This window comes from Parabacteroides sp. AF27-14, assembly GCF_003635425.1.
Lineage (GTDB): Bacteria > Bacteroidota > Bacteroidia > Bacteroidales > Tannerellaceae > Parabacteroides > Parabacteroides distasonis.
Genome location: NZ_QTLZ01000002.1, coordinates 209,031 through 266,701, shown reverse-complemented (window position 1 = coordinate 266,701; position 57,671 = coordinate 209,031). Strand labels below are relative to the sequence as shown.

Genomic DNA, 57,671 nt, shown 5'->3' with positions numbered 1-57,671 from the left:
CGCTTTTTGAGTCTCCGCATTACGTCGAAGAATCCGCTCCATTGGGAAGCCCGCCATTTGAAAAGCTTTTACGACTTCCTCTCCCACCTCAAATGCCGCTTGACTGATAGAGGGACCTATTCCGGCAACCAATTGAGTAGGATCGCAATCGTATGCCTCGATCATCAAGCTTGCCGCCTTACGAGCTATGTGTAAAACCGTACCCCGCCAACCCGCATGGACGGCAGCTACCACTTTACGATCCGGCGCATATAACAAGACAGGGACACAATCCGCCGTAGATACGGCTACACATACATCCGGAACATTCGTCACCAAAGCGTCCACGCCTTCCAAACGTAGCTTTCGCTCTTTATCATTCAGCGAAAGGAAAGACGCGTCGATCGCCAATACTCGATCCTCATGGGTCTGATGAGGTATAACCATATTCTCTAGGGAAATCCCGACCGCATCCGAAAGAAGTTCCAAGTTCTTCCGGATGAAGCCCGGATCATCCTCGGTATAAACGCCCGGATTCATCGAAGCGTACGTTCCCGTACTCACGCCGCCATGACGTGTTGTCGTAAAATGAGAAATGTCGCGGTATCCGCTTAACCCGGAGAACCGCGACACCTCTATTTGCTTATTTTCTTGTATCTTCATCTTCATCATCGTCCCAGTATTCCTCGTATTCCTCATCCGGGTCATCCTCGTCCTCATCCACGGGGAAGATGTATTCGTCGTCGTCCTCAAATTCCAACGTGCTTACATCTATATTCTTATGGACAATTCGCTCTGCCTCATGGAAATTCTCCTTATTCAGCTCTTTCCATAAAAGGTCTTTCAACTCGACAATACCCAGTCCCGTGATAGAAGATATAAAGACATACGGAATTCCCTCCGGCAAGTCTTGCGACAAAGCCTCGATCAATTCCTCATCCAGCATATCGCTCTTGGTGATGGCCAGTACACGGCGTTTATCCAGCAATTCCGGATTATACTTCACTAACTCATTATGCAAGATCTCGTATTCTTTCTTGATATCGTCTGCCTCAGCGGGAACCATGAACAATAACAAGGAATTACGTTCGATATGACGTAAGAAACGAAGTCCCAAACCTTTTCCCTCGCTTGCTCCTTCGATAATACCCGGTATATCGGCCATTACGAACGAACGGTTATCGCGATAACTCACGATGCCTAAATTAGGCTCCAACGTAGTAAAAGGATAATTAGCGATCTTCGGTTTAGCGGCGGATACGACAGAAAGCAAGGTAGATTTACCCGCATTCGGGAAGCCTACCAAACCGACATCGGCCAGCAATTTCAACTGAAGAATCACCGTACGTTCCAATGCCGGCTCACCCGGTTGCGAATAACGGGGCGCTTGATTGGTAGCCGTCTTGAAGTTAAAATTCCCCAGACCGCCACGACCGCCTTTCAGCAACATCACTTGCTGACCGTCTTCCGTAACGTCGCAAATAAACTCTCCGGTCTCAGCATCGTAAACAACCGTACCGCAAGGAACCTCGATTACTCGATCCTCCCCGTCTTTACCCGAGCTACGCTTCGCGCTACCACTCTCACCATTGGTGGCCATGATATGACGCTCATATTTCAAGTGAAGGAGCGTCCAGTAATTCCGGTTACCACGGAGATACACATGACCTCCTCTCCCTCCATCGCCCCCGTCGGGACCTCCTTTCGGAATGTATTTCTCACGACGGAAGTGAGAAGATCCTCTTCCACCCTTTCCTGAGCGGCAATAGATCTTGACATAATCTACAAAGTTCGATTCAGCCATATTGGTTTATTTCAATTATTTTACGTTATTAACCGCCTCTTTGATACGACCGAAGATTTCCTCGATTGTTCCCATCCCTTTGATGGCTACGTGCTTGCCTTCACCTACATAGTAGTCTGCCAAAGGAGCTGTTTGAGTATGGTAAACATCCAGTCTGGATTTGATCGTCTCCAAGTTATCGTCAGAACGTCCGGATACTTTACCGCGCTCCAATAAACGCTTGATCAACTCCTCTTCCTCTACTTGAAGGTTCAACATAACGGAAACGTCTGTTCCACGCTCGTTCAACATCTTCTTCAAGGCTTTCGCTTGAGGGATCGTACGAGGGAAACCATCGAAGATTACGCCCTTAGCCGGCTTCTTGCTATCCAATACATTCGCCAACATATCAACGATCAACTCGTCCGGAACCAATTGTCCCTTCTCGATATAATCCTTAGCGATCTTGCCCAGTTCAGTCTCAGCCTTCATCTCGCCACGCAATACATCGCCAGTAGAGATATGATCCAAACCGTATTCTTTAATAATCAACTCACTTTGTGTTCCCTTACCTGAACCGGGAGCACCAAAAATAACCACGTTCAACATACTATTGTTCCTTTATTATATATAATGTATACTATTTTATTCCACAACCTTGTAGATATCCTTATATGAGCGGCCCAACTCATCATAATCCAAACCATGTCCCACGATAAAATCAGCGGGTATCTGTAAGCCTACATAATCCGGAGTCAACTCGCATTTCAAGGATTCCGGCTTGAAAAGCATCGTTGCCAATCTTACATCGGCGGCACCCTCGCTCCGAAGCTTCTCCATCACGTAGCTCATCGTAAAGCCCGTATCGATAATATCCTCCAATAAGATCACCATACGTCCGCGAATATCAGCCTGCACCGGCATGATCTCATTCAATATGCCCGTACTGGAAGTTCCTTGATACGAGGAATAACGAGCGAATGTCAGCTCATACGGAACATCCAGCTCACGCATCAGCTCGGCGACAAACATAAAAGCCCCGTTTAGCACACCCACGAATAGAGGATTTTTCCCTTCCACATCCGCTTTAATCTGAACGGCCATTTTAGCGATAGCCGCCTGAATATCCGACTCCGGAATAAACAGTTCAAATTCTTTGTCTTTTAGACGAATTCTGTCCATAAATCTTTCGGTTTTCGAGGGGACAAATGTACAACTTTTTCGGCGATGCACAAAAAAGTGTAGCAACATACCAAAGTTTGTTATACATTTGTAAGCAGAATAAAACCCCAGACATCTAGAATTATGATTAAGATATTCGCTACAGACAAGGTAAAGGAGCTCGACCAATATACGATTCAACACGAGCCAATTAGTTCGATCGACTTAGTGGAGCGTGCCGCTACGACGTTCGTCCATGAGTTTTGCCGGCGCTACTCCAAGCAGGTCCGCATCGTGATTTTCGCCGGTCAAGGCAACAACGGAGCCGACGCTTTGGCCATCGCCCGCCTTTTGAACGAGGAATCATACCGGGTAGAGACGTATTTATTCAACCCGACGGAGCATCTGTCCGTAGAGTGTGAGCAAAACAAGCAGCGTCTGCTCGACATGGAACGGATCGAATTTACGGAAGTGGTCCGTGACTTTGAGCCGCCGACGCTAACCGACCGAGACGTGGTGATCGATGGCTTGTTCGGTTCGGGATTAAACCGTCCTCTCACCGGAGGTTTCGCCGCTATGGTCAATTATATCAACCAATCCGAGGCGGAAGTCGTAGCGATCGATATTCCTTCCGGCTTATTCGGGGAAGATAATCGTAAGAATGACTCGGAGGCGATCATCAAGGCCAGCTTAACCTTGACATTCGGCTTCCCGAAACTGGCGTTTCTTTTTCCGGAGAATGAGCAATACGTAGGCGAGTGGAAAATACTGGATATCGGAATCCATCCGGACGCAATTTATGAGACGGCTTCCCCTTACTCATTGGTTACGGAAGAAGATATATCCTATTCGTTAAAGTCTCGCAAACGTTTCGCCCATAAGGGAACGTTCGGACATGCTTTATTGATCGCCGGAAGTAAAGGAAAAATGGGAGCCGCCCTATTATCCGCAAAGGCATGCTTACGGAGTGGAGCCGGACTATTGACCGTGCATATCCCGACCCGAGGCGAATCAATCTTCCAGACCGCTTTCCCGGAAGCGATGTTAAGTCTAGACGCAAATCCTGATTATTTCTCTACGGTTCCCGAGATAGGTAGTTACTCCGCTGTTGGTATGGGACCGGGACTCGGACAGCATTTAGAATCCGCAGCAGCGATCGAACGTATCCTGCAATCCAGCACAAAACCAGTCGTTATCGATGCGGACGCTATTAATATAATGGCATCCAACAAGGACTTATTCAATAAGATCCCGCCACGGAGCATCCTCACTCCCCATCCGAAGGAGTTCGACCGGATAGCGGGTGAAAGCACGAACTCATACGACCGTTTGATGAAAGCGCAATCTTTCGCCGCCGAACATAAGATTTGTATCGTATTGAAAGGTGCTTATACCGCTATTTGTTCTCCGGCAGGAAACATTTATTTCAATAGTTGCGGAAATCCGGGCATGGCAACCGCCGGTAGCGGAGACGTGCTGACGGGTATCATCCTCAGCTTATTGGCGCAAGACTATTCTCCGGAAACTGCCGCTGTAGTCGGAGTATTCTTGCACGGCACAGCCGGTGATCTCGCCGCCGCTTTCCGCTCGGAAGAGAGCATGATCGCCAGCGACATCACGGATATGCTCGGAAAAGCGTTTAAGCAAATCAAATAAATCCAGCAAAAACAACGGGCGTTTTTACTCTCGTTTGTTACAATTACTACCGCTATTCCATATATTATACGGACTTACAGTGTACATATAGAATGGTGGTAGTAAATTTTCATGGTACCCCAACGCCTTTTGCTATCACATTTCAACCTTTTCTTACTCACTCGATAATTGTCAGCGATATCTTTTATGACAAAGCCCTGTAAAGTAGAGTTATTGTAACTTTTAAACATGTATAGTTGTATCCCTATCATTTTATAGAAAAACACGTACATGAATTTTTTTAAACATGTACGACTTTTTTCGAAAACACGTACGTGTTTCAGCATAAACATCATGATATTTTCACAATATTGATTATCAACACTTTAAATAAAGTATTCGATTACTGGCTTATTGTAGTATTTTCTGTAAAGAAAAGCTTCAGTCGTTGATACCATAACTATTACAGCAACATTTGGCTACATCATATAATGTATTTAGTGTATCCAAATCAGATATACTGCGTTGGCGATGTTAGTATATATTACTTGGCAAAGTCAGTACTACTGCGTTTGCCGACTAATAAATGACCGATTGCCATACACTTCCGTTAAAATAAATAAAAAAGGAAAAAGAGCTTACGTATCCCTTGCCCCAGAGTTGTCTCATATATAAAACACCGACAAATTTGTATTAACAATAAAGCTATACGTACATGAAAATAACAATCGTATCGTTCGTAATGACAGCTGCTTTCGGTTTAATCGCCTGTGATAACACGAAGCATAACACATTGACCGAACAAGAGAAAGCGGAAGGTTGGGAACTTCTATTCGATGGGGAAACCTTGGATGGCTGGCGGGATTATAACGGAACCGCCTTGACCGGACCTTGGGAAGTTGTAAACGGAACCATCCAAGCGGACGGGCAAGGTAGCGATGCCAGCGGATACATCGTCACCGACAAGGCTTATGAGAATTTTGAGCTTTCGTGGGACTGGAAAATCTCGAAAGGAGGAAATAGCGGTTTATTATACCATGTGGTAGAACGTCCTCAATTCCCGGTTCCCTACGTTACCGGCCCCGAGTATCAATTGATTGATGATATCAATTTCGCGGAGCCATTGGAAGATTGGCAACGTTGCGGAGTGGATTACGCGATGTATTTACCGGACTTCAACACGATAAAAGTACATCCGGCCGGCGAATGGAACAACTCTAAGATTATTTTTGACAACGGACATGTCACCTACTTTATGAACGGGCACAAAACCGTAGAGTTCGATGCATGGTCTGATGATTGGTTCTCCCGTAAGAACAGCGGTAAATGGGCGAACGCTCCCGAATACGGATTAGCGCATAAAGGCTTGATTTGTTTGCAAGACCACGGTTATCCCGCATGGTTCCGTAATATCAAGATCAAGGAACTTCCCCACAAGACACGAGAGGCTCGTTTATTCAACGGCGAGGACATTACGAACTGGGATAAATACGGCACAGAATTATGGTATGTAAAAGATGGTTTATTAGTATGCGAAAGTGGCCCGGATAAACAATACGGCTATCTAGCCACCCGGGAATATTACGACGATTTTGACCTTACCGTGGAATTTAAACAGGAAGCGGATGGTAATTCTGGCATATTTATTCGTTCCTTTGTAGAAGAAAAAGATGTAAAGGTAAACGGCTGGCAAGTGGAAGTCGCCCCCAAAGGCTTTGACACGGGCGGTATCTACGAATCCTACGGACGAGGATGGTTGATACAGATCCCGGACGAGAAGGAGAACATCCTAAAACAAGGAGAGTGGAACACGATGCGTATCCGGGTACAAGGAGATAATGTACAGACTTGGCTCAACGGAGAGGAGATGGTAAACATCCGGGATGAAAAGATCGGAGCCGGTCAAGGGCGTATCGCGTTACAAATACATGATGGTGGCGGCATCAAGGTTCTTTGGCGCAACCTTCATTTACAAACATTATAGTATATCGTTTTCTTAAAATTTAATAGTTATGAAAAACATTTCGAGAAGAAGTTTCCTCAAGACCGGAGCCGTAGCGGCAGCCGGACTAACGATCGTTCCGGGTTCCGTGCTCGGTAAATCTTTTGGCTATACAGCTCCTAGTGACAAACTGAATATCGCGGGTATCGGTGTCGGCGGTATGGGACGTCGTAACCTCGCCAACATGAACACGGAGAATATCGTAGCTTTATGCGATGTAGATTGGCACTATGCGGACAAGACCTTCAAGGACTATCCGAAGGCTAAACGCTTTAAAGACTGGCGTGTCATGTTCGATGAGATGGGTAAGTCCATCGACGCGATTATGGTAGCCACCCCAGACCATACACATGCCGGCGTGACCGCCCACGCAATCACGCTAGGCAAGCATTGCTATACGCAAAAACCGCTTACCCACTCCGTTTACGAATCGCGTTTGCTTACCAAACTGGCGAAGAAATATAAGGTAGCCACCCAAATGGGTAACCAAGGTAACTCATTCGACTGGTGCCGGCAGATCGCGGAGTGGATACAGTCTGGCGTAATCGGCGATGTATATGAGGTACATTGTTGGACAGACCGCCCCATCTGGCCCCAAGGCTTGATGAAGCCGAACGATACCCCGAAGTGCCCGAAGACACTGGATTGGGATTTATGGATCGGCCCGGCTCAAAAGCGGCCTTATAATCCGGTCTATACCCCTTGGAACTGGCGTGGATGGTGGGACTTCGGAACCGGGGCCTTGGGCGATATGGCTTGCCATATCATGGACCCGTTGTATTGGGCACTCGACTTAAAATATCCGACCAGCGTAATCGGCAGCTCGACTTTGAGTAATCTGTACTCCCCTCCTCACGCACAGATCGTAACGTATACATTCCCCGCACGTCCGCCCAAAGGAAATGTCAAGATGCCGGAAGTAAAAGTCTATTGGTACGATGGTGGCTTGATGCCTCCCCGTCCGGAAGAATTGAAAGACGGGCAGATGATGGGCGACGAGAACGGCGGTATCATCTTCATCGGAACGAAAGGAAAGATCATGACAGGCTGTTACGGAATGAACCCGACCTTATTACCGGTTTCCGACATGGAACATTTCAACCAGCCCAAACCGACGATCCCGAGAGTGAAAGGCGGCAATGGAGACATATGGTCTACCAACGCCCATGAGCAAGACTGGATCCGTGCATGTAAGGAATCCCCGGAAAATCGTACGGAAGCCTCATCCAACTTCCAGTTCTCCGGTCCGTTCAACGAGATGGTCGTGATGGGAGTCTTGGCCGTTCGCCTCTCCGGACTGCAAGGTTTGCATCGTGAGTTGCAATGGGATGGAGAGAATATGCGGTTTACGAACATCTCCCCGAACGATAAGATCAAGATCGTCACGGTGGATGATTTCAAGGTAATTGACGGAGATCCGCGTTTCGACCGTCGCTTCGCCGAGTTTAACGCTGCGGAGATGGCCAACGAATGGATCAAGCATACGTACAACAACGGTTTCTCTTTGCCGAATATGCCAAGATAAACCTTTTAATAACAACCGAATATGATAAGACATATCTATAAAATAATGATAGCGATCGTTTGCTGCCTATTGGCTATTCCAACCGAAGCGCAAACGAAGGCCGAGAAGAACGGATGGCGTCTAGGGATGCAATCCTATAGTTTCCACCTGTTCCCTTTGACGGAAGCTCTCGATAAGACACAAGAACTGGGATTGAAATACATCGAGATTTATCCCGGCCATAAGCTCGGTGGTAAATGGGGAGATAAAGTATTCGATTTTAACCTCGATGCACAAACTCAGAAAGAGATCAAGGAGCTTGCGGCATCCAAAGGTATCAAGATCGTAGGAACCGGGGTGTATGTAGCCGAAAAGTCGTCCGATTGGGAAAAAATGTTCAAATTCGCGAAAGCGATGGACCTAGAGTTCATTACTTGCGAACCGGCTTTAAGCGATTGGGACCTGGTAGAAAAATTGTCCAAGCAATACAACATTAAGATCTCCGTCCATAATCACCCGCAGCCTTCCGAGTATTGGAAACCGGAGAACTTGTTGAAAGCCATTTCCGGACGCAGCCACTTGCTAGGTTCTTGTTCAGATGTGGGGCATTGGCGTCGGGAGGGGCTAAACCAGATTGATTGCTTAAAGCAACTCAAAGGTCGAATCATCTCTTTGCATTTCAAGGATATCGCCCCGAAAAAAGCAGGAGAGAATGAGCAGCACGACGTGATCTGGGGCACAGGCATCCTAGATGTAAAGGGAATGTTGAAAGAACTCAAATCCCAGAATTTCAAGGGAGTATTCTCTATCGAGTATGAATACAACTGGGAAAACTCAGTACCGGATATTAAAGAATGTATCCAATATTTCAATAAAACCGCAAACGAAATCTTATAATAGGGTTAGCATTAATTGACAGGCAGTAAGCGTATAGGCCCAAGGAATGTTCTCCTTGCCTATACGCTCCACCTTTCTAATAATACACGGGAATAAAATGGCATCTGACAACAAAATAATCGAATTGATCAAACAAGGAGATATAGCCGCCTTTAATACCCTGTTCAAGTCTGTTTATCTCCAACTTTATATACATTGCCGAAAATTTATCCCCGACCCGGAAGACGCAAAAGACATCTTACAAAACGTCTTCCTCCGCTTCTGGGAAAAGCGTGAGAACATCGATATTCACACGTCTTTAAACGCTTATTTATACAGGGCTATACAGAACGAATGCCTTAATTACCTTCGTTCTACCGGAACTCCCTATCTGATTAGCCATAATTAATAAATTTAAGATTAATAATAAGATCTAACAATGTTACGTTTTTATCCGTATTACACTAAAAATCATCCATTTCTCATAAGCAAGACTGTTTTTAAGATTAATAATTCAATGATTTATTATTTGATTACTATAGTATCTTTCAGTATTTGATAGCGAATGCCCGTATTCGTCTTTATCACATTGAGAATCTCCGATAAATCTTCGTTGTTACGGAAACTTCCGCTAAACCTTAATTTTTTTATCCCTTGATTTTCATAACGAAATACAACGTTATAGTTCCTTTCCAACAACTTTGTTATATCTTGCAGATACATCATTTCAAAAGACAAGAAACCTCCTCTCCATTGAGCGAATAGTTTCTTATCGTAAGGCACTACTTCTATCTTATTTCTACTTTTATCATAAACCGCCACTTGGTTAGGCTCAAGTAAGACCTCTTGTTTAGTCAACGTAGGTTGTACAGCGACCTTGCCATTGAACAAGGTTGTGGTTAGTTGCGAGTCTTCCATATAAGCGGAAACATTAAAGGCCGTACCAATCGCTTTCACATCGATACCGTTTGCCTTTACAACAAATGGTAAGTCTTTATTCTTTGCGACTTCAAAATAAGCTTCTCCATCCAAATAAATGCTACGATTGGAATGGCCGTAGTTCTCCGCATATTCTAGAGTTGTACAAGAGTTAAGCCAAACCTTCGTACCATCCGGTAATTGCAAATAGCTCTTCTCTCCTTTGCTCGTTACTAATTTATAATTTCCAACTGTCGATAAGTTCTCTTGATTCGTAAGATACAACGTTGATAGTGAAATACCTATGCCCAAAACCACGGCAGCGGCATATTTCATGTATTGAAGGAATAGCCTTCTTGTTTTCATTTTGGAAATAGTTTTTTTCTCTATGGATGAAAACAAACGCTCCCACTCCCTATCAACATCTACTTCGTCTTTGAGACTTTCCGCAATTATATTTTTTATATATTCTTTCATTGTTTTTTCTCGATTCTATATGTATGACACTTCAAAACGATGTGCTACTTACAAGATTGATAGATTTTTGTATTATATTTTTTCAAGAAACCAGATAATCTTTCAATCTACTTTTCAAAATCTTAAGGGCTCTATATATCTGTGTTTCCACTGTACGGACGGAGATATCCAATTTATCTGCGATCTCTTGGTTCTTGAGTCCACTTATACGACTCAATTTAAAAATGGATTTACATTGATCCGGTAATTCCTCTATCGTATTTTCCGTGATTCGTTCTATTTCAAAAATACTAAGTATCGAATAAGGATCATTATCTTCCACAGCCTCTTGTTTATCCATCTCTGATATTTCATATCGGGGAATGTCAATGGTTCCGGTAGAACTAATTACAGAACCCTGAAAAAATCATTATTTTTAGGTTTGTGCTTAACCTTTTTCCAGCCGTACACAGTAGCGGCATCAGCACAAATTATATCCTTAAATATCACAAAAGGAACTATCACTGAAGTTTTTAAGGCGATTGAAGACCAAAGTGAATATAAATTCTTTTATAATGACAATCAAATCAATTTGAATAAACGGGTTGATGTCAATATCCATGAAGAATCCATAGAACAAGTATTAAACAATGTCTTTAGAGGTACGGATATTACGTATAAGATCGTCAAGAATCACGTAGTACTTACCAACAAGACCATGAAAGATACGGAGTTGCCATCCACCAACCAAAATCGCAAACGGCTAACCGGACAAGTAGTAGGACAAGATGGGGAGCCTCTGATCGGAGTAAACGTTGTAGTGAAAGGTACTACAATCGGATCTATGACCGATATGGACGGAAACTACATTCTAGAGAATGTTCCCTCCAATGCTACCGTTGAATTCTCGTACATCGGCTATCTCCAACAAAGTATCAACGTAGGCAATAAAAGCAACCTCAACGTCACTTTAGCGGAAGACACTCAAAAGTTGGATGAGGTAGTAGTTGTTGGTTACGGTTCCTTCAAGAAAAGAGATTTAACCGGAGCTGTTTCTCAAGTAAAAGGAGACGAGATCTCGAACCTACCGCTTCGCAGCGCCGCCGACGCCTTGCAAGGAAAAGCAGCCGGTGTAACCATAACATCTAGTTCCGGTAGCCCAGGTTCACTCGGTAATGTCCGTATCCGTGGTGTCGGTACTATCAATAATAATGATCCGTTGTATGTAGTAGATGGTCTACCTCAAGGTGATATCGGTTGGTTAAATGCCCGTGATATCGAGAGCATAGAGGTATTGAAAGACGCTTCCGCACAAGCGATCTATGGTGCCCGTGCTGCCAACGGTGTGATCCTAGTATCCACAAAGCGAGGAGCTTCCGGCGAGAGTTACCGAAGCAACATCGAGTTTGATATGAACATTGGTTTCCAAGATGTAGTGAAAACGTATGACATGCTAGACGCCGAAGGTTTCATGGAATATAAGAACCGGGCTTACGCCGCATCCGGGAAAGCCTTGATCGATGATTTCGCCACATCAGAGAAGCGAGAGCAGATCCTTACTTTCCTAGGGAAAAACGGAGGACGATCCGGTACGGATTGGTGGAAAGAGAGCACCCGTAAACCCAAGGAAGCTATCAGTCAGAATTACAACCTAGCTTTCTCCGGAGGTATGAAGAAACTCAGATACCGTGCTAGCTTCGGCTATATGGATCAACAAGGAATCTTGAAAGGTTCCGACTATGAACGCCTCTCCGGTCGGTTGAACGTAGACTCTGAGGTAACCAAGTGGTTGAACCTCTCCGCAAATGTGAACGTCACGTACGAATCCAGGCGCAACCTAGATGAGAATAACTCTTACACAGCAACCGTGTTCAGTACCCTTGCGGCAGACCCAATCACTCCGGTATATCGCGACAACCTAGTGGATATCCCAGATTTCTTGCAAAACCGGATTATGGGTGGTTATGAGCCGACCAATCCTTGGTCTCGCTATACAGGCGTAATTTACTCAAACAAACCGAACACGGTTGGACAGGTAGACCGCTCCGCATTAAATCAATGGCACGGGATCGCCACGAAAAGTAATATCTCCGGCGAAGTCAAGTTGTTACCCTTCTTGACCTTCAAATCCAGTATCGCTCTTGACTTAGTCCGTAACCAAAGCGACTCTTTCCGTCCTTCTTACTATCTGGATGGAGATGAGTACTCCACTTATGCGGGCGCCAGTCGGAGCGTAGCGAATAAAGATTACTGGGTATTCGACAATTACCTAACTTACAATCAAAAATTCGACAAACATGCGGTAACAGCCATGGTCGGTACCTCCGCGGAGAAAGAACGCTACGAAGAGATCTACGCCTATAAAGAAGGACAGGTCAACAACAACCCGAACCAGCAGATCATCAACGCCGGTACCATGAATCCCGCCGCATCAGGCTACTACGCCACAAGTACGCTGAATTCTTATTTCGGACGTGTATTTTATTCCTTTGACAACCGTTATATGATCACAGCCAATATCCGTTGGGATGGATCCTCTAAATTTGCGGATGGTAATCGCTGGGGTTGCTTCCCCTCCGTATCCGCCGGTTGGAATTTCTCGGAAGAGAGCTTCATGAATAACCTTGAGTGGCTGTCACAAGGTAAGTTAAGAGCAGCTTGGGGTGAGATCGGTAACCAGACTATCTCCTCCGGAGCCTATATGAATACATTCGGAAATGGTAGCTACTACCTCTTCGGTAATCCGTATCAGACGAACTTGTATGCCGGACGTACGCAGGTGGGTAATCCGGATCTGAAATGGGAGACTACTCGCCAACTGGACTTCGGATTGGATTTGGCCTTTTTCCAAGGTTCCTTGAGAGCAACCTTCGACTACTTTGACCGTCAGACAAGTGATATGTTGGTGCAAGTACCCGTGCCCAGTTCACTAGGATTCCCCAACACGCCGTGGATGAATGCCGGTAGCGTAAGCAATAAAGGTTTTGAAGTAACACTAGGATACGACGGTAAGATCGGGAACGACTTCCAATATCATATCAACGGAAACGTATCCACCTATAAAAATAAGGTAAAAAGCCTAGGCAGTGGAGCGAATATTCCGGGTAAAGGCATCCATCTAGGATACTTCTCCTATACGATGACAGAGCCAGGACAACCGATCGGTTATTTCTACGGATATAAAACCGATGGTGTCTTCCAGACCCAAGAAGAGATCGACAACTACAAGAACAACGGTCAAATGGTAATGCCAAACGCAAAGCCGGGCGACTTAAAGTTCCAAGATTTGAACAAAGATGGTAAACTAGACGACGAAGACCGCACGATGACAGGAAATCCTCATCCAGACTTCACCTTTGGTTTGACCTTAGGCGCAGAATGGAAAGGATTCGACATTTCCGCCTTCTTCCAAGGATCAGTCGGCAACGACATCTTAAACATATTGAAATATGACATCTATTCAGGTACCGGTTGGTACAATGCTCCGAAGGATATATTAACAACCTACTGGAACGGACCAGGTAGTACAAACGAGAACTTCGCAATCGATGCGGATAGCCGCATGAACTTGGAGATGTCCGATTGGTATGTGGAAAACGGTTCTTATGTTCGCTTGAAGAACCTGACAATCGGTTATACGCTTCCGTCCGAATGGACTAAGAAGATCACGATCAACAACCTTCGTTTCTTTGTTGCCGCACAGAACTTATTCACGATCACCGGTTATTCCGGACTAGATCCTGAGATCGGAGAGATCAATAACTCGCCTCTTTACAAAGGCTGTGATATGGGATTCTATCCGCAACCGCGTACATTCATGTTCGGTCTTAGTTTGAAATTATAATCTTAAAATGAATTATTATGAAATCTATAGTTAACATAGGGAAATTACTTGTATCGATCGCATGCGTCGGTGCCCTTACGACAAGCTGTAACAGCGACTTTCTAGACCGCCCGCCATTGGGAACATTGGATGAGGTAACTTATCTGAGTACCAAGGATGCCGGCTACAAACTTTTGGTCAATTGCTATCAGCCCTTACAGGATAGCTGGAACTATCAGGACATGAAATTTGTCTTGGGAGATCAATTGAGTGATGACTGCTCCAAAGGCGGCTCTGATGCAGGAGACCGCGTTCGTATCACGGAAATCGCCCGCGGAACACCAATGGCGACTAATCAAGTCTTGTCCGACCTTTGGACTCATCGCTACCAAACAGCGATCTCAGCCTGCAACGTATTCCTGTCGCTAATCACACCTGAATCAGAATTGATCGATGATGCCGGAGGCTTGGTCAGCACAGAAACCAAACAGCGATGGATCGCAGAGGCTCAATTCATGCGTGCGTTCTATTACTACGACCTAGCTACAATCTTCCAGAATATTCCACTAATTGACAAGCCCATGGAAGTCGTCGACAAAAGTACGATCACGAAATCCAGCAAGGAGGAGGTCATGAACTTTATCCTGAAAGACCTGAACACCGCAATTGCCGAACCTAATCTACCTAATGCAAAAAGCCTTCCGACCAGCGAGATTGGGCGAATCACCAAAGAGGCCGCCATGGCTTTCCGTGCTAGGGTATTGATGTTCTACGGCAACTACGGAGAGGCTCTGAAAGACCTGAAGGCAGTTGTCGAATCCGGAAGCTATGAATTAGTAGATGACTACGAGAAGCTATTCAATAGCGCTACAGAGGGCTATATGTCAAAAGAGTCCGTCTTCATCACCCTGCGCTCTTACATTCCTAGCTACACTGGCGGTAGCGTTTGTCCACAAATGAATGTCGGTCGCGGTATTGCCGGCGGATGGGGCGGCGAGTGTCCGACGAAGGATTTGGTAGACGAATATGAGGTAGGCGATCCACGCTTGGTACACACGGTATTGTCATCCGGCGATATATTCGTCAAGAACGATGGTTCCGAAGAGGTACACGACTATTCCGGCTACGACAATTTCCCACAGCAACACAGCCGCAAGCAGTATCCAGACTTCTCCAGACGGCCACTAAACGATTTATTGAACACGGATTGGACCCACTATCACATCCGCTATGCCGATGTATTGCTGATGTACGCTGAGTGCCTGATCGAGACGGGTGGCGACAAACAACTGGCGGCCGACCTGATCAACCAAGTACGTTACCGTGCCTTCGTGACAACCTCCTTGACAGATAGCTACGCAAAATACCGTAAGTTCAATCTCAAGGAGAGCGATCGAGTGACCGAGGATACTTTCAACGCTAAGTATAAAGTGAAAGCTTCCGATGATCTGCGTGCCGCCGTTCGCCACGAACGCCGTATCGAACTTGCAGGCGAGGGATTACGCTTCTACGACTTAATTCGCTGGGGCACCTTCGTATCTACGATGCAGAAATTCGGCAAGACTGATGAGGGCAAGTATTCCGGTGCCGGGACACTCGTCACCGATAAGACATACCCCTACCCGATTCCACAAAGCGAGATCGACTATGTAGGAGGCGCATTAACACAGAACGATAATTATTAATCTTCAATTTTTATAACTGTAGCCCCCCGCAGACAGTCCTTTCTTGTTGTCTGCGGGGGTTTCTATTCACGAAATACCTTAGAAATCCATGAAACGAATCTTATTTCTCCTAACCATCGCCCTCCTAAATTTGGGAAGTGGCCTATGCAAGACACGACAATCGTTAAGAATCATGAGCTACAACATCCGCATCGGGATCGGTATGGACCAACAGACCAATTTGAAGCGAATCGCTGAAGTGATCAACAAGGTCCAGCCGGACTATGTCGGGCTACAAGAGGTGGACAGTGTATGCGAACGCTCTGGATGGATCAACCAATATGCAGAATTGGCACGGTTGACCGGCATGTATCCAATCTTCGCACCCGCCACAGAACGTTCTAAGGGATTATACGGAATCGCCGCACTCTCCCGCAAGAAACCTCGCAGCTACCAATACATACCCCTGCCGGGAAAGGAAGAGCCACGTACCTTCCTTTGTCTCGAATATCCGAACTATACCTTGTGTAACACACATTTCTCGCTCGACCCAGACTCTCGCCTGGCCTCTATACGACTCATCAATGAGACGATGAAAAGAGAAAACAAACCAATCCTGATCACCGGAGACTTCAACATGGAGCCAGACTCTAAAGAATTCAAGGCGATGAAACAAACGTGGAGGCTCTTATCCGACCCTACGTTAGAGACCTACCCCTCGGATCATCCCCGCTTGCGTTTAGATTATATCTTCGGCGACCTAAAGCATGAATTTAGGATTATCAACGACCAAGTGATCGATATCCAGTCGTCCGATCACCTGCCGATCTATATAGACGTGCTATTTTAAGCTTTCTCCCCGGACATCCTCAGAATCCCGAACAATACGAATCTAGAAATTCTTAACGTTGTCCGGGATTTTCATGCAATAAGAATGCTTCCAATTGGTTTTAAGCAAAATATTTCCTAGTTTTGCGCAATAATATTACAGAATTAAAATAAACTGGGATATGAAGAATATAATCATTATAGCTAGTTTACTCCTCGGAATGCCGCTTATGGCACAAACCAAGGTGGTAAAAAAGAACGCCGTAAAAGCAAATAATTTCGGAATCACCTACTCGTTGCCCAAGACCTCGCTAGTCGTAGACGCCGAAGTGACGAAAGTAACTTGTAAAGCCGGGCCTTACTACCAATATGCAGAGAAGTATCTAGGCGTAAAGGATGCAGTCACGGAAGACAAGGTTTATTTCGATCTCGGAAAAATCAGTCTGATCAACCGGGGATTACCCGATGCGGATAATACCTATATCGTAGAATTCAAGCAAGGTACGGTCGCCCCTTACGCTTATCTTACCGAAGATGGATTATTATGCTCGATAAACGCAGAATATACGCCTGTTGAATCCGAGCTAGATGCTGTAAAGAAAAATAAAGGTCCTCAGCAAAAAGTGACAGACGCTTCCGTTTTCTCGGAGGAATTACTAATGGCAGGCTCCACCGCCAAACAAGCGGAGGTGGCCGCTAAACAAATTTACCGTATCCGGGAAAGCCGTTTGAACATCTTGACCGGCGAGGCGGATAATTTACCCCCCGATGGTGAAGCCATGAAACTGGTGATCCAGCAATTGGAGGAGCAAGAAAAAGCATTAACAAACCTATTCACCGGAATCTTGACCAAAGAAACCGAGCATTATGAGGTAAGCATTATCCCTCACGACAACCTAGACAAAGAAGTATTGTTCCGTTTCTCCAAGCAGCTAGGTATCGTAGACGCTGACGATTTGGGCGGTACCCCTGTCTATATGAACTTGAAAGCGACAGAAAGAGCTCCGATCCTTGATGCCAAGGAAGCCGAGAAGAAAGACAAATCATTGAAAGGAATCGTCTACAATGTTCCGGGAAAAGCCAGCATAGAAATACTAATGAACAAAAAAACACTCTACAAAGGAGAGGCCCAAATCACTCAATTCGGAACACGGGAAGGATTAGCCCCTGTTATGTTTGAGGATAAGAAAGCCCCTGTCAAGGTTCTTTTCTATCCGGAAACCGGCGCCATAAAGCAAATTATTCAATAAGTATAAACTAATATTATCTAAAACACATGTTACAAGGACAACCTAAAGGTCTCTATGCCCTAGCACTCGCAAACACGGGCGAACGCTTCGGTTATTACACGATGCTTGCGATTTTCACATTATTCTTGCAAGCGAAATTCGGCTATACGGCCGCTGAGACATCAACGATTTTCGCTAGCTTCTTAGCGTTCGTGTATTTTATGCCATTGATTGGCGGTATGATGGCCGATAAGTTCGGTTATGGAAAGATGGTTACCTCGGGTATCATCATCATGTTTGTCGGTTATCTTTTATTAGCCATCCCAACAGATGCCGCCTCGGGAAAAATCATGATGTTCGGCTCGCTAGCGCTAATCGCTTGCGGTACCGGATTATTTAAAGGTAACTTACAAGTGATGGTAGGTAATCTTTATGATGCCCCGGAATATAGAAGTAAACGTGACCAAGCCTTTAGTTTGTTTTATATGGCGATCAATATCGGTGCCATGTACGCACCTACGGCTGCCACTAAAATGACAGACTGGATGTTGGGTAAGTATAACCTTTTCTACGAGTCACAAATTCCGGCACTCGCTCACCAATTCTTAAACGGAACCATCTCCGCAGAGAACAAAGAGGCACTCGCCGCTCTGCAAAGCGCACAAGGTTTCACTGGCGATATGGCTACGTTCTGTTCCACGTATATCGAGAAGTTGTCCGAGGCATACAACTATGGATTCGGCGTAGCTTGTATCTCATTGATCATATCGATGGCTATCTATATGGGATTCCGCTCTACCTTTAAGCATGCGGATGTCAATACCAAACAAGCACAGGCTTCCCACGCTCCGCAAGAGGAATTGTCACCCGCCGAGACGAAACAACGTATCACCGCCTTGCTGCTGGTATTCGCCGTGGTATTGTTCTTCTGGATGGCTTTCCATCAAAATGGTCTGACAATGACGTTCTTCGCTCGCGACTATACGGCCAACCAAGTGACCGGACTGGATCGTATCGGCTTTGATGTGATTAACTTAACATTATTGGTTATCGCCGTGTATGGAGGATTCGCTATCGCACAATCCACAACGAGCAAAGGCAAAACGATCGCCGGCATCGTGACCGTGGCCGCATTAGCCGCTCTAGGTATCAAATATATGGCTATGCCGGAAACCGTAACGATCCTTCCGCAGACCTTCCAGCAATTTAACCCGTTCTTCGTGGTTGTATTGACTCCGGTATCATTGGCGCTCTTTGGTTACCTGGCTAATAAGAAGAAAGAGCCGTCCGCTCCTCGTAAGATCGGATTGGGTATGATGATCGCCGCTTGCGGTTTCTTGATCTTAGCGATCGGTTCTATGGGCTTGCCTACACCGGACGCTTTAGCGGCAGATAGCAAATTGCAGGTATTGGTTTCTCCGAACTGGTTGATCTCGACTTATCTGGTATTGACCTTCGCCGAATTATTGCTTTCTCCGATGGGTATCTCTTTCGTATCCAAAGTGGCTCCTCCTAAATACAAAGGTATGATGATGGGTGGGTGGTTCGTGGCTACGGCTATCGGTAACTATCTGGTCGCTATCATCGGCTATTTGTGGGGAGGCATGCAGTTATGGATGGTATGGAGCGTGTTGATCGTTCTTTGTTTACTGTCCGCGTTGTTCATGTTCTCTATCATGAAGAAACTGGATAAAGTGGCTTGACAATTGAAAATTAGAGGATGAGAAAGTCGTATACATATCGTTCGCAGGCACTCCGTTTCAGAAGATGGAGCCGGAAGGCGTATGCGGCTTTCATCAGTGTACAGAGGGCTGTTACGATCGGACAATTATCCTTTTCCGTAGCCGATCGCTTCGAGAAAAAGAACCAGTCTTTACATACCGGTATCGGTACGTTCACGGACGGATTTTTCGAAGAGGATGACGAGGAGAGGGAGAATACCGAGGAGAACAAACGGAGCCTCGCGGTATCGCATGGACTGTTTACGGCATTACTCCCGGTATTGGTATCAAATGAGATCGCTCATCCGGCTCATCGTGTAGCTCACTATACATTATATAATATAGTAAAGGCGGGAAGTATTCTTTCGGATACTTCCCGCCTTTCTTATTTCCATCTGGTTGTAGAGACGGGGCACGCCCCGTCTCTACAACTGGGTATATATACGTGGAATTATTAAATGAGAGAAAATGACAATAGAAGAAGCAAAGCAGTACATCCTAGAGGGTGGGAAGATTACTGAGGAACAGGCTTTAAGCTTGGCGAATCACCCGGACAAAGAGGCGCTTTACGAGGCCGCCCACCAAATCACCCGCCATTTTATGGGGAATAAGTTCGACACTTGTTCCATCATCAACGCCAAAAGCGGTAATTGCAGCGAGGATTGTAAATGGTGCGCACAATCGGGACATTACAAGACCCTCGTAAACTTATATCCTTTGCTTCCGGCCAAGGAATGTGTCTATCATGCGGTATATAACCGGAAACAGGGCATCCGGCGTTTTGCCTTGGTGACTAGCGGTAAGCGAGTATCGGATAAAGAATTGGAACAGATCACCGGTACGATCCGGCAAATCAAGCGGCAAAGCGATATTAAATGCTGTGCCTCCATGGGATTGCTAACCCGCTCCCAACTCCAATCGCTTTACGATAGCGGAGTGGAGAATTATCACTGCAATATCGAGACCGCCCCTTCCTATTTCCGTCAACTTTGTTCCACGCATACGATCGAGCAGAAGATGGAAACCATCCATACCGCCCGGGAAATCGGTTTCCGCATCTGCTGCGGTGGTATTATCGGCATGGGCGAGACGATGGAGGAGCGAATCGAGATGGCTTGTTTCTTACAAAAAGAAGGTATCTTATCCATCCCTCTCAATTTATTACAGCCGATACCGGGAACTCCTATGGAGAATACACAGATCCTAGAAGAAGAGGAATGGCTAACAACGATCGCCCTTTTCCGCTTGATCAATCCGAACGCATTTCTCCGTTTCTCCGGCGGACGGGCACAATTAAGCGAGGCCACGCAACGGAAATCCCTATATATAGGGATTAACTCCGCGATCATCGGAGACTTATTAACGACTATCGGAAGCAAGGTAGAGGAAGACAAAGTCTTATTTACCTCCGAAGGCTATTCACTCACCGAAAACACCGATTGGGAAAAATGACAACAACCGAACTTTTACAATACGACCGGGATCATCTATGGCATCCCTACACCTCGACCATCGATCCACTTCCCGTCTATCCGGTATCCAAAGCGGAGGGCGTAACGATAACCCTTGCGGACGGCAGGGAGCTAATAGACGGAATGTCTTCTTGGTGGGCGGCAGTCCACGGATACAACCATCCGGTACTTAACGCGGCGGCTAAAACCCAACTGGATAAGATGAGCCATATCATGTTCGGGGGATTCACGCACGAGCCGGCTGTCGAGTTGGCCGCTAAATTACTACCGCTATTGCCCCCTTCCCTAGAAAAGATATTCCTAGCGGATAGCGGCTCGGTCGCCGTGGAGGTAGCCTTAAAGATGGCGATCCAATACTGGCAGTCCAAAGGCATACCGGGAAAACATACCTTCGCCACGATCCGTAGCGGTTATCACGGGGATACTTGGCACGCCATGTCGGTATGCGATCCGGTGACAGGTATGCATGGGATCTTCTCCGGAAGCCTACCCATCCAATACTTCATACCTCAACCTTCGGTCCGATTCGGCGAGGAATGGAGAGAGGAGGCCATGGCTCCCTTGCGGGATTTACTAGAGCGGCATGCCGACGAGATCGCCGCCTTGATCTTGGAACCGGTCGTACAGGGGGCAGGAGGCATGTATTTCTACTCCCCCACTTTCCTCGTTCGTGCCCGGGAACTTTGCGACCGGTATAACGTCTTATTGATATTCGACGAGATAGCGACTGGCTTCGGGCGTACCGGAAAGTTGTTCGCATGGGAACATGCGGGAGTCGAACCCGATATCATGTGTATCGGAAAGGCATTGACGGGAGGTTATCTTACGCTTTCCGCCACGATCACGACAAAGCCGATAGCCGACACGATCTGTTCCGGCGAGGCGGGATGCTTTATGCATGGACCTACGTTTATGGGAAATCCCTTGGCATGCGCTATCGCTTCGGCCTCGATCTCTTTATTGATCGCCAGTCATTGGCAGGAGAAAGTGAAGCTTATAGAGGAACAATTGCGGGCGGAGTTAGCGCCAGCCGCCAAGCTGCCTGAAGTCGCTGAGGTACGGGTATTGGGGGCGATCGGGGTGATCGAGATGAAGCATCCGGTGGATATGGCGGTATTGCAACGTCGATTCGTAGAGGAAGGGATATGGGTACGTCCATTCGGACGGCTGGTTTATCTCATGCCTCCTTTCGTTATCTCCACGTATGAACTATCCAGACTAACCTCCGGATTATTGAGAGTATTAACGCATAATTAACATATCTACAACCGGGTAATATATAGATATATGAAATCATATAACGAGCAACTTACGGCTTTACGAGCCTCCGGGAATCTTAGGCACCTACCGGAAGTCGAGCATCAAGGAATATGGATATTAAAAGAGGGAATGCGTATGCTGAATCTCTCTTCCAACGATTATCTTGGATTAGCCAGCCGGCAGGATTTACAAGAGGAGTTTCAAGCATCCACACAAGACCGCTTCTATCCCTACTCCTCCTCATCATCCCGCTTGCTAACGGGTAATTTCTCCGTATATACGAAACTGGAGAAACAGATCGCCCGCTCCTTCGACCGGGAAGCCGCATTGATCTTCAATAGCGGCTATCATGCCAACACCGGAATCCTCCCGGCCTTAACCGATAAACAGACCTTATTACTCGCCGACAAGCTGGTGCACGCCAGCATCATCGATGGCATCTTGTTGAGTGGCTCCCCATTCCTCCGTTACCGCCACAACGACTATGACCAACTGGAACGCCTCGTACAAAAGAACGCCTGTCAATACGAGACGATCATCATCTTGACCGAAAGCATTTTCAGCATGGACGGGGATGTAGCGGATTTAAACCGCCTGATAGCTATCAAAAGGCAATATCCCAATATCCTATTGTACGTAGACGAGGCTCATGCCATCGGAGCCCGTGGAAAGACGGGGCTAGGTATCGCCGAGGAACAAGGCTGTATCCAAGAGATCGATCTATTGGTCGGTACTTTCGGCAAGGCGTTAGCATCTATGGGGGCCTATTTGGTTTGTTCCCATACGATACGGGAATATCTGGTCAATACGATGCGACCGCTCATATTCAGTACGGCCCTGCCACCGTTCCAAATCGCATGGACTTCCTTCATCTGGGAGCAACTCCCCTCGTTCACGAAGGAACGGGAGAATCTTCTAGCGTATAGCCGATTGTTAGCGGAAGCTTTAACGAGCAAAGGTGGCGAGATCAGCCAAAGCCACATCATCCCTTTCATCGTGGGAGAGAGCGAGGATTGCGTACGGAAAGCGGAAGAGCTACAACGAAAAGGCTTCTACTGTCTCCCGGTTCGCCCGCCGACAGTGCCCAAAGGTACCTCCCGTATCCGCTTCTCCCTTACGGCAAACCTCACGATAAAAAATATGCATCAACTGATTGTAGAGACGGGGCGTACCTCGTCTCCCACCGGGACACGCCCCGTCTCTACCCCCCCGGATAGAGAACTGGATAGATAGTATGTATATAAATTGAATTGATAGTATGTATATAGATAAGATAATAAATAAGCGATCCCCTAGTCTGATCCTCTGTCTCGCCGGCTGGTCCACCTCGCCGGAGCTTTTCCGCCATCTGGAAGTACCGGAGCAGACAGACCTATGGATTGCCTACGATTACAGGACGCTCGGGTTCGAAGAGACGTTCGCCCCCTATAAGGAGGTGCATCTGGTCGCTTGGTCTTTAGGCGTATGGGTAGCCACCCGGCTCTGGGCAGGCCACCGATCCTTTACCACGGCGACCGCCCTGAACGGTACCCCTTTTCCCATGCACGATACGCTAGGCATCCCGACCGCAATCTTCGAGGGAACCCTCCATCATATCAGCGAGGAAGGCATGCGTCGCTTTAACCGCAGGATGTGCGGAGACAAGGAGACATTCAATCGCTATTCGGAACTCTCACCACGTCCGCTGGAAGAGATCAAGGAGGAACTGGAATCTCTATATAATCAGATCCTCCCGGAAAAGCTCGAATCAGCCGATCCGCGGATATCCGCCTTCTGGGATCAAGCCATCCTGTCCACCGAAGATAAGATATTCCCGGCAACCAACCTCCGGAACTACTGGCAAGGCCGTTGCCCCATCCAAGAGATCAAGGCGCCTCATCTTCCTTTTTACCACTATCAATCATGGAACGAATTATGGAAGTAATCGAACAAGAACGGATCCGCCGGCGTTTCAGCCAAGCGGTGAATACATACGACGATCACGCGGAAGCCCAGAAACGGATATGCGCCCATCTGGTACAGCTATTGACCGTATACACCTCCTCTCATTTCCGCAGGGTGCTGGAAATCGGTTGCGGAAGCGGCGGATTCACCCGTTTATTAAAACAAGAATGCCAAATCGAGGAATGGGTACTCAACGATCTTTGCGAGACTTGGCAAAGCGCCATCGAGGAGTTGTTTCCTTCCGCCCCTCCTCTATTCTTGGCCGGTGATGCCGAGCGACTGGCTTTTCCCGGCACGTTCGACTTGATTGCCTCGGCCTCCGCCCTACAATGGATGAAAGACCTTCCGCATTTCCTCCATAAGCTATCGTCCACCCTATCGCCCGGAGGCATGCTGGCTTTCAACACCTTCACGCCAGACAACCTTCACGAGATCAAGGAACTGACCGGAGAAGGGCTCACCTATCCTACCGCCGGACAATTAAGGGAGTGGTTATCCACCGGCTTCCGGATCGTCCATGAAGAGGAAGGAAATATCGCCTTGACCTTCCGGCACCCGCTGGAGGTGCTAAGACATCTAAAGTACACGGGTGTCACGGCCAACGCCTCTTGCGTCTGGACACGGGGAAAACAGGAACGTTTCTGCCGGGATTATCAAGAGAGATTCCCCTCGGCGGATGGTGGAGTCACATTAACTTACCGTCCACTCTATATCTTAGTGGTCAAAAGATAAAGGTGAGGTAGGTCGCCTCTTCCGAAGTATTGATCCTTTCACCTATATGATATGATCGTATCACAAGGGTGAAACGATCTTTTCACCTAGGTGATACGTTCTTTTCACAAGGGTGAAAAGATCAATAGCACAGAAGAAAAGGAATAAATCTCTTAGAGACAAGGGGGAATATCCATAGAGACAAAAGATTAATCAAGCAACTATTTAAACAACAGAACAATGAGCCATCAAACGAAAGAAAATGTATTATTTATCTCCGGCATAGACACGAACGTCGGAAAGACCGTAGCCACCGGAATGATCGCCAAGGCATTGGCGAAAGCCGGAAAGAAAGTGATCACCCAAAAGATGATACAGACCGGATGCGAGCACGTATCAGAGGATATAGAGGCACACCGCCAAATCCAAGGGATACCCTTTACCGACGAGGACACGCGAGGGTTGACTTGTCCTTATATCTTCACCTATCCTTGCTCTCCCCATATGGCGGCGGCGAAAGATGGAAGACGTATCGATTTAGACACGATCACCCAATCCACCCGGCGATTGCGAGAGACCTACGAGTATGTATTACTGGAAGGAGCCGGAGGACTGATGGTGCCGAACGACATGGAATCCCTTACGATCGATTATGTAAAGGAACAGGCGTATCCCTTGATACTAGTCACGTCCGGTAAGCTGGGAAGTATCAATCATACTTTGCTCAGCCTGTACGCCTGCGAACGATACGGCATCGAGGTAAAAGCCATCGTCTATAACCAATATCCAAGCATCGACCCGCTGATCGAGGCGAATACCTTGGAGTATCTAAAGGCCAAATTCCCGGAAATCCCCTTAATCCTCCTTCCGGAAATGAAAAAGGGAAGCGAGGAGCTTCCCGATATTCGCCCGTTGCTATAACGCCCTATCAAGCAGGATCAGGAAATAGATCCAGTATTTTCTGATCCGCTTTTCTCCGGATCTCCGGTGTAATGCTATCCTTCACCATTTTCAATACGAAAGTCATCACCGCTACATCGTCCGTGAAGCCGATAATGGGGAGCACGCTCTCCGGGATCAAGTCGAAAGGCAGTATAAAGTACCCTAAAGCCCCGATTATATAAGCCTTATGTTGAAGAGGCACCTTTTCATCCTGCAACATATAATACAGCGTGAAGACAGGACGCAATACCGTAGCCCCCACTTTCTTCGCTACCCGCTCTATCTTCTTCCAGAAACTCTTCTCCGAGAAATAAGTCCCATATCTTTGTATCTCATGTACTTCCTCGAAAGGAACATCCTCAATCTTTCTTGTGTCCATAAACGAATCCTATTAAATCATCTTTCACAAAGATAACAAGTAGTGTAGAAAAATTGCACATCAAATGAGGAAATATTACACAATGCCACCTCCACACCCGTATTCAAAGCTTTTCGTAATAATCTCATAAGAAAACAATTATAAAGAAACCTACAGGATTTATCACATCTGGCACGCCTTTTTCAGATAATCCTTTAGTTAGTATAGGTATTAATAAGACGTTTTAAACAAAAAGAGATGAGAAATGTAAAAACATGGGGCATACTATTCCTATGTCTACTTCTATTGCCCGGGGTAGCGTATGCCCAAAAAAGACAGATCGAAGGAACGGTGATTTCCCAAGAGGACAAGGAGCCTCTGATCGGAGCGACCGTTATCGTAAAAGGGAGCCTGTCGGGAGCGGAGACCGATCTCGACGGGCATTTCACGCTGGAAGTTGATCCTGACGCCAAATTCATTATTGTCGATTACATCGGCATGAAGCAGACCCAAGTACCTATCCCGAAAAACGGTATCTTAAACGTGGCTTTACAACCGGAGGCGATGAACCTCGATGAGGTCGTGGTAACCGGTTACGGTAACTTCTCACGTTCTTCCTTTACCGGTTCCGCCAACACTTTACGGGCTGACCTGCTGAAAGAGATGCCGGTGGTTTCCATAGAACAGAAACTACAAGGCATGACCTCCGGTGTCAATATCACGGGAAGCTCCGGGCAACCGGGAGCGAACGCATCCATCCGCATCCGTGGTATGGGCTCGTTCAACGCATCGAACGAACCTTTGTTTGTGATAGACGGAGTTCCCGTCACCTCGGGAAACCTAAGTACCGGAAGCGGTTCGGAGGCCTCCTACATGAACAATGCCAAGACCAACATCATGAGTACGATCAATCCTTCCGATATCGAGAATATCACGGTTATAAAGGATGCCGCCGCCGCCTCCCTTTACGGTTCCCGTGCGGCCAACGGTGTTATCTTGATCACGACCAAACAAGGATCGAAAGGACGTACCCGGGTCACGTTGAACGCTAGCGCCGGATTCTCGGACGCAGCGGTAGACTTCCGCCCGACCCTCAACGGAGAGCAACGCCGGGAACTACTTTATGAAGGCTTGGTTAATTACGCACAAGACCAGATCGCCAAAGATCCCGCATCTTTCACCCAGACTCCGGAAGAGTACGCCAACGCCAATATCGGGGCATACACCTCTGTTCCTGCTTTAGGCTATACCGATTGGAAAGACGTGTTGATGAGACGGGCCGTACATCAAAATTATGAGGCTTCCATTTCCGGCGGTTCCGAGAACACGACGGTCTACAGCTCCTTGGGTTATCAAAAACAAGAGGGTCTGGTGGAGAACTCATCGATGGAACGGTACTCCGGACGCTTTAACGTGCAACAAAAGATCGGCAAACGAGGCGAGGCCGGAGCGAACCTCATGTTCTCGCAAGTGAATCAAGAGATGAACGAGGAACGTACATCCAGTATCAATCCTTTCTATTGCATGGCGGTAGCCACTCCTCCCTCCTACCCGGTATTTAACGAGGATGGTTCCTACGCCAATACCTATCCCGGAACGAACGTAAATCCTTTGCGGGATATGCGTACCGACTATAACCGGGTTCGTATGACCCGTATCTTCGGTACGGCGCACGGTGCGGTAGAGATTATCAAAGGACTTAAATTAAAGGAAGTACTCAGCTATGATTATAGCATCCAAAAGGATGCCCGCTATTTCAACGCATTAAGCGGGGCGGGTCCCAAGAGCGGTAGCGATGCCCAATCGTCCAAAGGTTTTATCGAATACGGGAAATTGATCTCTTCTACCTCGTTGAACTACGTGAAGACATTCGCCAACAAACATCATCTGGATGTACTAGCCGCTTATGAGGCGGAAAGTTTCCAGACGGATAAAGCCGCCGGTGAGAAAAGCAAGATGCCGTCCGACCAATTATTCGAGCCGGACAATGCCGCCGTTATAAACAGTTTCGTATCCTCTACACAGGATTATCGGTTGCTTTCTTATCTAACCCGCTTGAATTACGATTACGACAACCGGTATTATATCGCCGGAAGTTTCCGCCGGGATGGTAGTTCCCGATTGGCGCCGGAACATCGCTGGGGTAATTTCTGGTCGGTCTCAGGCATGTGGCATCTGGGAGCCGAGGATTTCATGAAAGCCGTAAAGCCGGTGTTGAGCGATGTCAAGATCCGTGCCTCTTATGGCGTGAACGGTAATCAGCCGGGATCTTATTACGGTTATATGGGCTTATATAGTTACGGAAAGAACTATATGGATAACCCCGGTTCGTATGAAAGCACACAAGCCAATCCCAATCTAAAATGGGAGAAGAACTATAATATGAACCTCGGACTAGACCTCGCGTTTATCGATCGCATCTTCGTAACGCTCGAGTATTACAATCGTGACACCAAGGATTTGCTTTACAACCGTCCGATCAGCGCCACGACCGGATTCCTGAACTATCTGGGTAATCTGGGGCAGTTAAACAATAAAGGTGTCGAGCTGGAGGTTCGTTCCTTGAATATCTCGAACGCAGATTTTAATTGGACTACGGTATTGAACTTGACACATAACAAGAATAAGATCGTGGCCCTTGATGGTAATCTCGATCAAGTGGTGGAAAGTAGTTGGTTTATCCGGAAAATAGGATTGCCATTCAATACATTCTATGTAAAGGAATTCGCCGGGGTAGATCCCTCGAGCGGAAATGCGCTGTATTATAAAAATACGGAAGACGAGAATGGCAATCTAGACCGCACCTTGACCCAAGATGTCAATGAGGCGCAAGCGGTTCCTTATAAACAAGTAGATCCGAAGATATCCGGAGGCCTTACCAATATCCTTTCTTATAAATGGTTCGACTTGGCCTTTACGCTCTCTTATTCATTGGGCGGCTATTCTTTCGACAAGACCGGTACGTATATCGAGACAGACGGAGCCAGCGAAGGAAACCGCAACCTGCCCATCTATGAGTTAGACCGTTGGCAAAAGCCCGGTGATATCACCGACATTCCCCGTTTCGTATTGGGACGCTCCGACAAAGTGAGCGGTGGTTCTTCTCGCTTCGTACATAGTACGGATCACTTGCGGTTAAAGAACCTGACGTTCGGGTTTACCCTGCCTCATAACTGGACCGATAAAGTCTTGCTGGATAAAGTCCGTGTCTATTTCTCCGGCAGCAACTTGCTGACTTGGGCGAAATGGAAGCAATATGATCCGGAAGTGCCCGTATCCGGCGAGGTATTCTGTGAGACACCGCCCATGCGAACCTTTAGCTTCGGCGTGGAAGTTAATTTCTAAACACAACAATTCATTCGATAAAAAAGAAATACAATGAAATGGTCAATTAAATATATCGTAAGCGCTCTTCCTTTCTTATTCACGGCTTGCTCCGGAGATTGGCTGGATCTGGATCCCTCCACTTCCGTGACCAGCGATAACGCTATTCAGTCACTGGAAGACGCTAAAACCGCATTAAATGGAATCTATCGCATAGCATCCGAGCATAGTTATTATGGAGACAACTACCTCTATTATGCCGACTGCCGTGGCGAAGACGTACAAGCTCGTATTGACAAAGGTCCCGGCAGACGTGTATCTCCGTACTATCTGTTCAACGTAGCCGCCGACGACGCTTTTAATATCACGAGAGTATGGAACCAACCCTATATCGTGATTCATCAAGCGAACAGCTTAATCGAGAAAATAGACAACGGTAACGTCCAAACCTCCGACACGCAAGAAATCGCCCGTATAAAAGCAGAGGCGTTGGCTATGCGTGGCTTAGCCTTATTCGATTTAACCCGCCTCTTTGGCATGCCTTATACACTGGATAATGGGGCGTCCTTGGGTGTGCCCATCGAGATCAAGACGGAGTTGCCGACTCACCAACCGTCTCGCAACACGGTAGCCGAATGCTACAACCAAGTGATCAAAGACCTGACCGAAGCCTTACCCAACCTTGTTACAACCAAATCCGACGGTCACCAAAATGTATGGAGCGTGAAAGCACTTCTATCTCGTATCTATTTATATATGAACGACAACGAGAACGCCCTTAAATACGCTCAAGAAGTAATCAATAACGGAGGTCTTTATACCTTGTTCACGCACGATGAGTATACCTCCGTATGGGGAAAAGACTTCAATTCCGAATCCCTGTTCGAGTTCTACTTTACGCTTACCGAGCCTTCCGGCGGTAGTGGCGGAGAAGGCGCTCCCATGGTATATGCCGATAACGTGAAAGATTGGAACAATTTGGTCTTGACGAAAGATTTCTTGGATTTACTGGGTGAAGACCCGGATGATGTTCGCCATGCCTTATGCCGCTTACCTCAAAAACCGGACGAGGATATCCTTCCAACCGGTTCGACCGGACATCCTAAATATCTGGCGAAGTATCCCGGAAAAACAGGAGATGTATTGACCGGCAATCCGCAAGACAATGACCTATGCATCATCCGTCTGTCCGAGATATACTTAAATGCGGCCGAGGCGGCTTTCAAGCTAGGAAAACGTAGCGAGGCGTTAGGCTACCTGAATCAAATCGTAAGCCGAGCCAACCCCAATAAATCCGTTAGCGACTCCGAGCTTTCTCTAGAGAGAATCCTTAAAGAACGCCGCAAAGAATTGGTTGGCGAAGGACATGCGTTCTTTGATTACATGCGTAACAATATTCCGGTAATCCGCAAGGGCGGTTGGCATTTGCCGCAATTACCTACCGACGCACAGGTGATCAACGCTTCCGATCCCCGGGTAGCACTCCCGATTCCGCAAAGCGAGATCGATGCAAACCCGAATATCGTACAGAATAAACGGTAACCAACAAGAAAAAGGGGAATGGCATTAAAACCATTCCCCTTTTTCTTGTTTCGCTTATTTCTTTTTCAAGATCCGTTGCGCCGAATCCGACAGCACCACGATCGCACCGGCCAGTATCGCCGTATCTTTTATCACCAATCGCCCGGCCCCCGATAATAACGGGAAACCAAATTCCCCGCTGCCAAGATTAGGTACCCAGACCTCCGGAGTCGTGACCAAGAAGGACAACGTCCCGAACGTCATGATTATAGCCAACCCCGCTCCTACCAAACCGATCTTCGGCGAGAAAATGCCGAGGAAAGTCAAGATACCAATCGCCATGATCAAGATTCCCAAGCCACGAGAGAAGCCATACGTGTTATTCTCTTGATGCCACTCATGCTTCGCTTGATCGAACTCACCCTCTTTTAATTTATACGTCTTATATTCGGGAGCGCTTTTCGTATAGAAGAAACTCATGAAAGGGCTGTTCGCCACAAACGGAACGATGCCTTCCGCTTCATAATTCCAGAACTTCAAACCGCCGATCCACACAAATATGATCAAGATCGATATACGGATCAAATGAATACCTAGCTTCTGAGTAGAGGCCGCCACTTGCAAAAACGAGTAAAACAGGTCATTCAACTTTTTCATCTTATTATTTGTTTTATAGTATTGAACTTATACCGCAAAGATCGGTAGAAACACCTATCCCGTAAATGGCGATTTTACCGGATGAGTTAGCAATTATTCCCGTTTCTCTCTTTTCCGGTACTCAGAGACGCTTTCTCCCGTCATTTTCTTGAAAAAACGGCTGAATGTGGCTTGATCCTCGAAGCCCAAGATCTCCGTGATTTCCTTCGCGCTCTTCTGGCTATATAATAGCAATCGTTTGGCCTCAGCCTCAATTCGTTCGTGAATGATCCGTAACGGAGAAGGTAATCCGCAAGTCGTAAAAAGGTTGGATAGGTTTTTTGGGGAGCGATGCAGCATATCCGCATAATCTTGGACCATCTTCTTTTCCTTAAAATGGTTATCTACCAATACATAGAACTGGCGAACCATATCGAACGCCTTTTCCCGTTCCGGGCTTACCGAAAACTTCTCACGTGCGATCCGGGTGCACAAAATAATGAAACGTTTCAGTAAGATACGCAGCATCTCCTCTTGCAAATTATCCTTTATGGCGTACTCACTCGTTAGGCTGTCTGTGATATCGCGCAAAGAGGCAACTTGGGATTCGCTCAATTTCAATTGCATCACATTGGAAGTCCCGTTAAAAAGAAAACCATTACACGACACCTCATTGTCATGTCCGAAAATACAATAGAAATTACTGTTAAACAGAAGGGTCAAGTACTCGCCATTGATCGCCTTGAACTCGATATGGTGCAAAGGAGTCAAGGGAATAATCTCACCTTTCACTAAGGTAGTCGGTACGTGATCGATCTCCAGTTGCAACGAACCGCTTTGTACCCAAATAAACTTGTAAAGCGTATTATCTTTCTGCAAAGCAAGGTTCGTGTGATACGAATCGGTCAACGCTATATTACCTCTTAAGCGAGTATTAAAAATATATTCCATAGATTTCTTCCGGATTTTAAGACGGATAAAGATAACAATATTATATAAACAAAAAGCGGAAGTTCACTTTATTCCCAGCAAACTTCCGCGTCACTAATCCCCAAAATACACTATACGAGTTATTTCGACTCTAATAAAATATCATCTACCAATTTCTTCAACTCATTCTTCGGCATAGCCCCTTGAACCATACTCGGTTCTTTCTTCATCGGTACAAACAATAAAGAAGGAATACTACGGATACCGAAAACACTCGCTAAATCCGCCTCTTTATCGACATTCACCTTATATACGTTGATTTTACCCTCGTACTCTTTGCTGATCTCATCCAAGATAGGAGACATCATCTTACAAGGGCCACACCAAGTGGCATAGAAATCGATAACCGCAGGTTTATCACCCTCGAACTTCCATGCGTTCGGGTTTGTCTCAAAGTCATACACTTTCTTTACGAAATCTTCTTGTGTTAATTCTGTTACTGTCATTTTATTTTCTGTTTTATTGTTATTATTCTTATTTCCATTACTAGCGTTCGCCATTCCTACCAAAAGACTTGCGAACAATACGGCACCGACCTTAATAAAACCCATCTTGAACCTCCTTTTTATTTATTACTTTGTCTTCTATTTATATTGCAAAGTTCATCTTATTTCCACGATTAAGAAATGGCCATATCGCCGGATAAGTTTGCAATACTTCCCGATCCCCATCAAAAAAGTATAAAATAAGTTTTTTCAAGATAAATGCCGTACCTTTGCGACGTTTTCCCAAAGAACACATTATGAGCAATAAACAATTATTCAACGACCCTGTTCAACGTAAACGATATATTTGCGCTTTATTAATGATCTTATTAATGGTGGGTGTCTCTGAGCTTATGGGAGAGAAAGAGATTATCTTCCCGGAGATGGCGGCGCTCACGATCGGAATGTGGATCGTAGATAAAAAAGTATGGACCGTAAGTCGTCTTAAATTAGTTCTGTTAATGTCGATCGGGGCCATCGTCGGTGTCTGTATCGTACGCTATTCTCCTTTTCCCTTGATCGTAACGTACGTAGGATACCGATCCTATTTACGCCAACAAGAAAGAAAAACGATGCCGAACCTTGGTTAACAAGATCCGGCATATCGTACGTTCTTTTTCCGTAAAACCTCAACGATCTACAAATGCAACTGCAAGCCGATAGAAACCGGATGCACCTTCGGACCTTTCCCATTTTCAAAGAGGTCGATCGGTGAGTACTTGGCGTAAAGACCGATCCAATCCCAACCGGCTTGAAATAAGAAATCCATAGTTACCGGACGGATATTCATACCGGAATCCATTTTCTCTTTGTGCTTTTTACCGGAAGCGTCATTATATACGATCTTCGAGGAAGAACAAGTCTTGATCACACCGACTACACCCGCAGACAAGAAGAATTCACTCGAACGCTTTTTAGGTTGCCATTCCAATAACAACGGAATGGTCAGACTCGTGATATTCAACTTACTCGCTTTCAACGTAACACCCTCAGGAGCCGGACGCAAAGCCGTAACACCGTCTATCTCCTTGAAATACTCATTCGAATCTATACGGTAACGGCTCCAACGCATACCGGCACCGATCACCACTGCCCAACGATACCGAGAGAACGGGAACGCTTTTTCCAATACATTCAAATTATATTCCAATGAGTTTCCACTACGAAGGGAGACTCCGTCTACATCATTTACATGTAAACTCCCATCCGCAAAGTTCGCGAAGCCCATTCCAAAACCGGCCCAATGCGGATTGAAGTCCTTATCCCAAGTAGGCACAGGGATATTGATAGACTTCACGTGTTTACGGCGTTCATAGCTTTGTCCATCCCGGTAATGCCCTTCGAAGATCAACTCGTCATCCACGGAATCACCATCCTCGTCTACCTCATACACCCTGACTTTCATGCGATCGCCATTATCTTTCACCTCGATACGTTTTCTCTCAAGGGTGATAATCGTATCCCCAGCCAAAGGCTCAACCTCAGCAGCCATCAACCCGATTACCGGGAAGCAAGCCATTAAGACTAAAAGTATTCTTTTCATCTTCCTATCTGTTTTGTTTGTTTATAAATCTTTCTTCGTAAATAATAGCGTGATTAAATCATCACTATCCAAATCTCCCTCGATGTACACCAAGGTTATTACCCCTTTCTTGCTGACCTTAAAAAGGACAAAACGGTTGATATCTGCTTCTACGCCCTTCAACTGGTAATAAGCGGAGACTATCCCTCCATCGTCCGTCACCTCTTTGATCTTCCGGGCCCCTTTCTGGTCCGCTTCCAGACATTGGCGGGTAAACCGCAGGGCTTCCGGATCATCTTTGATCGTAATACTCTTATAACGAGTCATGCCATACGTTTCCAACATCTCGTTAGACAACTCCACCATCGTGACATTACGTTTTTTGCCATATCGTTGAAAAACTTCCTGAATCTTCAAGTCTTTCTGTGTCTCGGCAGCCGAGACACCACAAGGCATTAAGCAAAATACCGCCACCAGCAACCATAACATGTATTCGAACCGTCTCATATTTACAGTATTTTTATTCATTATCATCAAATAAAGAACGAAGCTCGTCCAATTGGTTATCTATAATCATACGGTCGGCCTCATCACGATCCGCTTCCGGAAAGTACTCATCCGCAGGTGTGGCCACCTCCTGCAAAGCTTCCAGCGCCATGGAGCGAACTTTATGAATATCCGTATAACAACGACCGTTTATAACGACATAATTATCCGAGCAGAAGCAAGGATCTACCGGATTCAACAGATGGTTAAGCCCCAAAAGCAGCAAGAAACTGGCGGCGATACCGGATACCAAATACAACACGGATCGTAAAGTAAACGTCTTCTTTTCCTCCACCTTTTCCGCATCCAGCATAAAAAGGATATCCTCATCAATCGGAATCAATGCCTCATCCGGCTGTCGCTCCTTCCGGCTCTCTTCCTCCAAATAGGTAAACATAGGCGTATAGACCGCCAACCTGTCCGGAACATTCCCGGAAGTAAAGAAGGCTCGAAGTTCCCGCTCTTCTTCCGAAGAGGTTTCTCCTTCAAAATATCGGTTTAATAACTCGTCTATGTCCATTTCTCTTGTTTATTTAATTGTAAAAACTGTTCCCGTATCTTTTTCCGAGCCCTTGAGAGATTCACCCGGACATTCTCGACCGGTGTAGCCGTGATCTCCGCAATCTCGGCTAACTCATAGCCCTCTACATCCTTCATCCGGATAATGGTTTGCTGCAAAGCGGGCAACTGGGCGATCAAGTGCCGTATGCATTCGGCGGCATCCCTTTGCTCCAGTTGTTCGTCGGGGCTTACCGCATCCGATACCAACGTAACGCTCTCCAACTCCGATCCCTGCGGCTTTCGCAACTTTATCTTATCCAATGAGAGATTTTTCGTAACCTGCATAGCCAGCGCCTCCACGCTATGGTAGGCATCCAGTTTTTCCCGGATATACCAAAGCTTTATGAATGCCTCTTGCACCACATCCTCAGCATCGGCTGTGTCCTCAACCAGTCTCTGGGAGAAATTCAACATCTTCTGCCGGAGAGGTAGTACGGTTATTTTAAACGTCTCAAGTTCCATTTCTATAATCAAGACGACAAAGGAAGAAAAACATATCATGGAAAATTAACTTATTTGGAAAAAACTTTGCCTGTCACCCGCTTGTTTGTAATAGAAAACTTAAACGTTATGAAACTAAAAGTATCATTTACAGCCATTTTATTCATGAGCTACTGCTTATTCCTCACCGTAGGTTGCCAACAAAAGAAACAAGGTTCCGATGACAAATCGGTCCCTCAAGCGATTCAAAAGGTGATCCAGATAAAATATCCGGGGGCGACCATTACCGATTACGATAAAGATGCCGCAGGTGTAGAAGTCGACATCAAGGATAAAGGCGTTAAGAAAGAGGTTCTGCTCGGCAAAAATAACGAGTGGCTAAGCACGAAATTCGATATCCATGCCGAAGATGTTCCCGTAGACATCATGGACAACCTAACAAATTCGGCTTATCATGAATATAAGATAGATGAGGTGACACAAATAGACAAGCCTTCGGGAACATTTTACGTATTCAAACTAGAGCATGAGAACAATGAGGTTCGCCTCACGTTTAACTCAGAGGCCCAATTATTGAAGTAGAACGGTACTGAATCTTTTCTTATTCCAGATTTTTACCAGAATATTTCAGTAGCTTTGTATGATTAACAAGCTAGCCTATGAAAATTCTGGTAGTCGAAGATGAAAACGCATTGAGAGAAGTTATCGTTCGTTCTCTTGAGAAAGAACGATATGTGATAGAGAGCGCTTCCTCTTTCCGGGAAGCTTCTCTTAAAATAAATGATTATGATTACGATTGTATCGTATTAGACATCATGCTTCCGGGAGGTAGCGGCCTTACCCTTTTGAAGGAATTAAAGGCCTTACGCAAGAAAGACAGCATCATCATTATCTCCGCAAAAGACTCTATCGAGGATAAAGTTACAGGATTAGATCTTGGGGCCGATGATTATCTGACCAAGCCTTTCCATCTGGCGGAATTGAACGCCCGCATCAAGAGCGTTATCCGCCGCAAGCAACAAGATGGGGAATTGCAACTGTCTTTAGCGAACCTAACGATATATCCCGATAAACATTCCGTCTATATAAACGGGAAAGAGATCGTATTGAACCGTAAGGAGTTCGATCTGCTCTACTATTTCATATCCAACCCCAACCGTTTGATCAGCAAAGCTACTTTAGCCGAGTCCGTCTGGGGAGATTATATAGACCAAGCCGATAATTTCGACTTCATCTATAGCCAAGTAAAAAACTTGCGAAAGAAATTAAAAGCCGCCGGAGCCATCCCCGAAATAAAGGCGGTCTATGGCTTCGGTTACAAAATGACCGACGAGGAATAAATATGAAGCTAATCCATTACACCCTCCGCAATTTATTTGTCCCCATATTGGTCATTTTCGCCGCTTGGGGATGTGTTTTCTGCCTTATGATTCTACATGAGGTAGAAGACGAGACGAATGACAGCCTTGAGAACTACAAAGAGATTATCATCCGCTCCGCCTTAGCGGACAGCACATTGCTGAAAGATCATGTGGATATCATGACCCGGTACTACATTCGTGAGGTTCCGGAAAGCGAAGCGAAACTAGATAAGGACGAGTTCTACGATACTACGGTATACATAGAGATAGAGCAAGAATACGAACCGGTTCGTGCCTTACGCACTTATTTCATGACAAAAGATCGTAAATTCTACGAACTGACGCTGGAGTTATCCACCTTAGAACAAGAAGATATGATCGAGACGATTATCTGGAGCATGGCCGTCTTATATATCGCATTGATAAGTTGCATCTTATTCGTGATCCATCGAGGATTCAAAAGAAGCTTTAAGCCTTTATATAAGCTATTAAGCTGGCTGAAAAGTTTTCAAGTAGGCAAATATAATCCTCCATTAAACAACCCTACACCCATCGAGGAATTTAAGATATTAAACGAGACCGTTCAAGAAAGCGTCAACCAGAGTGACAAGCTATACAACAAACAAAGACATTTCGTAGAGAATGCCGCCCACGAGTTACAAACTCCATTGGCCGTATGCATGAACAAATTAGAATTATTAAGCGAACATCCAGATTGCACGGAAGATCAACTGAAAGAGATCGCTGGCTTGCATCAAGCGTTGAACGGCATCATCCGGTTGAATAAATCCCTCCTATTACTTTCTCGGATAGATAACAAACAATTCCCCGAGACCCGGGATATTTGCCTAAATCATCTTATCCATAAGATATTAGAAGGAATTAATGACATATACGAAAGAAAAGCTCTCCACTTACGAGTTTCAGAAAAAGAGAGTTTGGTATGCACCATGAATGAATCGCTGGCCACTACGTTAATCACCAATCTCATTAAAAACGCCTATGTCCATAATTACGAGAAAGGGGATATAGGAATCACGATCTCTCGCCGTATGCTTACGATCGCAAATACGGGAATCGACAAAACCCTTGATAAGGAATTATTATTTGCCCGTTTTGCCAGCCAAAGCAAACAACAAGAATCGACGGGCCTTGGGTTGGCCATTGTCAAATCAATAGTCGATCTATATTCGATCCGGATAGATTACCAATACGCAAATGGTATGCATACATTCACATTATTATTCTATTAACGGCCGAAATTCCCAATTTTTTCCAAAATGCATCCTTTTCTTTGCGGTATAATAAAAAACAAGGCATATGAAAAGGATCAATTATTTACTGATAGTCTTATCATTATTATCTGTCATGGCTTGTGCCGGCAACGATAAGATCACGAGTGACACCAACGTATTGCCGGTTTCCAGCCGCCAATTCATATCGGATCATTTTAAGGACATCCCGGTATCGCATATCCAAATAGAGAAAAATCTGATCCGGATTAGCAGTTACGACGTGATCCTCACGGACGGGACCAATGTTGAGTTTAACCATAAAGGAGAATGGAAAGAGATTAAACGGCATGGGCTCCCTATCCCGCAAGCGATCATTCCGGAGGTAATACAAGACCTTATCAAGAAAAACTATTCATCGAATAAGGTTGTTAAAATAGAAAAAGAGATACGGGATTATGAGATAAAGCTAGATAACGGTCTTGAGATGACATTCGACTTAAAAGGGAACTTGATTGATATCGATGACTAATAGACACTCTAAGATAAGTATTAATATATTTTTAATTAAAATCAATCGTATGAAAACAAAAGCATTCATAATGGCAACTTTGGTTTGCAGCTCATTCGTATTCATGTCATGTGATGACGATGATGACAAATTCACACCTGAGAGTATTGTAACAAAAGCCTTTGACACAAAATATCCGGATGCGCAACGTGTCAGTTGGGAGAACGAGGCAGGCTATGTCAAAGCAGAATTTTACACCGGTTCATATGAGGCTGAAGCGTGGTTTGATCCGCAAGGCAACTGGATGCTGACAGAGACCGATCTTCCTTACAAGGCTTTGCCCCAAACCGTAAAAAACAGTTTCGAGGCAAGCCTATACGCTAAATGGAAGATAGACGATGTAGATATGCTAGAACGTCCGGACGCTGGTACCATTTACGTTCTCGACGTTGAAAATGGCGAGCAAGATGCAGACCTACATTATACGGAAGGCGGTATTCTCATCAAGGAAGTAACCGATGGTAACGGCGACAACGAGCATCGTCCCTCCGTTACCCCCAGCGCTATTAAGGAACTCATTTCAGAGATGTATCCGGGAGCGACAATCCTTGAGATAGATACGGAGGCAAAAGGTACCGAGGTGGATATCCTTCATGAGAATATCCATAAGGAAGTTTGGCTGGATACCCAGAACAAATGGTTATATACAGAGTGGGAAATACGCTCTTCCCAAGTACCCGATATCGTGATGACCGCATTCAAGGCCTCCGCATATGCCTCTTATCGAATCGATGATATCCATGTCATTCAAAAAGCGGAAGGACTCTCTTATGAGTTCGAGCTGGAGCAAGGAGACCGAGATATAACGATTCTTTTTAATGAAGAAGGGATCTTAGTCTCTCCTACCCATTAAAAAAAGACTCTTTATCGCAGTACTACTGCAACCCACGTGCAGTAGTACTGCAAAGCGGGTTGCAGTAAAACCTCATGAACTATATCGGAGTGGATGGATAAGGAAAGAATTACTGAAAATGATATTTCTGCCACGTATAGACTTTCGGTTCACTGAGATACGGCTCTATTTTCTCACGAGCCTCTTGGCTCAGATACTGAGGAGTCGTATAAATGGCGGTCAAAGTCTGATCATCCGGACTCAATCGATATTGAATTAAATCCATATCCAAATGTGAGGCGGCCTCTTGATAGGCTTCGTCTTTCTTATCCATTCCCTGCTTGATATACCAATCGGAAGTTGGCTGCGTGAATAAATCGGATGTTGCCAAAGGCTCCCAATTGGTCGTGAAAAACTCGATACGGCTATCCGGAACCGGGCCGTTTACCGTAGAGATCATACAAACCACGTAGGTATTGTTTACCAAGGGAAGTAATTTCATCTCTACCGTGCTACGCTCCGTAGTCTGTAGCAAAAGGTAATCGTTCGTTAGCTTTTGCAAGGTAGAAAAGCCATTCATCGTATTTTTCAGCCGGGATTCTTTTCCTGAAGTATAAAGATCCACCAAATCCTTTCGCCAAGCGTGCTCCAATTGAGGAATGTATTGGTCTGGCATCGCCGTGAACACACTTGTCATATCTTGTGCGTTCATTCCCAACGCAAAGACACAGATCAACAACGTAACTATAACTCGTCTCATTATCTAATTTTCTATTTTGTCCCCAAATATAGGAATATCATTCCTAACAACACAAGGAATAAGTCGATCGCCTTGTTCTTTAAGTTTTTTTCATGGAAGAAGATGGCTCCCGCCAAGAATGTCACCAATACGTTACTCCGACGTACCATCGATACGATCGAGATCATGGAATCCGGGAATGTCAAAGCATAAAAGTATACCCAATCCGCCACGCATAAGAATACGGAGATAAAGATGATATTCCATCGCCATTGGAAAGGCGTGCTCTTTTTCCGGTTCGGATACCATAGAAACAACAGGATAAATGACATGATAACACATTGATAGACATTAAACCAGACTTGTACCGTCATTACATCCATACTACGCATCAAATGCTTATCATACAATCCGCTCATCGCCCCGGTCAAGATAGACAGGACCGTGAAGAAGATCCATTTATTATGGGCAAAATGAATCCCCTCTTTCTTCCCCGATGAGGAAAGGAGATAAAAGGAAGCGATAGAAAGCAAGACTCCGACCCATTGAAATAGATTCAGCCGTTCCCCGAACAGAAGCATCGCACCCAGTAATGTAAGCACGGGCTGGCTGGCCTTGATCGGCCCGGTTATCGTCAGCGGCAAATGTTTCAAGGCAAAATACCCCGATATCCAAGAGGATAAGACGATCACCGCCTTTATCAATACCTTCAGATGGTCCTCCAAAGAGGCACGGGGTACATACACCATCGTCCCGTCCAAGCAATCCGTATAAAAAGAGAGCAAGATGAACGGGACGAAAATCAAACTGCTTATGAGCGTATTGAAGAATAAAACGGGAATAACGGCATTCCCATTTAACGACATTTTCTTATTGACCTCGTAACAACCTAACAAAAAGGCAGAGAGGAAGGCTAGAGCTAACCACATGGTTTAACCCTCCACTGGAAAGAGTTCTTCCGGGTACGTGACGTCTACCAAGAACAGGGCATGTCCCGGCACGGAGGTTCCGGCCTTGCAACGATCCTTTGCCTCAATCACGTTTCGGAAGCCGTCTATCGTTAAACGTCCTCTTCCGACTTCCAATAAAGTACCAACGATCGCACGCACCATATTACGAAGGAAACGGTCTGCACGGATCGTAAACACCCAAATATCCCCTTCTTGCGTCCAACCCGCATGTTGGATATGGCAATTATTCGTCTTTACATCCGTATGCAACTTACTGAAACTCGTAAAATCGATATAATCGAATAAGACCTTACACGCCTCGTTCATCGCCTCGAAATCCAAACGACCGGGAAGCTTATAAACCAGCTCATAATTAAACGGATCTTTCCTGGTCGTAATATAATATTTATAGGTTCGTGAAGTGGCGTCGAAGCGGGCATGCGCTTCCGGTACGACAGGCACGATCTTATAAACGGCGATATCTTTAGGCAGCAGCCTATTTAATTTTTCCGCAAGGAAAGCCAAATCCTCGATCGGTCCTTCCCAATCAAAATGGGCGATCATTAAGCGGGCATGTACACCGGCATCGGTACGGCCGGCCCCCACAATAGGCACGGGCTTACGCATCAAGATGGCCAAGGCCTCCTCTATAGATTGCTGCACCGTCATACCATTCGGCTGGATCTGCCAACCCCGAAAATTCTTTCCGTTATACCCCAGATATATAAAATATCGTCTCACGCTTATACTCTTTACTTTATCTTTTCTAAAATATGGCACAAAGGTACAGAAATCCAGCCAAGCCGTTGCCTGAATGGACTAAAAAGTTTAATTTTGCATCTTTAACAGCTTCACTTCAAAACTATCTGACATGTTTGAAACATTACTTCAGTCTTCTTATTTTGCTCTGTTTCTGATCATAGCGCTTGGATTCATGCTAGGCCGGATACAGATCAAAGGTCTTTCGCTAGATGTATCGGCAGTTATTTTCATCGCCCTGTTATTCGGTCATTTTGGGGTTATCATACCCAAGGAATTAGGGAATATGGGGCTGGTATTATTTATCTTTACCATTGGTATCCAAGCGGGCCCCGGATTTTTCGACTCCTTCCGCTCCAAAGGCAAGACGCTCATTATCCTAACGTTATTAATTGTCGGTTCGGCATGCTTGACAGGAATCTTATTCAAGTATATCTTGGATATCGATACCCCGAGTATCGTCGGTCTGATCGCCGGGGCATTGACGAGTACGCCCGGTTTGGCGGTAGCGATCGACTCCACGCAATCATCCGCAGCATCCATCGCCTATGGTATCGCTTATCCGTTCGGCGTAATCGGCGTGATCCTTTTCGTGAAGCTATTGCCAAAAATGCTTCGCAAGGATTTGATAGCTGAGGCTAAAGCGCTGGAAACCCAACGAAAAAGCCAATATCCTACATTACATACCGCCGCATTTAAAGTCACGAATAAAAACATCTGCGGAAAGAGTTTGGCACAATTGCAGGTACGGGCCATGACCGGAGCGGTAGTCTCCCGTATAAAACACGACAATGTCATATCTATGCCAACTCCCCATACCACGCTTAACGAGGGAGATTTACTGAAGGCCGTAGGTAACGACAAAGCCTTGGAGCAACTGACATTATTGTTGGGAGAACGTATCGAGGGAGATCTGCCGTTAAGTGGCGGACAGACCTTGCAATCCCTGTTACTGACCAATAAGAGCATTATCAATAAATCGCTAGGCCATTTAAATTTACAAGGTACTTTCGGCTGTACGGTAACCCGTGTACGTCGAAGCGGAATCGACCTTTCCCCGGAACCTAATTTGGTGTTGAAGTTTGGAGATAAGTTGATGGTCGCCGGCGAGAAAGAAAGCGTAAATGAACTCGCCCAATTCATTGGCAATGATGAGAAACGTCTTTCGGATACAGACTTTTTCCCGATCGCTATGGGTATCGTATTAGGCGTATTGTTTGGAAAATTAAATATATCCTTCTCGGATTCCTTCTCATTCTCTCCGGGACTAACCGGCGGTATCCTTATGGTTGCCTTGGTATTAAGCGCCATCGGAAAAACAGGTCCGATCATCTGGTCAATGTCCGGTTCCGCTAATAACCTGCTTCGCCAATTGGGATTATTGCTATTCCTCTCCGAGGTCGGGACATCCGCCGGTGTAAATCTGGTTTCCACTTTCCAATCAAGCGGTTTAACTTTATTCGGAGTCGGTATCGCTATAACAATGATCCCTATGATTATAGCCGTATTAGCTGGATATTATTTCTTTAAGATCAACATTCTCGATTTAGTCGGAACAATCGCCGGCGGTATGACCAGTACCCCGGGACTTGCCGCCGCAGATTCTATGACAGACAGCCCAGCCCCAAGCGTAGCTTACGCAACGGTTTATCCGATAGCGATGGTATTCTTGATCTTGTTTATACAGATGATAGCGAATTTGATCGTCTAAATATTATACGTACATTTGTGAACACACCTAAAAGAACTTAAATATGATGCAAACAAATTTACAATTGGACCTTGCCTTCAACTATCTGGAAAATACCGGAACCAACATCTTCCTTACCGGAAAAGCGGGAACAGGAAAGACCACATTCTTGAAAAAACTTAAAGAGACTTCCCCAAAACGGATGATTGTGGTAGCACCTACCGGAGTGGCGGCGATTAATGCGGGAGGGGTAACCATTCACTCCTTCTTTCAGCTACCTTTCGGACCGTATATACCGGGTAGCGAAATGGCCTCCGGGCAAAATAAATCCTATTCTCATAAATTCAGCCGGGATAAGATCAATATCATCCGTAGTATGGACCTGCTCGTTATTGATGAGGTCAGTATGGTACGTGCCGATTTGCTGGACGCTATCAGTGATATGCTACGTCGTTACCGGGATAGGAATAAACCCTTTGGGGGCGTTCAATTATTATTGATCGGAGATTTACAACAATTAGCCCCCGTAGCGAAGGAGGACGAATGGAATTTGTTGAGAGAACATTACGCCTCTCCCTTCTTTTTTGACAGTAAGGCTCTTTCCGAAAGTGATTATCTTTGCATCGAATTAACTCAAGTATATCGCCAAGCGGACGATACGTTCGTACGCTTATTGAACAATATCCGGGAAAACCGCTTCGACGAGAATACGCTACACACCTTAAACCAACGTTATATCCCCAATTTTAAACCAAATGACAAAGCGGGTTATATCACGCTGACAACCCATAATTATCAAGCCCAGCAAATCAATAACCGGAAATTGCAAGAATTACCCGGCCCGGCTTATACGTATAAGGCGGAGATCAAGGATGACTTTCCGGCTTACTCCTACCCGACCGACGAGGTATTGGAGCTAAAGCAAGACGCTCAAGTCATGTTCGTAAAAAACGACTCTTCCGGCGAAAGGCGATATTATAACGGAAAGATCGGCCGAATTGTCTTCATCAGCCCGAGCAAGATTATCGTATCCGACGAATTAGGAAACGATATCACCGTAGACCGGGAGACATGGACAAACGTGAAATATACGATCGACGAGAACACGAAGGATATCACGGAAACAATCGCCGGCTCTTTCAGCCAATACCCACTGAAAACCGCTTGGGCGATCACGATCCATAAAAGCCAAGGCTTGACTTTCGAGCATGCCATCATCGACGCATCCGCCGCCTTCTCACACGGACAAGTCTACGTTGCCTTGAGCCGTTGCAAGACATTGGAAGGAATGGTATTGAGTAGCCCGATCACTCGAAACGCCATGATTAGCGATGAGAAGATATTAAGTTATACCTCTTCCCTCTCGAAGCGTCAACCGTGTGAAGACCAACTGCGTCAAGCCCAACAACAGTATTATTTGAGATTGGCAACCGAGCTATTCGACTTCAATCCCGTACAACAAAAGTTGCAATATACATCTTACGCGGCATACACCCATCTGCAAAAACTATACCCGGAATTAAGCAACCAATATCCCCGGGTACGGGATTATTTCCGTTCGGATATAGTAGAAGTAGGCGAACGTTTCTGCCAGCAACTCACCCGTATGATCTCCAGCACGAATCTCTATGATACGGACGAGCATATACAAGACCGCATCCGAAAAGGTTGCGCTTACTTTCTGGAAAAGATCGAGACCTATTGCCAACCCTTGATAGAGGCTTCCGACGTGGAGATCGACAATAAAGAGGCCCGTAAGGCATTTACATCCGCATTAAAAGCTTTCAGCGATGAGCTTACGATCAAGGTCGCTACATTAAAAGCCTGCCAAGATGGTTTTCGTCTCATCGACTATCTATCCGCCAAGGCTAAAGCGAACATTGAGGAGTCGGCTGTTGCCAGCAAGCGGAAATCGACACGGAAATCGACGGAAGCGGAAAAGATCCCCGTCTCCACGGATGTCTTACATCCTGAGCTATATGCCCGTTTGAAACAATGGAGATACGAGCTTGCCGTAGAAAAGGAGTTGCCTCCTTACACGATCTTGCAACAGAAAGCCTTAATTGGCGTTTGCAACACTTTGCCCACGAACTCGAAAGAACTGTTGAAGATACCCGGAATCGGCAAAAAGATCATAGAGAACTACGGTGAGACCCTATTAGAAATCGTATCTTCCTACTCACCTTCCACGCATGGGAACGGGCTGTGAGATACGGAGACAACTCACGATAGCGGCGACTAAAGCGAAACCGACCGCTACATACATACAAACCGGCATACTATCGGTCGCAGAGGTAACACTAAAGATCAAAGCGACAAATGTCGTCCCCAGCGTTTGCCCCAGCAGTCGTGCCGTACCTTGCATACCGTTCGCCCCACCACTCCGGGAACGAGGGGCGGCCGATATCATCGTGCTATTATTCGGGGTCTGGAACAGGCCGAAGCCCATACCGCAAAGCATCAATCGCCAAGCGATGTCCATATCGGTGGGTTGCCCCGGCAATAAAGCCAATAGAAGAAGTCCGGTCGCATACACCACCATTCCGATACCGCCTAACAATCCGGGATGATATTTCTCGATCAGCCTCCCGGCTACCGGAGCGGTCAAGATCGTCGCTACCGGCCAAGGAGTCAACAGCAGCCCCGTCTCCACCTCATTTCTTCCGGCTACATTTTGCAAATAAAAGGGTAATGATACCATCGCCAACAACTGTGCCGTAAATGAAGTAATCGAGGATAATACGGACAAAGCGAATATCGGAATCCGCATCAAGTCCAATGGCAATATCGGAACCTCCTGCCGTAGTTGCCTGCGGATAAAAAATGTTCCGATCACCAATAGAAGAAGAACCTGTAAAGCGATCATTCTCCAGTTCTCATGATAGGCGATGCCTTCCAACGAATAAATCAGCAATCCGAAAGTCAAGGCATTCGAGATTCCACCGATCTTATCAAATTTTCGTTTCGGCCCATCCTTGCAAGGATTTTGAGGCAAAAGAAAATAACCCGTTATAATCGCGCAAATCCCTAAAGGTACGTTGATAGCGAACAACCAATTCCAAGAAGCGACTGATAAGATAGCGCCCGCCAACGACGGCCCGGCAGCAATCGATACCGCCACGACCATGGCATTGATACTCATTCCCCGCCCTATATATTGAGGAGGATAAATAATACGAAGTAAAGCGGTCGTCACGCTCATGATAGCCGAGGCTCCGATCCCTTGCAATATTCTCGCGACCGTCAACATGGCGAAAGACGAGGATAAGGCACAGAATAATGACGTTGAGCAGAATATTGTCGTCCCGATCAAGAAAATCCGCTTATATCCATAAATATCTCCCAAAGCGGAGAACGATAAAAGAGACATCGTAATCGTCAGCTGATAAGCGTTGACAATCCAGATCGTGGAGGAAGGGGATGTCCCGAATTCACGGGACAAGGTAGGAAGCGCCACGTTGACAATCGTGCCGTCCAACACGGACATGATTAATGCCAACGCAACCGCTATTACTGCCCAATAGCGCCTCGGTATAAATCGTATCATATTACATTATTTCTTCAAATCGAAACCCAGCATCATGCCATCGTACTCACTCGCCAACTTATTGATGGCTTTCAAGGTCGTATTGCAGGATATAGAAGAAACCGTGCTCAAGAACTTCAGTAATTTATCCGCGTTAAAAAGCAATGTCAACTCATTACCAGAAAGGATGACATGGGCGGTAAGCGTAGAAACGGTCAGCTTCTTATTACCCACCGTATACCGTAACGTCACCGTTTTATCTTCCGGACTCACCGAGTAAGTACCTTTCAGGCTTCCCCTTTTCAATGCGCTCGTAAACGTACTATCCGAATTAAAGACATAATTAAATACACCTTCCACGATACCTACTTTCGCGCAATATTCCTTCATTTTCTTCTCTGCCTCGGTAGCCGCCAAGCTTCCCGCTACATTCTTCAAGGCATTATCACCTTCCAGTTGCAGGGCAGGGTTCACATACATCCAAGTTCCCTGTAAATTCTCGAAAGTCACGGCTTTCCCTCCGGTGACAGAAGTCACGGCGTTCTTTACGGCAGATGAATTTAAGATATCTTTCAAGGACTGTCCCTTCATGTTTCCGGGAATCAACAAAAGGCCGCATACGGCCAGCCACATACATAGTAACTTTTTCATCTCTTTGTTTTTTACTCAATTAGAAAAATCGGCCAAAGATACGAATATTATTCATACATTTGTTTTAAATAACTTTATACAAACATACCATGAGAAAGCAAGTCGTACGTATTTGTATGTTACTGGCCTGTGCCTTTGGCTTTATGCAAGGGCAAGCCAGCATCCAGCCTTCTATCGTAAAAGCTACGATAGACGAGCTAATAGCCAAGGACGCTAAGAATCAAGCAGGAATCACGAAGGGTGTCGAGCAAGTAGCCCGCCTCTGGCAAACCTCCGATGGGGATGAGCAAGCGTTTCAAACCTTCTGCCGGGAGAATTATCTATCCGATCCCGCCGAAAAAGACCAAGTTTTCCTCAAGATCAGCGAGTATCTTGAAGGTATCAATGGCAATTTCAACGAGATGGTACTCTGTCTGCAACGCAATTTGAACCTAGATACCGGACCTCTACACGCCATCGACGAGAAATTCGGGTCCTACAGCCCCAGTTCCCACCTAATGGACGATCTATACGCCAACAAGATCGGCTTCATCATCGCCCTCAACTTTCCCCAACTTACTCTCAAGGAGAAAGAGGCGTTAGGTGATGACCGTAAAGCATGGGCCTACGCCCGTCTGGGCGATATGTTTACGGAACGGATACCGGCGGAAGTAAAGCAAGCCGCCGCAGATACGGAAAGTGACGCAGATATTTACATCGCAGATTATAATATCTATATGGGGCATTTACTAACTCCTAAAGGAAAAACCATTTTCCCCTCCGACATGCGCTTACTTTGCCATTGGAACCTTCGCGACGAGATCAAGGCCAATTATAACAAAGGAAAAGAGGGATTGGAAAAACAACGGATGGTATATGAGGTCATGAAGCGAATCATCTCGCAAGAAATCCCGAAAGAGGTGATCAACTCGGATCGTTACGAATGGAACCCGTACGCCAATACGTTATCCCAAGCTGGAAATGAACTAGAAGGTACCCCTGAAAGCCCGGCCCGCTATCAGAAAATGTTGAATAATTTCAACGCCATGCAGCGTATAGACAAATATACGGGAAACACTTATATAGACCGTAAGTTCACGGAAGATATGGAAATAGATGTCAACGATGTAGAAGCCCTGTTCGATCAGTTCCTTTCCGCCCCCGAACTAAAGGAAGTGGGGAAAATCATCTCCAAACGCCTCGGACGCAAACTGGAAGCCTACGATATATGGTACGATGGCTTCAAGGCCCGTAGCAATCTGGACGAGAACAAGCTAAACGAGCAAACCCGTACCCTGTATCCCGATGCGGTAACGATGGAAAAGAAGCTACCGGAAATCTTACAGAAACTAGGATTCAGCCCCGATCGTGCCCAATATCTGGCGGATAAGATCGCAGTCGATCCCGCCCGTGGTTCCGGTCATGCGTGGGGAGCCTCCATGAAAGGCCAGCGTTCCCGTTTACGTACCCGTATTCCTTCACAAGGGATGGATTACAAAGGATATAATATCGCCATCCATGAGTTTGGGCACAACGTAGAGCAAACGATCTCATTATATGATGTCGATTATTATATGCTCAACGGAGTTCCCAATACGGCTTTCACCGAAGCGCTGGCCTTTGTCTCCCAGAAAAGAGACCTTGAGTTACTGGGCATAAAAGACGAGAATCCGGAAAAAGAAAAGATGGATATCTTGGATAAGATATGGAGCATGTATGAGATTTGCGGTGTTTCCATGCTGGATATCTCCGTATGGAAATGGATGTACGCACATCCTAACGCTACCGCCGGGGAATTGCAGGAGGCCGTGATCCGTCTTTCCAAGGAAATCTGGAATAAGTATTACGCTCCGGTATTCGGTGTGAAAGACGAGACCGTCCTAGCGATTTACTCCCATATGATCGGTTATCCGCTCTACCTTTCCGCCTACGCTTTCGGACAGATTATCGAGTTCCAACTTGAGAACTACCTCAACGGCAAGGATTTCGCAAATGAGGTTAGCCGTATCTTCAAGCAAGGCCGCCTCACCCCGAATGTGTGGATCAAGCAAGCTACCGGCAACGATCTTACCGTAGATCCGATGTTGGAAGCACTCCGTAAGGTATTAAAAGACTAAACTACAGACCAAAAGAAAAGCCATCCCGATACCGAGATGGCTTTCTTTATTTATATCAAGAAACTTCCGATTATAACTTGTCGTTAGAACCAAGAACGTTGATAATCTTGTGTTTGTAAAGTTTCTCCATGTTATCACGAGCCGGGCCCAGATATTTACGAGGATCGAATTCAGCCGGTTTCTCAGCGAAAGTCTTGCGGATAGCGGCAGTCATCGCCAAACGAGAGTCTGAGTCGATATTGATCTTACATACAGAAGATTTAGCAGCCTTACGCAACCACTCTTCAGGAATACCGATAGCAGCCTTCAAAGCGCCACCGAATTTGTTGATAGTCTCAACCTCTTCCTGAGGAACAGAAGAAGAACCGTGAAGAACGATAGGGAATCCCGGAAGTTTCTCCATAACAGCGTCCAAAACATCGAATGCCAATGGAGGAGGAACCATCTTACCTGTAACAGGGTCGATCGTACATTGCTCCGGAGTGAACTTATAAGCACCGTGAGAAGTACCGATTGAGATAGCCAAAGAATCGCAGCCCGTACGAGTAGCGAAGTCGATAACTTCCTCAGGATTGGTATAAGTGTGGTGGTCTGAAGAAACCTCATCCTCAACACCTGCCAATACACCAAGCTCGCCTTCTACAGTTACATCGAATTGATGAGCGTACTCAACAACTTTCTTAGTCAAAGCGATGTTCTCTTCATAAGGAAGGTGAGAACCGTCGATCATTACAGATGAGAAGCCAGAGTCGATACAGCTCTTGCAAGTCTCAAACGTATCACCATGGTCTAAGTGAAGAACGATCTGAGGATTCGGGCAACCTAATTCCTTAGCATATTCAACAGCACCCTGTGCCATGTAACGAAGCAAAGTAGCGTTTGCGTACTGGCGAGCGCCCTTTGAAACTTGCAAAATAACCGGAGATTTTGTCTCTACAGCAGCCTTGATGATAGCCTGCATCTGTTCCATGTTATTGAAGTTGAAAGCAGGAATAGCATATCCGCCCTTGATAGCCTTAGCGAACATTTCTTTTGTGTTCACCAAGCCCAAATCTTTGTAATTTACCATAGTTGTTATTATGTTATTACGTTAATGATTAAAAACTTGCACAAAGATAATCAAGATTCACGACAAATGATGCTTCAAAGCATATAAAATAACACAAAATCAACGCTCTTGAAAAAAATAATACGATTTTCTTTGTTTGTTTGTGGCAAACCCTTACCTTTGCAAGCCAAAATACCGGTTACCAAATATATACAGAGTATAAATTAAAATAGATAATAAAGCAATGAAAAAAGGTATTCATCCTGAAAATTATCGTCCTGTAGTATTTAAGGACATGTCAAACGATGATGTATTCATCACTCGTTCTACTATTAACGCTAAAGAGACGATCGAGATCGACGGCGTAACTTATCCGTTGGTAAAGGTCGAGATCTCTAACACTTCTCACCCGTTCTACACTGGTAAGTCTAAGTTGGTCGATACAGCCGGACGTGTTGATAAGTTCATGAGCCGTTATGGTAACCGTAACAAGAAATAAGATTTCTTTCTTTAAGAAATAAAAAAAGGTCACGATTTGTATCGTGGCCTTTTTTTGTATCTTCGCGGGAGTTAACATAATGAAATATCATGGCAAAAACGAAAGAACAATTACTAAACATCTTGGATCAGTTCCAGTTGGACGAGAAAGTAGTTTCCGCTGAACCATTCGGAAACGGACACATTAATGATACATTGAAAGTGACCAACGAGAAAGGGGAGATCAAATACGTGCTACAGCGTATCAACCATTTAATCTTCACCAATGTGGATATGCTGCAAAATAACATCCATGTGGTTACCACTCATATCCGCAAGAAGCTGGAGGAAAAAGGTGAAACGGATATCGACCGTAAGGTATTAACCTTCTTGCCGACTAAAGACGGGAAAAAATATTATTTCGATGGAGATAGTTATTGGCGGGTATGCCTATTCATCCCTCGCAGCAAAAGCTATGAGGAAGTAACTCCTGAGCTTTCTTATGAGGCTGGCAAAGCGTTCGGTGATTTCCAGACCATGTTGTCCGATATACCCGAGGGTACGCTGGGCGAGACCATCCCGGATTTCCATAATATGGAGTTCCGCTTGCGACAATTCCATGAGGCTGTAGCCGCTAATCCGGCAGGCCGGTTGGAAGAGGTGAAAGATTTGGTAGAGGAGATCGAGAAACGTGCCGAAGCGATGTGCATCCAAGAACGCCTGTACCGTGAGGGCCAATTGAAGAAACGCACGAACCATTGCGATACAAAAGTTAACAATATGATGTTTGACGCTGATAGCGACAAGGTGCTTTGCGTGATCGACTTGGATACCGTAATGCCGGGCTTCGTTCTTTCCGATATCGGCGACTTTATCCGTACCGGAGCCAATACGGGTGCCGAGGACGATGAGAATCTGGATAACGTAAACGTTAACATGGAGATATTCAAAGCCTATACCCGTGGATACATGGAAAAGGCCAAGGCGTTCTTAACTCCTACCGAGATCAAATTGCTACCTTACGGTGGACGCTTATTGACTTATATGCAGACCGTTCGTTTCTTAACCGATTATATCAACGGCGATACCTATTACAAGATCCATAGCCCGAAACATAACTTAATCCGCACAAAAGCTCAATTCAAGCTACTTCAAAGTCTGGAAGCCCATGCGGAAGAGATGGATCAGTTCATGAATCAATGGTTATAATATAAAGTAACTAAGGAATATAAAAACGGGCGGGGTGACTCATTGATTCATCCCGCCCATTCTTTTTATTTCGTCCAATAATCCAACACCGTAACCGCCGATGCCTTCCCTCCTAACACCTTGCCAAATGCTTTATGCGCCGGATGTACCAAATAGGCGTCCCGATCCGCATCCGAATGAAAAGTCAAGAAAAAGCAATGAGTCAAGCCCTGTTGCAATCCCTCCGGACTACAATCCGTTCCCCACTCATATCCTTTGATCAAGTCGATTTGAGAAGGCAACTTACAAAAGGCATCCTCAACCTCTTTCACCTGCGCCTCAGACACATCCGGCTTAAAACCGAACATAACAACATGGCGAAGAACTTTCTCCGGCTTTTGATCACTCGAATAGCTTACCATTAATACAGAAAATACGATAATCGCAAGGATAAATAATACAGATACTACTTTCTTCATGATATTCAAGATTAGATTTCTATTGCTTTGTTATACGGCCCAAAGATAGTATAAAATCCAGTACAGCTTGCCCAAAACCTCCGTATCCTTTAGTCCTTTCCATCCCTATCTTTAGACTTTTCCTCTAGAGACATCCATCATCTATCAACTGTTGGACGATCATGCAACGGCTGGTAGAAGATCGTGCAACAGTTGGTAGATGATCATGCAACGGCTGTTGCATGATGAATACAAGCAGACAAAAAGGCTAACACCTGTAAGGATACAGCCTTAGCCTACAAGGGAAAAACCTCAAACCATAAAGGGATTATTTCAACTAAACCAAATCTTAAACCTTGTCAATCCATCCGCGTAAGAGCGGAGAGAGAATCGGCAATCATGTTTTAACAGTACCTCACGGATAAAGATCAAGCCGATACCTTGTCCGTTCGGTTTCGTAGAGAAGAACGGACTGAATAGTTTAGTTTCCGTTTCCTTGTCGATGCCCTTGCCCGTATCGGCTATCTCCAAGCAGGTGGGACGCACAGTCGTCCGGATATAAATCTTTCCATCCCGCTCGATGGATTCGGCGGCATTCTTGATAATATTGACCAAGACTTGCTCGAATAATGAATTATCCAAATTCACGACTGGAGATTCCTCGCTCAGATCCATAGCAATCTCGATATTCCGGTTCTGGCAAACCGTCTCCATAAAGCGTTTACAAGCGGACACCACTTGGTTCAATTCTTGCGGACGACTTTGGGGCTCGGGTATACGCACCACATCAGCGAAATTGGTGATGAAATGGCTCATGCTATAGCAGCGTTCTATGGAGACCCGCAAAACCTCGCAGACATCCTCCATATCTTCCATCCCGCTGAAAGTAGACTCCAACGTATCCAAGGTAGAGGTGATACCCGCGGTCGTATTATTCACCTCATGAGAGATCATACGTATCACTTTCTCATACGCTTTCTTCTCGGCCTTGAACACCTCTTGGGTCAACGTCTCTATCAAATAAAACTGGTGGTGAAAGCCCCGGTCCACGAATGAAGAATGCGTACATTTATAAATATTAGCGTCGTTCAACCGGACGGTTTGCGCTTGATACATCGGAACCCGTACCAATTCTTCCGCCAAGGGAGAATCTAGTTGAAGAAAACGTTTTCCCACCATATCCTCCGAGCTTTGCGCTCCAAACAATTTACATGCGGCCGGGTTCATGGATAGAATCTCCTCATCCAAGTTCAAGATGATCACTCCCATCGGAGAGGCGTTGACCAGCAAGTCCAAGAAATGGTTTTGCTCCCGGAGGTGCAAACGCTCATTCTTCAACTGCTCCATCATCTTATTAAACACATCGACCACCCGGTCTGCCTCCGTTTGCCCGACCTTTCCCAAGCGGGAACTAAAGTCTTGCTCTTTCAACAACTCCATACCGTTACCGATGATATGCAAGGGCTTTATGATACGGCGATAAAAGACAAATAAATAGATGATCGTAAGCAAGACCAAGGCTTCTACCGCAAAAAACATCCGGATAGAAGACGTATAAAAGACATAATAAGTCACCACCGCCAATATAGTCAACAGCAGCGTCGTCAATATCCAGAATAGTCCTTTCAGCCTCATCCTCGCCTCTTCTTATTTATCGATCGGGATTCCGTATTTCTCTAATCTCCGGTACAATGCGGCACGACTGATTCCCAGTGCCGTAGCGACATGCGATAAATTACCTCCATGCGCTTCCAAGGAGCGTAAGATGGTTTGCTTCTCCAACTCATCCAAGGTCAAGCCCTCCAAAGAAGACGGAATCGTTGATTTAGAGCCGGATGTATTCATGCAATGAACCTCGAAATCAGCGGCATCCAAAAGCGTCTTACCCGACACAAGGATCGTCCGCTCCACCAAGTTCTTCAACTCACGGATATTACCGAGAAAAGGAAGACGGCTTAAATAGGTCTGGGCATCCGATGAGAACTCCACCCTCGGTAGCCCATTGACCTCCGATTGCTTATCCGCGAAATATCGGGCCAGCAATGGGATATCCTCCCTTCGCTCACGCAAGGCGGGTAAATGCACCGTGATCAAATTGATCCGGTAAAAAAGATCCTCACGGAACGTACGGTCCGCCACCATCGATCGTAAATCCCGGTTCGTAGCGCTTACGACCCGTATATCCACCTTCCGGGGGCGGCTATCCCCCAAGACCTCAAAGGTCTGGTCTTGCAATACCCGAAGTAGCTTTACTTGGCAAGACAGTTCTAAATCGCCGATCTCATCCAAGAAGATCGTACCTTTGTTCGCCATCTCGAAACGTCCTACCCGATCCATGTATGCGTCCGTAAAAGCCCCCTTCTTATGTCCGAACATCTCGCTTTCAAAAAGACTCTGGGATAGTCCGCCTAGGTTTACCTTTACGAAAGCCTCTTTCGACCGGGGACTATTCGCATGGATCGCTTCCGCTATCAGCTCTTTACCCGTACCGCTCTCGCCGGTAATCAAAACAGAGGCATTTGTCGGGGCGATACGCGAGACCGTCCCCAATATATCCATCAAAGCGGCACTTTGCCCCACGATCTTATCAAAATGAAATTTATGGTCGGCATCCGAACGGTTCAAGGGAGCGTTTGTCTCTTTCTTCTGCTCGCTCAATTCCAAGGCAGTCCGGATCGATTTTAATAATACCAAGTTATTCCAAGGCTTCGTGATAAAATCGAAGGCTCCGGCTTGCATTCCCTGCACCGCCAAAGAGATCGATCCCCAAGCGGTCATCAAGATCACAGGTACATCGGGACGAAAGATCTTCACCTGTCTCAATAATTGAATCCCCTCCTCGCCCGTGGTAGTCAGCGTGAAGTTCATATCCATCAAGATCAGCTCCGGCGCCGTGGCACGGACCACCTCCAAGGCCTCCTTCGGCCCCGGAACCGCCTCCGACCGGAAACCCGCACGTTTTAGCAGGAATGTAAGCGAGGAACGAACAGCCGCATCATCATCTATTATCAGTATCATATAATCAATTTATCGTTTCACGATTTCCTCGAAATCGGCATCTAATGTACGATTATTCAAGAAATCATACAATGTTATACTACGGATGTTATAAAAATAACGCCAGTAATAATACAGTTCTTGGATATGCTTTTGCTTCGCATCATCCTTCGAACTCTGGGCGTCATTCAAGTCTAGGATATCGATCTTTCCGATCATGAAAGTCTCGATCGAGGTCTTGTAGCGCTTTTCCGCCAACGTGTCCACCTCGGCGGCTATCTCCAATTGAGCGGCCTGATTGTTGAAATTCTCCACCAAGAGGAAGATATCTTGATTGAAATCCATTTGCTCCTGACGGATCTTGGAAAGTACGACATCCCGATTCGATTCGGCTACTTTTACCTTTCCCTTCCGTTTTCCCCAGTCCAAGATAGGAATCGAAAGCCCGACCTCTACGATCTGGTTATCTTTCAATGGATTGTAAGCTCCTCGCATGGACATATCCTTACCGGTATAACCCACGGAGGCAAACAGGTTAATACTTCGACGGTTTCCTTTGGCGGTCGCCACATCATAATCCGCTTCCAACTGACGGCGCATGATATTCTTTGAGAACGAGTTATTTTCTTGAGCCTTCTCCAATACCGCCTGATAATCCATACGGACCCCTTCTATCGCCTCGGGAAGAACAGGCTCGATCACGTCTTGCTCGCTCATCCCTAAAAAGGAACGGAGCTTGAACATCATCGCGTTATAATTGGATTGAGCCTCGGTTAGCTTACCTTTCGCTTGCAAGGCCGACTG

The 57,671-nt window shown here is 45.9% G+C and carries 54 protein-coding genes (2 of these 54 cut by a window edge); 30 read left to right on the top strand and 24 right to left on the bottom strand.

The genetic code is table 11. The annotated features are described in order from the left end of the window. The 4 genes in view from pgeF to hpt are tightly spaced (at most 36 nt apart) and all read right to left on the bottom strand, a layout consistent with a single transcriptional unit that may run on beyond the window. On the bottom strand, positions 1-651 hold the 5' portion of the coding sequence (gene pgeF, locus DWY79_RS03430) for a peptidoglycan editing factor PgeF (RefSeq protein WP_121773339.1). 177 nt of this gene lie to the left of the window's left edge; only the first 651 of its 828 coding nucleotides appear in the window; it begins with the start codon at positions 649-651; its stop codon lies off the left edge, out of view. After that, positions 623-1,783, bottom strand: a complete 1,161-nt coding sequence (obgE, locus tag DWY79_RS03425) for a GTPase ObgE (protein ID WP_005854807.1) — start codon at positions 1,781-1,783, stop codon at positions 623-625. The genes pgeF and obgE overlap by 29 nt, the downstream gene beginning before the upstream one ends. A gap of 15 nt (positions 1,784-1,798) precedes the next feature. Then, the gene (locus DWY79_RS03420) at positions 1,799-2,371 is read right to left on the bottom strand and encodes an adenylate kinase (RefSeq protein ID WP_005854805.1); all 573 of its coding nucleotides are present in this window, start codon (positions 2,369-2,371) and stop codon (positions 1,799-1,801) included. A 36-nt stretch (positions 2,372-2,407) separates the two neighbouring features. Continuing rightward, positions 2,408-2,944, bottom strand: coding sequence for a hypoxanthine phosphoribosyltransferase (gene hpt, locus DWY79_RS03415; RefSeq protein WP_010183721.1), 537 nt, complete (start codon positions 2,942-2,944; stop codon positions 2,408-2,410). Between the two features lie 123 nt (positions 2,945-3,067). On the opposite strand from hpt, the gene DWY79_RS03410 reads away from it, so the two are divergent. From DWY79_RS03410 to DWY79_RS03385, 5 genes are all read left to right on the top strand, one after another. After that, positions 3,068-4,579: a bifunctional ADP-dependent NAD(P)H-hydrate dehydratase/NAD(P)H-hydrate epimerase gene (locus DWY79_RS03410; RefSeq protein WP_005854801.1), complete on the top strand. Its 1,512-nt coding sequence runs from the start codon at positions 3,068-3,070 to the stop codon at positions 4,577-4,579. Positions 4,580-5,273: 694 nt separating this feature from the next. Further along, on the top strand, positions 5,274-6,542 hold the full coding sequence (locus DWY79_RS03400) for a DUF1080 domain-containing protein (RefSeq protein ID WP_122368855.1): 1,269 nt from the start codon (positions 5,274-5,276) through the stop codon (positions 6,540-6,542). Between the two features lie 28 nt (positions 6,543-6,570). Continuing rightward, positions 6,571-8,085 carry a Gfo/Idh/MocA family oxidoreductase gene (locus DWY79_RS03395; RefSeq protein WP_122368854.1) on the top strand — a complete coding sequence of 505 codons (1,515 nt, stop codon included), beginning with the start codon at positions 6,571-6,573 and terminating at the stop codon, positions 8,083-8,085. Positions 8,086-8,106: 21 nt separating this feature from the next. Then, positions 8,107-8,961: a sugar phosphate isomerase/epimerase gene (locus DWY79_RS03390; protein ID WP_036612947.1), complete on the top strand. Its 855-nt coding sequence runs from the start codon at positions 8,107-8,109 to the stop codon at positions 8,959-8,961. A gap of 97 nt (positions 8,962-9,058) precedes the next feature. Continuing rightward, a complete protein-coding gene (locus tag DWY79_RS03385; protein WP_008778163.1) occupies positions 9,059-9,349 on the top strand; it encodes an RNA polymerase sigma factor in 291 nt (96 codons plus the stop codon). A 116-nt stretch (positions 9,350-9,465) separates the two neighbouring features. On the opposite strand, the gene DWY79_RS03380 is transcribed toward DWY79_RS03385, so the two are convergent. Both DWY79_RS03380 and DWY79_RS03375 read right to left on the bottom strand, forming a co-directional pair. Then, entirely contained in the window at positions 9,466-10,335 is an 870-nt protein-coding gene (locus tag DWY79_RS03380) for a FecR family protein (protein ID WP_122368853.1), read from the bottom strand. An 82-nt stretch (positions 10,336-10,417) separates the two neighbouring features. Next, positions 10,418-10,675: a sigma-70 family RNA polymerase sigma factor gene (locus DWY79_RS03375; RefSeq protein WP_008773389.1), complete on the bottom strand. Its 258-nt coding sequence runs from the start codon at positions 10,673-10,675 to the stop codon at positions 10,418-10,420. An 81-nt stretch (positions 10,676-10,756) separates the two neighbouring features. On the opposite strand from DWY79_RS03375, the gene DWY79_RS03370 reads away from it, so the two are divergent. The 12 genes from DWY79_RS03370 to bioD all read left to right on the top strand — a co-directional run bounded on the left by DWY79_RS03370 (position 10,757) and on the right by bioD (position 25,887). After that, complete coding sequence (locus DWY79_RS03370; protein WP_034531963.1) at positions 10,757-14,158, top strand: TonB-dependent receptor; 3,402 nt, start codon at positions 10,757-10,759, stop codon at positions 14,156-14,158. Between the two features lie 17 nt (positions 14,159-14,175). Next, positions 14,176-15,822, top strand: a complete 1,647-nt coding sequence (locus DWY79_RS03365; RefSeq protein WP_122368852.1) for a RagB/SusD family nutrient uptake outer membrane protein — start codon at positions 14,176-14,178, stop codon at positions 15,820-15,822. Positions 15,823-15,994: 172 nt separating this feature from the next. Beyond that, positions 15,995-16,651 (top strand): endonuclease/exonuclease/phosphatase family protein, encoded by a 657-nt coding sequence (locus DWY79_RS03360; RefSeq protein WP_233563938.1) that lies wholly within the window; start codon positions 15,995-15,997, stop codon positions 16,649-16,651. Positions 16,652-16,811: 160 nt separating this feature from the next. Further along, positions 16,812-17,879 carry a DUF4831 family protein gene (locus DWY79_RS03355; protein WP_008773393.1) on the top strand — a complete coding sequence of 356 codons (1,068 nt, stop codon included), beginning with the start codon at positions 16,812-16,814 and terminating at the stop codon, positions 17,877-17,879. 26 nt (positions 17,880-17,905) lie between these two features. After that, the gene (locus DWY79_RS03350; RefSeq protein ID WP_005864865.1) at positions 17,906-19,561 is read left to right on the top strand and encodes a peptide MFS transporter; all 1,656 of its coding nucleotides are present in this window, start codon (positions 17,906-17,908) and stop codon (positions 19,559-19,561) included. A 17-nt stretch (positions 19,562-19,578) separates the two neighbouring features. Beyond that, entirely contained in the window at positions 19,579-20,037 is a 459-nt protein-coding gene (locus DWY79_RS03345) for a hypothetical protein (protein WP_122368851.1), read from the top strand. Between the two features lie 10 nt (positions 20,038-20,047). Then, positions 20,048-21,031 carry a biotin synthase BioB gene (bioB, locus tag DWY79_RS03340; RefSeq protein ID WP_122368850.1) on the top strand — a complete coding sequence of 328 codons (984 nt, stop codon included), beginning with the start codon at positions 20,048-20,050 and terminating at the stop codon, positions 21,029-21,031. Further along, complete coding sequence (gene bioA, locus DWY79_RS03335; protein ID WP_122368849.1) at positions 21,028-22,308, top strand: adenosylmethionine--8-amino-7-oxononanoate transaminase; 1,281 nt, start codon at positions 21,028-21,030, stop codon at positions 22,306-22,308. The genes bioB and bioA overlap by 4 nt, the downstream gene beginning before the upstream one ends. Before the next feature lie 30 nt (positions 22,309-22,338). After that, positions 22,339-23,544, top strand: coding sequence for an 8-amino-7-oxononanoate synthase (locus DWY79_RS03330; RefSeq protein ID WP_005864856.1), 1,206 nt, complete (start codon positions 22,339-22,341; stop codon positions 23,542-23,544). 25 nt (positions 23,545-23,569) lie between these two features. After that, positions 23,570-24,235 (top strand): DUF452 family protein, encoded by a 666-nt coding sequence (locus DWY79_RS03325; RefSeq protein WP_005864854.1) that lies wholly within the window; start codon positions 23,570-23,572, stop codon positions 24,233-24,235. After that, positions 24,226-24,987, top strand: a complete 762-nt coding sequence (bioC, locus tag DWY79_RS03320) for a malonyl-ACP O-methyltransferase BioC (protein ID WP_122368848.1) — start codon at positions 24,226-24,228, stop codon at positions 24,985-24,987. The genes DWY79_RS03325 and bioC overlap by 10 nt, the downstream gene beginning before the upstream one ends. A 219-nt stretch (positions 24,988-25,206) precedes the next feature. Continuing rightward, positions 25,207-25,887: a dethiobiotin synthase gene (gene bioD, locus DWY79_RS03315; protein WP_005864849.1), complete on the top strand. Its 681-nt coding sequence runs from the start codon at positions 25,207-25,209 to the stop codon at positions 25,885-25,887. A gap of 7 nt (positions 25,888-25,894) precedes the next feature. Here the strand turns inward: bioD and DWY79_RS03310 are convergent, their stop codons facing one another. Beyond that, the gene (locus tag DWY79_RS03310) at positions 25,895-26,287 is read right to left on the bottom strand and encodes a YkvA family protein (protein ID WP_005854762.1); all 393 of its coding nucleotides are present in this window, start codon (positions 26,285-26,287) and stop codon (positions 25,895-25,897) included. A gap of 237 nt (positions 26,288-26,524) precedes the next feature. Here DWY79_RS03310 and DWY79_RS03305 point away from each other — a divergent pair, with 237 nt between their 5' ends. Both DWY79_RS03305 and DWY79_RS03300 read left to right on the top strand, forming a co-directional pair. Next, positions 26,525-29,611, top strand: coding sequence for a TonB-dependent receptor (locus DWY79_RS03305; protein WP_122368847.1), 3,087 nt, complete (start codon positions 26,525-26,527; stop codon positions 29,609-29,611). 33 nt (positions 29,612-29,644) lie between these two features. Continuing rightward, positions 29,645-31,132, top strand: a complete 1,488-nt coding sequence (locus DWY79_RS03300) for a RagB/SusD family nutrient uptake outer membrane protein (RefSeq protein ID WP_122368846.1) — start codon at positions 29,645-29,647, stop codon at positions 31,130-31,132. A gap of 54 nt (positions 31,133-31,186) precedes the next feature. On the opposite strand, the gene DWY79_RS03295 is transcribed toward DWY79_RS03300, so the two are convergent. The 3 genes from DWY79_RS03295 to trxA form a co-directional block, all read right to left on the bottom strand. Beyond that, positions 31,187-31,768: a DUF417 family protein gene (locus DWY79_RS03295; protein ID WP_005864846.1), complete on the bottom strand. Its 582-nt coding sequence runs from the start codon at positions 31,766-31,768 to the stop codon at positions 31,187-31,189. A 93-nt stretch (positions 31,769-31,861) separates the two neighbouring features. Continuing rightward, a complete protein-coding gene (locus DWY79_RS03290; RefSeq protein WP_122368845.1) occupies positions 31,862-32,698 on the bottom strand; it encodes a helix-turn-helix domain-containing protein in 837 nt (278 codons plus the stop codon). A 119-nt stretch (positions 32,699-32,817) separates the two neighbouring features. Next, positions 32,818-33,288, bottom strand: a complete 471-nt coding sequence (trxA, locus tag DWY79_RS03285; RefSeq protein WP_005854752.1) for a thioredoxin — start codon at positions 33,286-33,288, stop codon at positions 32,818-32,820. A 191-nt stretch (positions 33,289-33,479) separates the two neighbouring features. Here trxA and DWY79_RS03280 point away from each other — a divergent pair, with 191 nt between their 5' ends. Next, the gene (locus DWY79_RS03280; protein WP_233563937.1) at positions 33,480-33,812 is read left to right on the top strand and encodes a hypothetical protein; all 333 of its coding nucleotides are present in this window, start codon (positions 33,480-33,482) and stop codon (positions 33,810-33,812) included. Between the two features lie 47 nt (positions 33,813-33,859). On the opposite strand, the gene DWY79_RS03275 is transcribed toward DWY79_RS03280, so the two are convergent. From DWY79_RS03275 to DWY79_RS03260, 4 genes are read right to left on the bottom strand one after another with little or no spacing between them, the layout of a single operon-like run. After that, positions 33,860-34,765 carry an outer membrane beta-barrel protein gene (locus DWY79_RS03275; protein ID WP_008773404.1) on the bottom strand — a complete coding sequence of 302 codons (906 nt, stop codon included), beginning with the start codon at positions 34,763-34,765 and terminating at the stop codon, positions 33,860-33,862. 21 nt (positions 34,766-34,786) lie between these two features. Then, positions 34,787-35,251: a hypothetical protein gene (locus DWY79_RS03270; RefSeq protein ID WP_122368844.1), complete on the bottom strand. Its 465-nt coding sequence runs from the start codon at positions 35,249-35,251 to the stop codon at positions 34,787-34,789. A 13-nt stretch (positions 35,252-35,264) separates the two neighbouring features. Continuing rightward, the gene (locus DWY79_RS03265; protein WP_122368843.1) at positions 35,265-35,810 is read right to left on the bottom strand and encodes a hypothetical protein; all 546 of its coding nucleotides are present in this window, start codon (positions 35,808-35,810) and stop codon (positions 35,265-35,267) included. Continuing rightward, positions 35,801-36,352: an RNA polymerase sigma factor gene (locus tag DWY79_RS03260; protein WP_081024228.1), complete on the bottom strand. Its 552-nt coding sequence runs from the start codon at positions 36,350-36,352 to the stop codon at positions 35,801-35,803. The genes DWY79_RS03265 and DWY79_RS03260 overlap by 10 nt, the downstream gene beginning before the upstream one ends. Before the next feature lie 69 nt (positions 36,353-36,421). On the opposite strand from DWY79_RS03260, the gene DWY79_RS03255 reads away from it, so the two are divergent. The 5 genes from DWY79_RS03255 (at position 36,422) to DWY79_RS03235 (ending at position 40,309) form a co-directional block, all read left to right on the top strand. Further along, complete coding sequence (locus tag DWY79_RS03255; protein WP_057326680.1) at positions 36,422-36,874, top strand: PepSY-like domain-containing protein; 453 nt, start codon at positions 36,422-36,424, stop codon at positions 36,872-36,874. 77 nt (positions 36,875-36,951) lie between these two features. Continuing rightward, positions 36,952-37,632: a response regulator transcription factor gene (locus tag DWY79_RS03250; RefSeq protein WP_121961818.1), complete on the top strand. Its 681-nt coding sequence runs from the start codon at positions 36,952-36,954 to the stop codon at positions 37,630-37,632. 2 nt (positions 37,633-37,634) lie between these two features. Next, positions 37,635-38,906: a HAMP domain-containing sensor histidine kinase gene (locus DWY79_RS03245; RefSeq protein WP_008780170.1), complete on the top strand. Its 1,272-nt coding sequence runs from the start codon at positions 37,635-37,637 to the stop codon at positions 38,904-38,906. 67 nt (positions 38,907-38,973) lie between these two features. Further along, positions 38,974-39,417, top strand: a complete 444-nt coding sequence (locus DWY79_RS03240; RefSeq protein WP_005864826.1) for a PepSY-like domain-containing protein — start codon at positions 38,974-38,976, stop codon at positions 39,415-39,417. 49 nt (positions 39,418-39,466) lie between these two features. Continuing rightward, the gene (locus tag DWY79_RS03235; protein ID WP_005864824.1) at positions 39,467-40,309 is read left to right on the top strand and encodes a PepSY-like domain-containing protein; all 843 of its coding nucleotides are present in this window, start codon (positions 39,467-39,469) and stop codon (positions 40,307-40,309) included. A gap of 109 nt (positions 40,310-40,418) precedes the next feature. Here the strand turns inward: DWY79_RS03235 and DWY79_RS03230 are convergent, their stop codons facing one another. Genes DWY79_RS03230 through truA form a run of 3 tightly spaced genes read right to left on the bottom strand, consistent with a single transcriptional unit; the run spans position 40,419 to position 42,718 of the window. Further along, the gene (locus DWY79_RS03230) at positions 40,419-41,048 is read right to left on the bottom strand and encodes a DUF3256 family protein (protein ID WP_005864822.1); all 630 of its coding nucleotides are present in this window, start codon (positions 41,046-41,048) and stop codon (positions 40,419-40,421) included. A gap of 11 nt (positions 41,049-41,059) precedes the next feature. Further along, on the bottom strand, positions 41,060-41,956 hold the full coding sequence (locus DWY79_RS03225; RefSeq protein WP_005854727.1) for a DMT family transporter: 897 nt from the start codon (positions 41,954-41,956) through the stop codon (positions 41,060-41,062). A gap of 3 nt (positions 41,957-41,959) precedes the next feature. After that, positions 41,960-42,718, bottom strand: coding sequence for a tRNA pseudouridine(38-40) synthase TruA (gene truA, locus DWY79_RS03220; protein ID WP_005854725.1), 759 nt, complete (start codon positions 42,716-42,718; stop codon positions 41,960-41,962). A 130-nt stretch (positions 42,719-42,848) separates the two neighbouring features. Here truA and DWY79_RS03215 point away from each other — a divergent pair, with 130 nt between their 5' ends. Both DWY79_RS03215 and DWY79_RS03210 read left to right on the top strand, forming a co-directional pair. Beyond that, positions 42,849-44,447 carry an aspartate:alanine exchanger family transporter gene (locus DWY79_RS03215; RefSeq protein WP_057326677.1) on the top strand — a complete coding sequence of 533 codons (1,599 nt, stop codon included), beginning with the start codon at positions 42,849-42,851 and terminating at the stop codon, positions 44,445-44,447. 43 nt (positions 44,448-44,490) lie between these two features. After that, positions 44,491-46,635 carry an HRDC domain-containing protein gene (locus DWY79_RS03210; RefSeq protein ID WP_122368842.1) on the top strand — a complete coding sequence of 715 codons (2,145 nt, stop codon included), beginning with the start codon at positions 44,491-44,493 and terminating at the stop codon, positions 46,633-46,635. On the opposite strand, the gene DWY79_RS03205 is transcribed toward DWY79_RS03210, so the two are convergent. Both DWY79_RS03205 and DWY79_RS03200 read right to left on the bottom strand, forming a co-directional pair. Next, on the bottom strand, positions 46,606-47,973 hold the full coding sequence (locus DWY79_RS03205) for an MFS transporter (RefSeq protein ID WP_122368841.1): 1,368 nt from the start codon (positions 47,971-47,973) through the stop codon (positions 46,606-46,608). The two genes, DWY79_RS03210 and DWY79_RS03205, sit on opposite strands and share 30 nt — an antisense overlap. A 6-nt stretch (positions 47,974-47,979) precedes the next feature. Then, positions 47,980-48,603 carry a DUF4923 family protein gene (locus DWY79_RS03200; protein WP_122368840.1) on the bottom strand — a complete coding sequence of 208 codons (624 nt, stop codon included), beginning with the start codon at positions 48,601-48,603 and terminating at the stop codon, positions 47,980-47,982. A gap of 89 nt (positions 48,604-48,692) precedes the next feature. Here DWY79_RS03200 and DWY79_RS03195 point away from each other — a divergent pair, with 89 nt between their 5' ends. Further along, positions 48,693-50,699: a hypothetical protein gene (locus DWY79_RS03195; RefSeq protein WP_122368839.1), complete on the top strand. Its 2,007-nt coding sequence runs from the start codon at positions 48,693-48,695 to the stop codon at positions 50,697-50,699. Positions 50,700-50,769: 70 nt separating this feature from the next. On the opposite strand, the gene DWY79_RS03190 is transcribed toward DWY79_RS03195, so the two are convergent. Further along, the gene (locus DWY79_RS03190; protein ID WP_005854709.1) at positions 50,770-51,768 is read right to left on the bottom strand and encodes a class II fructose-bisphosphate aldolase; all 999 of its coding nucleotides are present in this window, start codon (positions 51,766-51,768) and stop codon (positions 50,770-50,772) included. Between the two features lie 223 nt (positions 51,769-51,991). Between DWY79_RS03190 and DWY79_RS03185 the strand changes: the two genes are divergently transcribed. Then, positions 51,992-52,246 carry a type B 50S ribosomal protein L31 gene (locus DWY79_RS03185; RefSeq protein ID WP_005854707.1) on the top strand — a complete coding sequence of 85 codons (255 nt, stop codon included), beginning with the start codon at positions 51,992-51,994 and terminating at the stop codon, positions 52,244-52,246. An 89-nt stretch (positions 52,247-52,335) separates the two neighbouring features. Beyond that, complete coding sequence (locus DWY79_RS03180) at positions 52,336-53,433, top strand: phosphotransferase enzyme family protein (RefSeq protein ID WP_005854705.1); 1,098 nt, start codon at positions 52,336-52,338, stop codon at positions 53,431-53,433. Between the two features lie 65 nt (positions 53,434-53,498). Here DWY79_RS03180 and DWY79_RS03175 read toward each other — a convergent pair whose 3' ends face one another. The 4 genes from DWY79_RS03175 to DWY79_RS03160 form a co-directional block, all read right to left on the bottom strand. Continuing rightward, positions 53,499-53,891, bottom strand: a complete 393-nt coding sequence (locus DWY79_RS03175) for a Dabb family protein (RefSeq protein WP_005854703.1) — start codon at positions 53,889-53,891, stop codon at positions 53,499-53,501. 312 nt (positions 53,892-54,203) lie between these two features. Next, positions 54,204-55,505 carry a PAS domain-containing sensor histidine kinase gene (locus DWY79_RS03170; RefSeq protein ID WP_008773426.1) on the bottom strand — a complete coding sequence of 434 codons (1,302 nt, stop codon included), beginning with the start codon at positions 55,503-55,505 and terminating at the stop codon, positions 54,204-54,206. Between the two features lie 12 nt (positions 55,506-55,517). Beyond that, positions 55,518-56,888, bottom strand: coding sequence for a sigma-54 dependent transcriptional regulator (locus DWY79_RS03165; RefSeq protein WP_048927626.1), 1,371 nt, complete (start codon positions 56,886-56,888; stop codon positions 55,518-55,520). A gap of 9 nt (positions 56,889-56,897) precedes the next feature. Then, positions 56,898-57,671 carry the 3' portion of a TolC family protein gene (locus DWY79_RS03160; RefSeq protein ID WP_005854697.1) on the bottom strand. It continues 711 nt past the right edge of the window, so the window shows 774 of its 1,485 coding nt (coding positions 712-1,485); its start codon lies off the right edge, out of view — the gene reads right to left on this strand; the stop codon is at positions 56,898-56,900.

Excerpts from the sequence above, each read along its gene's own strand:
- obgE (WP_005854807.1), bottom strand. The coding sequence starts at position 1,783 with ATGGCTGAATCGAACTTTGTAGATTATGTCAAGATCTATTGCCGCTCA.
- DWY79_RS03420 (WP_005854805.1), bottom strand. The coding sequence starts at position 2,371 with ATGTTGAACGTGGTTATTTTTGGTGCTCCCGGTTCAGGTAAGGGAACA.
- hpt (WP_010183721.1), bottom strand. The coding sequence starts at position 2,944 with ATGGACAGAATTCGTCTAAAAGACAAAGAATTTGAACTGTTTATTCCG.
- DWY79_RS03410 (WP_005854801.1), top strand. The coding sequence starts at position 3,068 with ATGATTAAGATATTCGCTACAGACAAGGTAAAGGAGCTCGACCAATAT.
- DWY79_RS03400 (WP_122368855.1), top strand. The coding sequence starts at position 5,274 with ATGAAAATAACAATCGTATCGTTCGTAATGACAGCTGCTTTCGGTTTA.
- DWY79_RS03395 (WP_122368854.1), top strand. The coding sequence starts at position 6,571 with ATGAAAAACATTTCGAGAAGAAGTTTCCTCAAGACCGGAGCCGTAGCG.
- DWY79_RS03390 (WP_036612947.1), top strand. The coding sequence starts at position 8,107 with ATGATAAGACATATCTATAAAATAATGATAGCGATCGTTTGCTGCCTA.
- DWY79_RS03385 (WP_008778163.1), top strand. The coding sequence starts at position 9,059 with ATGGCATCTGACAACAAAATAATCGAATTGATCAAACAAGGAGATATA.
- DWY79_RS03380 (WP_122368853.1), bottom strand. The coding sequence starts at position 10,335 with ATGAAAGAATATATAAAAAATATAATTGCGGAAAGTCTCAAAGACGAA.
- DWY79_RS03375 (WP_008773389.1), bottom strand. The coding sequence starts at position 10,675 with ATGGATAAACAAGAGGCTGTGGAAGATAATGATCCTTATTCGATACTT.
- DWY79_RS03365 (WP_122368852.1), top strand. The coding sequence starts at position 14,176 with ATGAAATCTATAGTTAACATAGGGAAATTACTTGTATCGATCGCATGC.
- DWY79_RS03360 (WP_233563938.1), top strand. The coding sequence starts at position 15,995 with ATGAGCTACAACATCCGCATCGGGATCGGTATGGACCAACAGACCAAT.
- DWY79_RS03355 (WP_008773393.1), top strand. The coding sequence starts at position 16,812 with ATGAAGAATATAATCATTATAGCTAGTTTACTCCTCGGAATGCCGCTT.
- DWY79_RS03350 (WP_005864865.1), top strand. The coding sequence starts at position 17,906 with ATGTTACAAGGACAACCTAAAGGTCTCTATGCCCTAGCACTCGCAAAC.
- DWY79_RS03345 (WP_122368851.1), top strand. The coding sequence starts at position 19,579 with ATGAGAAAGTCGTATACATATCGTTCGCAGGCACTCCGTTTCAGAAGA.
- bioB (WP_122368850.1), top strand. The coding sequence starts at position 20,048 with ATGACAATAGAAGAAGCAAAGCAGTACATCCTAGAGGGTGGGAAGATT.
- bioA (WP_122368849.1), top strand. The coding sequence starts at position 21,028 with ATGACAACAACCGAACTTTTACAATACGACCGGGATCATCTATGGCAT.
- DWY79_RS03330 (WP_005864856.1), top strand. The coding sequence starts at position 22,339 with ATGAAATCATATAACGAGCAACTTACGGCTTTACGAGCCTCCGGGAAT.
- DWY79_RS03325 (WP_005864854.1), top strand. The coding sequence starts at position 23,570 with ATGTATATAGATAAGATAATAAATAAGCGATCCCCTAGTCTGATCCTC.
- bioC (WP_122368848.1), top strand. The coding sequence starts at position 24,226 with ATGGAAGTAATCGAACAAGAACGGATCCGCCGGCGTTTCAGCCAAGCG.
- bioD (WP_005864849.1), top strand. The coding sequence starts at position 25,207 with ATGAGCCATCAAACGAAAGAAAATGTATTATTTATCTCCGGCATAGAC.
- DWY79_RS03310 (WP_005854762.1), bottom strand. The coding sequence starts at position 26,287 with ATGGACACAAGAAAGATTGAGGATGTTCCTTTCGAGGAAGTACATGAG.
- DWY79_RS03305 (WP_122368847.1), top strand. The coding sequence starts at position 26,525 with ATGAGAAATGTAAAAACATGGGGCATACTATTCCTATGTCTACTTCTA.
- DWY79_RS03300 (WP_122368846.1), top strand. The coding sequence starts at position 29,645 with ATGAAATGGTCAATTAAATATATCGTAAGCGCTCTTCCTTTCTTATTC.
- DWY79_RS03295 (WP_005864846.1), bottom strand. The coding sequence starts at position 31,768 with ATGAAAAAGTTGAATGACCTGTTTTACTCGTTTTTGCAAGTGGCGGCC.
- DWY79_RS03290 (WP_122368845.1), bottom strand. The coding sequence starts at position 32,698 with ATGGAATATATTTTTAATACTCGCTTAAGAGGTAATATAGCGTTGACC.
- trxA (WP_005854752.1), bottom strand. The coding sequence starts at position 33,288 with ATGGGTTTTATTAAGGTCGGTGCCGTATTGTTCGCAAGTCTTTTGGTA.
- DWY79_RS03280 (WP_233563937.1), top strand. The coding sequence starts at position 33,480 with ATGAGCAATAAACAATTATTCAACGACCCTGTTCAACGTAAACGATAT.
- DWY79_RS03275 (WP_008773404.1), bottom strand. The coding sequence starts at position 34,765 with ATGAAAAGAATACTTTTAGTCTTAATGGCTTGCTTCCCGGTAATCGGG.
- DWY79_RS03270 (WP_122368844.1), bottom strand. The coding sequence starts at position 35,251 with ATGAGACGGTTCGAATACATGTTATGGTTGCTGGTGGCGGTATTTTGC.
- DWY79_RS03265 (WP_122368843.1), bottom strand. The coding sequence starts at position 35,810 with ATGGACATAGACGAGTTATTAAACCGATATTTTGAAGGAGAAACCTCT.
- DWY79_RS03260 (WP_081024228.1), bottom strand. The coding sequence starts at position 36,352 with ATGATATGTTTTTCTTCCTTTGTCGTCTTGATTATAGAAATGGAACTT.
- DWY79_RS03255 (WP_057326680.1), top strand. The coding sequence starts at position 36,422 with ATGAAACTAAAAGTATCATTTACAGCCATTTTATTCATGAGCTACTGC.
- DWY79_RS03250 (WP_121961818.1), top strand. The coding sequence starts at position 36,952 with ATGAAAATTCTGGTAGTCGAAGATGAAAACGCATTGAGAGAAGTTATC.
- DWY79_RS03245 (WP_008780170.1), top strand. The coding sequence starts at position 37,635 with ATGAAGCTAATCCATTACACCCTCCGCAATTTATTTGTCCCCATATTG.
- DWY79_RS03240 (WP_005864826.1), top strand. The coding sequence starts at position 38,974 with ATGAAAAGGATCAATTATTTACTGATAGTCTTATCATTATTATCTGTC.
- DWY79_RS03235 (WP_005864824.1), top strand. The coding sequence starts at position 39,467 with ATGAAAACAAAAGCATTCATAATGGCAACTTTGGTTTGCAGCTCATTC.
- DWY79_RS03230 (WP_005864822.1), bottom strand. The coding sequence starts at position 41,048 with ATGAGACGAGTTATAGTTACGTTGTTGATCTGTGTCTTTGCGTTGGGA.
- DWY79_RS03225 (WP_005854727.1), bottom strand. The coding sequence starts at position 41,956 with ATGTGGTTAGCTCTAGCCTTCCTCTCTGCCTTTTTGTTAGGTTGTTAC.
- DWY79_RS03215 (WP_057326677.1), top strand. The coding sequence starts at position 42,849 with ATGTTTGAAACATTACTTCAGTCTTCTTATTTTGCTCTGTTTCTGATC.
- DWY79_RS03210 (WP_122368842.1), top strand. The coding sequence starts at position 44,491 with ATGATGCAAACAAATTTACAATTGGACCTTGCCTTCAACTATCTGGAA.
- DWY79_RS03205 (WP_122368841.1), bottom strand. The coding sequence starts at position 47,973 with ATGATACGATTTATACCGAGGCGCTATTGGGCAGTAATAGCGGTTGCG.
- DWY79_RS03200 (WP_122368840.1), bottom strand. The coding sequence starts at position 48,603 with ATGAAAAAGTTACTATGTATGTGGCTGGCCGTATGCGGCCTTTTGTTG.
- DWY79_RS03195 (WP_122368839.1), top strand. The coding sequence starts at position 48,693 with ATGAGAAAGCAAGTCGTACGTATTTGTATGTTACTGGCCTGTGCCTTT.
- DWY79_RS03190 (WP_005854709.1), bottom strand. The coding sequence starts at position 51,768 with ATGGTAAATTACAAAGATTTGGGCTTGGTGAACACAAAAGAAATGTTC.
- DWY79_RS03185 (WP_005854707.1), top strand. The coding sequence starts at position 51,992 with ATGAAAAAAGGTATTCATCCTGAAAATTATCGTCCTGTAGTATTTAAG.
- DWY79_RS03180 (WP_005854705.1), top strand. The coding sequence starts at position 52,336 with ATGGCAAAAACGAAAGAACAATTACTAAACATCTTGGATCAGTTCCAG.
- DWY79_RS03175 (WP_005854703.1), bottom strand. The coding sequence starts at position 53,891 with ATGAAGAAAGTAGTATCTGTATTATTTATCCTTGCGATTATCGTATTT.
- DWY79_RS03170 (WP_008773426.1), bottom strand. The coding sequence starts at position 55,505 with ATGAGGCTGAAAGGACTATTCTGGATATTGACGACGCTGCTGTTGACT.
- DWY79_RS03165 (WP_048927626.1), bottom strand. The coding sequence starts at position 56,888 with ATGATACTGATAATAGATGATGATGCGGCTGTTCGTTCCTCGCTTACA.